49 protein-coding genes and 1 pseudogene are annotated in these 57113 nt (G+C 73.8%); 30 read left to right on the top strand and 20 right to left on the bottom strand.

Annotated features, from left to right (window positions below; translation table 11 throughout):
- Positions 1-201: 201 nt before the first annotated feature.
- The gene (locus ACZ4WZ_RS16525; RefSeq protein ID WP_467890642.1) at positions 202-822 is read right to left on the bottom strand and encodes an L-threonylcarbamoyladenylate synthase; all 621 of its coding nucleotides are present in this window, start codon (positions 820-822) and stop codon (positions 202-204) included.
- Between the two features lie 200 nt (positions 823-1022).
- Between ACZ4WZ_RS16525 and ACZ4WZ_RS16520 the strand changes: the two genes are divergently transcribed.
- Genes ACZ4WZ_RS16520 through ACZ4WZ_RS16510 form a run of 3 tightly spaced genes read left to right on the top strand, consistent with a single transcriptional unit; the run spans position 1023 to position 4978 of the window.
- The gene (locus ACZ4WZ_RS16520; protein WP_467890639.1) at positions 1023-2444 is read left to right on the top strand and encodes a L,D-transpeptidase; all 1422 of its coding nucleotides are present in this window, start codon (positions 1023-1025) and stop codon (positions 2442-2444) included.
- 3 nt (positions 2445-2447) lie between these two features.
- The gene (locus ACZ4WZ_RS16515; RefSeq protein WP_467890636.1) at positions 2448-3779 is read left to right on the top strand and encodes an MFS transporter; all 1332 of its coding nucleotides are present in this window, start codon (positions 2448-2450) and stop codon (positions 3777-3779) included.
- Positions 3776-4978: an anhydro-N-acetylmuramic acid kinase gene (locus ACZ4WZ_RS16510; RefSeq protein WP_467890634.1), complete on the top strand. Its 1203-nt coding sequence runs from the start codon at positions 3776-3778 to the stop codon at positions 4976-4978. Before ACZ4WZ_RS16515 ends, ACZ4WZ_RS16510 begins: the two co-directional genes overlap by 4 nt.
- Position 4979: 1 nt before the next feature.
- On the opposite strand, the gene ACZ4WZ_RS16505 is transcribed toward ACZ4WZ_RS16510, so the two are convergent.
- Together ACZ4WZ_RS16505 and ACZ4WZ_RS16500 are read right to left on the bottom strand one after the other, a co-directional pair.
- The gene (locus ACZ4WZ_RS16505) at positions 4980-6884 is read right to left on the bottom strand and encodes a choice-of-anchor R domain-containing protein (protein ID WP_467890885.1); all 1905 of its coding nucleotides are present in this window, start codon (positions 6882-6884) and stop codon (positions 4980-4982) included.
- Between the two features lie 159 nt (positions 6885-7043).
- Entirely contained in the window at positions 7044-8186 is a 1143-nt protein-coding gene (locus tag ACZ4WZ_RS16500) for an ADP-ribosylglycohydrolase family protein (RefSeq protein WP_467890631.1), read from the bottom strand.
- Between the two features lie 169 nt (positions 8187-8355).
- Between ACZ4WZ_RS16500 and ACZ4WZ_RS16495 the strand changes: the two genes are divergently transcribed.
- The 4 genes from ACZ4WZ_RS16495 to ACZ4WZ_RS16480 all read left to right on the top strand — a co-directional run bounded on the left by ACZ4WZ_RS16495 (position 8356) and on the right by ACZ4WZ_RS16480 (position 15553).
- Positions 8356-9831: a multicopper oxidase family protein gene (locus ACZ4WZ_RS16495; protein WP_467890629.1), complete on the top strand. Its 1476-nt coding sequence runs from the start codon at positions 8356-8358 to the stop codon at positions 9829-9831.
- Between the two features lie 143 nt (positions 9832-9974).
- Positions 9975-13154, top strand: a complete 3180-nt coding sequence (locus tag ACZ4WZ_RS16490) for an amidohydrolase family protein (protein ID WP_467890626.1) — start codon at positions 9975-9977, stop codon at positions 13152-13154.
- A 73-nt stretch (positions 13155-13227) separates the two neighbouring features.
- On the top strand, positions 13228-14742 hold the full coding sequence (locus ACZ4WZ_RS16485; RefSeq protein WP_467890623.1) for an alpha/beta hydrolase: 1515 nt from the start codon (positions 13228-13230) through the stop codon (positions 14740-14742).
- 142 nt (positions 14743-14884) lie between these two features.
- Positions 14885-15553, top strand: coding sequence for a DUF2278 family protein (locus ACZ4WZ_RS16480; protein ID WP_467890619.1), 669 nt, complete (start codon positions 14885-14887; stop codon positions 15551-15553).
- 132 nt (positions 15554-15685) lie between these two features.
- Here ACZ4WZ_RS16480 and ACZ4WZ_RS16475 read toward each other — a convergent pair whose 3' ends face one another.
- Together ACZ4WZ_RS16475 and ACZ4WZ_RS16470 are read right to left on the bottom strand one after the other, a co-directional pair.
- A complete protein-coding gene (locus ACZ4WZ_RS16475) occupies positions 15686-16756 on the bottom strand; it encodes an N-acetylmuramoyl-L-alanine amidase (RefSeq protein WP_467890616.1) in 1071 nt (356 codons plus the stop codon).
- A gap of 209 nt (positions 16757-16965) precedes the next feature.
- On the bottom strand, positions 16966-17400 hold the full coding sequence (locus ACZ4WZ_RS16470) for a CBS domain-containing protein (protein ID WP_467890613.1): 435 nt from the start codon (positions 17398-17400) through the stop codon (positions 16966-16968).
- Positions 17401-17568: 168 nt separating this feature from the next.
- Here ACZ4WZ_RS16470 and ACZ4WZ_RS16465 point away from each other — a divergent pair, with 168 nt between their 5' ends.
- Positions 17569-18153: a TetR/AcrR family transcriptional regulator gene (locus tag ACZ4WZ_RS16465; protein WP_467890610.1), complete on the top strand. Its 585-nt coding sequence runs from the start codon at positions 17569-17571 to the stop codon at positions 18151-18153.
- Positions 18154-18254: 101 nt separating this feature from the next.
- The gene (locus tag ACZ4WZ_RS16460) at positions 18255-19013 is read left to right on the top strand and encodes an SDR family NAD(P)-dependent oxidoreductase (protein ID WP_467890608.1); all 759 of its coding nucleotides are present in this window, start codon (positions 18255-18257) and stop codon (positions 19011-19013) included.
- Between the two features lie 70 nt (positions 19014-19083).
- Here the strand turns inward: ACZ4WZ_RS16460 and ACZ4WZ_RS16455 are convergent, their stop codons facing one another.
- Together ACZ4WZ_RS16455 and ACZ4WZ_RS16450 are read right to left on the bottom strand one after the other, a co-directional pair.
- Complete coding sequence (locus ACZ4WZ_RS16455) at positions 19084-19638, bottom strand: heme-binding beta-barrel domain-containing protein (RefSeq protein WP_467890604.1); 555 nt, start codon at positions 19636-19638, stop codon at positions 19084-19086.
- Positions 19639-19737: 99 nt separating this feature from the next.
- Positions 19738-20409 (bottom strand): hypothetical protein, encoded by a 672-nt coding sequence (locus ACZ4WZ_RS16450; RefSeq protein ID WP_467890601.1) that lies wholly within the window; start codon positions 20407-20409, stop codon positions 19738-19740.
- Between the two features lie 199 nt (positions 20410-20608).
- Between ACZ4WZ_RS16450 and ACZ4WZ_RS16445 the strand changes: the two genes are divergently transcribed.
- Positions 20609-21160, top strand: a complete 552-nt coding sequence (locus ACZ4WZ_RS16445) for a hypothetical protein (protein WP_467890599.1) — start codon at positions 20609-20611, stop codon at positions 21158-21160.
- Positions 21161-21184: 24 nt separating this feature from the next.
- Here the strand turns inward: ACZ4WZ_RS16445 and ACZ4WZ_RS16440 are convergent, their stop codons facing one another.
- Entirely contained in the window at positions 21185-22405 is a 1221-nt protein-coding gene (locus tag ACZ4WZ_RS16440; RefSeq protein WP_467890883.1) for an MFS transporter, read from the bottom strand.
- A 187-nt stretch (positions 22406-22592) separates the two neighbouring features.
- Here ACZ4WZ_RS16440 and ACZ4WZ_RS16435 point away from each other — a divergent pair, with 187 nt between their 5' ends.
- Entirely contained in the window at positions 22593-23648 is a 1056-nt protein-coding gene (locus ACZ4WZ_RS16435) for a cation diffusion facilitator family transporter (RefSeq protein ID WP_467890596.1), read from the top strand.
- 87 nt (positions 23649-23735) lie between these two features.
- Here the strand turns inward: ACZ4WZ_RS16435 and ACZ4WZ_RS16430 are convergent, their stop codons facing one another.
- Both ACZ4WZ_RS16430 and ACZ4WZ_RS16425 read right to left on the bottom strand, forming a co-directional pair.
- Positions 23736-24638, bottom strand: coding sequence for an alpha/beta fold hydrolase (locus ACZ4WZ_RS16430; RefSeq protein ID WP_467890595.1), 903 nt, complete (start codon positions 24636-24638; stop codon positions 23736-23738).
- Positions 24639-24770: 132 nt separating this feature from the next.
- Positions 24771-25877, bottom strand: coding sequence for a mechanosensitive ion channel family protein (locus tag ACZ4WZ_RS16425; RefSeq protein ID WP_467890593.1), 1107 nt, complete (start codon positions 25875-25877; stop codon positions 24771-24773).
- Between the two features lie 520 nt (positions 25878-26397).
- On the opposite strand from ACZ4WZ_RS16425, the gene ACZ4WZ_RS16420 reads away from it, so the two are divergent.
- Entirely contained in the window at positions 26398-27267 is an 870-nt protein-coding gene (locus tag ACZ4WZ_RS16420; RefSeq protein WP_467890591.1) for a hypothetical protein, read from the top strand.
- 83 nt (positions 27268-27350) lie between these two features.
- Here the strand turns inward: ACZ4WZ_RS16420 and ACZ4WZ_RS16415 are convergent, their stop codons facing one another.
- Positions 27351-28118 (bottom strand): polysaccharide deacetylase family protein, encoded by a 768-nt coding sequence (locus ACZ4WZ_RS16415; protein ID WP_467890589.1) that lies wholly within the window; start codon positions 28116-28118, stop codon positions 27351-27353.
- A 309-nt stretch (positions 28119-28427) separates the two neighbouring features.
- Here ACZ4WZ_RS16415 and ACZ4WZ_RS16410 point away from each other — a divergent pair, with 309 nt between their 5' ends.
- The gene (locus ACZ4WZ_RS16410) at positions 28428-29060 is read left to right on the top strand and encodes an NADPH-dependent FMN reductase (protein ID WP_467890880.1); all 633 of its coding nucleotides are present in this window, start codon (positions 28428-28430) and stop codon (positions 29058-29060) included.
- Between the two features lie 24 nt (positions 29061-29084).
- On the opposite strand, the gene ACZ4WZ_RS16405 is transcribed toward ACZ4WZ_RS16410, so the two are convergent.
- Positions 29085-29516, bottom strand: a complete 432-nt coding sequence (locus ACZ4WZ_RS16405) for a VOC family protein (RefSeq protein WP_388940327.1) — start codon at positions 29514-29516, stop codon at positions 29085-29087.
- A 468-nt stretch (positions 29517-29984) separates the two neighbouring features.
- On the opposite strand from ACZ4WZ_RS16405, the gene ACZ4WZ_RS16400 reads away from it, so the two are divergent.
- Together ACZ4WZ_RS16400 and ACZ4WZ_RS16395 are read left to right on the top strand one after the other, a co-directional pair.
- Positions 29985-30563: an RNA polymerase sigma factor gene (locus ACZ4WZ_RS16400; RefSeq protein WP_467890587.1), complete on the top strand. Its 579-nt coding sequence runs from the start codon at positions 29985-29987 to the stop codon at positions 30561-30563.
- 869 nt (positions 30564-31432) lie between these two features.
- A pseudogene (locus tag ACZ4WZ_RS16395) lies at positions 31433-32200 on the top strand (IclR family transcriptional regulator domain-containing protein); the annotation flags it as partial.
- Between the two features lie 265 nt (positions 32201-32465).
- Here ACZ4WZ_RS16395 and ACZ4WZ_RS16390 read toward each other — a convergent pair.
- The gene (locus tag ACZ4WZ_RS16390; protein WP_467890585.1) at positions 32466-33410 is read right to left on the bottom strand and encodes a nucleoside hydrolase; all 945 of its coding nucleotides are present in this window, start codon (positions 33408-33410) and stop codon (positions 32466-32468) included.
- A 249-nt stretch (positions 33411-33659) separates the two neighbouring features.
- Between ACZ4WZ_RS16390 and ACZ4WZ_RS16385 the strand changes: the two genes are divergently transcribed.
- The 3 genes from ACZ4WZ_RS16385 (at position 33660) to ACZ4WZ_RS16375 (ending at position 36405) form a co-directional block, all read left to right on the top strand.
- Entirely contained in the window at positions 33660-34325 is a 666-nt protein-coding gene (locus ACZ4WZ_RS16385) for a DUF4360 domain-containing protein (RefSeq protein ID WP_467890584.1), read from the top strand.
- Between the two features lie 182 nt (positions 34326-34507).
- Entirely contained in the window at positions 34508-34690 is a 183-nt protein-coding gene (locus tag ACZ4WZ_RS16380) for a hypothetical protein (protein WP_467890582.1), read from the top strand.
- 287 nt (positions 34691-34977) lie between these two features.
- Positions 34978-36405, top strand: coding sequence for a nucleobase:cation symporter-2 family protein (locus ACZ4WZ_RS16375; RefSeq protein ID WP_467890580.1), 1428 nt, complete (start codon positions 34978-34980; stop codon positions 36403-36405).
- Between the two features lie 63 nt (positions 36406-36468).
- Here ACZ4WZ_RS16375 and ACZ4WZ_RS16370 read toward each other — a convergent pair whose 3' ends face one another.
- The 4 genes from ACZ4WZ_RS16370 to ACZ4WZ_RS16355 form a co-directional block, all read right to left on the bottom strand.
- Positions 36469-37140 carry a helix-turn-helix domain-containing protein gene (locus ACZ4WZ_RS16370; RefSeq protein WP_467890578.1) on the bottom strand — a complete coding sequence of 224 codons (672 nt, stop codon included), beginning with the start codon at positions 37138-37140 and terminating at the stop codon, positions 36469-36471.
- A 209-nt stretch (positions 37141-37349) separates the two neighbouring features.
- Positions 37350-38612, bottom strand: a complete 1263-nt coding sequence (locus ACZ4WZ_RS16365; protein WP_467890576.1) for an MFS transporter — start codon at positions 38610-38612, stop codon at positions 37350-37352.
- Positions 38609-39364: a PIG-L deacetylase family protein gene (locus ACZ4WZ_RS16360; RefSeq protein ID WP_467890573.1), complete on the bottom strand. Its 756-nt coding sequence runs from the start codon at positions 39362-39364 to the stop codon at positions 38609-38611. Before ACZ4WZ_RS16360 ends, ACZ4WZ_RS16365 begins: the two co-directional genes overlap by 4 nt.
- Positions 39365-39368: 4 nt before the next feature.
- Entirely contained in the window at positions 39369-40772 is a 1404-nt protein-coding gene (locus ACZ4WZ_RS16355; protein WP_467890571.1) for a glycosyltransferase, read from the bottom strand.
- Between the two features lie 802 nt (positions 40773-41574).
- Between ACZ4WZ_RS16355 and ACZ4WZ_RS16350 the strand changes: the two genes are divergently transcribed.
- The 3 genes from ACZ4WZ_RS16350 to ACZ4WZ_RS16340 are packed head-to-tail and all read left to right on the top strand — an operon-like array spanning position 41575 to position 43968.
- Positions 41575-42342, top strand: a complete 768-nt coding sequence (locus ACZ4WZ_RS16350) for an ABC transporter substrate-binding protein (protein ID WP_467890877.1) — start codon at positions 41575-41577, stop codon at positions 42340-42342.
- Complete coding sequence (locus ACZ4WZ_RS16345) at positions 42339-43139, top strand: amino acid ABC transporter permease (RefSeq protein ID WP_388940343.1); 801 nt, start codon at positions 42339-42341, stop codon at positions 43137-43139. Before ACZ4WZ_RS16350 ends, ACZ4WZ_RS16345 begins: the two co-directional genes overlap by 4 nt.
- A gap of 37 nt (positions 43140-43176) precedes the next feature.
- Entirely contained in the window at positions 43177-43968 is a 792-nt protein-coding gene (locus tag ACZ4WZ_RS16340) for an amino acid ABC transporter ATP-binding protein (protein WP_467890875.1), read from the top strand.
- Between the two features lie 7 nt (positions 43969-43975).
- Here ACZ4WZ_RS16340 and ACZ4WZ_RS16335 read toward each other — a convergent pair whose 3' ends face one another.
- On the bottom strand, positions 43976-45157 hold the full coding sequence (locus ACZ4WZ_RS16335; RefSeq protein ID WP_467890568.1) for an MFS transporter: 1182 nt from the start codon (positions 45155-45157) through the stop codon (positions 43976-43978).
- A gap of 428 nt (positions 45158-45585) precedes the next feature.
- On the opposite strand from ACZ4WZ_RS16335, the gene ACZ4WZ_RS16330 reads away from it, so the two are divergent.
- Both ACZ4WZ_RS16330 and ACZ4WZ_RS16325 read left to right on the top strand, forming a co-directional pair.
- Positions 45586-46296, top strand: coding sequence for a cyclodityrosine synthase (locus ACZ4WZ_RS16330; RefSeq protein WP_467890566.1), 711 nt, complete (start codon positions 45586-45588; stop codon positions 46294-46296).
- Positions 46293-47474, top strand: coding sequence for a cytochrome P450 (locus ACZ4WZ_RS16325; protein ID WP_467890563.1), 1182 nt, complete (start codon positions 46293-46295; stop codon positions 47472-47474). The genes ACZ4WZ_RS16330 and ACZ4WZ_RS16325 overlap by 4 nt, the downstream gene beginning before the upstream one ends.
- Before the next feature lie 107 nt (positions 47475-47581).
- Here ACZ4WZ_RS16325 and ACZ4WZ_RS16320 read toward each other — a convergent pair whose 3' ends face one another.
- Positions 47582-48187 carry a CAP domain-containing protein gene (locus tag ACZ4WZ_RS16320; protein ID WP_467890560.1) on the bottom strand — a complete coding sequence of 202 codons (606 nt, stop codon included), beginning with the start codon at positions 48185-48187 and terminating at the stop codon, positions 47582-47584.
- Positions 48188-48640: 453 nt separating this feature from the next.
- Here ACZ4WZ_RS16320 and ACZ4WZ_RS16315 point away from each other — a divergent pair, with 453 nt between their 5' ends.
- The 7 genes from ACZ4WZ_RS16315 to ACZ4WZ_RS16285 all read left to right on the top strand — a co-directional run bounded on the left by ACZ4WZ_RS16315 (position 48641) and on the right by ACZ4WZ_RS16285 (position 56171).
- The gene (locus ACZ4WZ_RS16315) at positions 48641-49222 is read left to right on the top strand and encodes an NADPH-dependent FMN reductase (protein WP_467890558.1); all 582 of its coding nucleotides are present in this window, start codon (positions 48641-48643) and stop codon (positions 49220-49222) included.
- Positions 49222-49833, top strand: a complete 612-nt coding sequence (gene epsC, locus ACZ4WZ_RS16310; RefSeq protein WP_388940356.1) for a serine O-acetyltransferase EpsC — start codon at positions 49222-49224, stop codon at positions 49831-49833. Before ACZ4WZ_RS16315 ends, epsC begins: the two co-directional genes overlap by 1 nt.
- 153 nt (positions 49834-49986) lie before the next feature.
- Positions 49987-51027 (top strand): PLP-dependent cysteine synthase family protein, encoded by a 1041-nt coding sequence (locus ACZ4WZ_RS16305; protein WP_467890556.1) that lies wholly within the window; start codon positions 49987-49989, stop codon positions 51025-51027.
- Between the two features lie 53 nt (positions 51028-51080).
- Complete coding sequence (locus ACZ4WZ_RS16300; protein ID WP_467890553.1) at positions 51081-52397, top strand: MFS transporter; 1317 nt, start codon at positions 51081-51083, stop codon at positions 52395-52397.
- Entirely contained in the window at positions 52394-53632 is a 1239-nt protein-coding gene (locus tag ACZ4WZ_RS16295) for an ATP-grasp domain-containing protein (protein WP_467890551.1), read from the top strand. The genes ACZ4WZ_RS16300 and ACZ4WZ_RS16295 overlap by 4 nt, the downstream gene beginning before the upstream one ends.
- Positions 53629-54921 (top strand): ATP-grasp domain-containing protein, encoded by a 1293-nt coding sequence (locus ACZ4WZ_RS16290; RefSeq protein WP_467890548.1) that lies wholly within the window; start codon positions 53629-53631, stop codon positions 54919-54921. Before ACZ4WZ_RS16295 ends, ACZ4WZ_RS16290 begins: the two co-directional genes overlap by 4 nt.
- Positions 54918-56171 carry an ATP-grasp domain-containing protein gene (locus ACZ4WZ_RS16285; protein WP_467890545.1) on the top strand — a complete coding sequence of 418 codons (1254 nt, stop codon included), beginning with the start codon at positions 54918-54920 and terminating at the stop codon, positions 56169-56171. The genes ACZ4WZ_RS16290 and ACZ4WZ_RS16285 overlap by 4 nt, the downstream gene beginning before the upstream one ends.
- A 43-nt stretch (positions 56172-56214) precedes the next feature.
- Here the strand turns inward: ACZ4WZ_RS16285 and ACZ4WZ_RS16280 are convergent, their stop codons facing one another.
- Positions 56215-56463 carry a hypothetical protein gene (locus ACZ4WZ_RS16280; RefSeq protein ID WP_467890542.1) on the bottom strand — a complete coding sequence of 83 codons (249 nt, stop codon included), beginning with the start codon at positions 56461-56463 and terminating at the stop codon, positions 56215-56217.
- Positions 56464-57113: the final 650 nt, after the last annotated feature.

Below are 57113 nucleotides of genomic sequence, written 5' to 3'. Positions count from 1 at the left end.
AGTTCTGATGGAAGCGCGGTCGAGTGTCGATGGAGGCCGCATTCGCGGAGGGGCGCCGGATGGCCGGATGAGGTGACCGGACTGGCGCATTCCAGTCGTGCCCGACGGCTGGAACGGTGAATTCCGGAACCCGAACCGGAATCCGCCGCCCAGGAAAAAGCGCCCCGGCCGGGAGCCGGCCGGGGCGCGCGGGCCGGCGTGCTACTCGAAGCGTGCGGTGTCGCCCGCTCCGCGGCGCAGGATCTCCACCCCGCCGCCGGAGAAGTCGACGACCGTGGTCGGCCGGGTGCCGCAGTCGCCGGAGTCGACCACCGCGTCCACCACGTGGTCGAGCCGCTCCTTGATCTCCCAGCCCTGCGTCATCGGCTCCTCCTCGTCCGGCAGCAGCAGGGTGCTGGAGAGCAGCGGCTCGCCCAGCTCGGCGAGCAGGGCCTGGGTGACGAGGTGGTCGGGGATCCGGACCCCGACCGTCTTCTTCTTCGGGTGCAGCAGCTGGCGCGGCACCTCCGAGGTGGCCTTGAGGATGAAGGTGTAGGGGCCCGGGGTCGCCGCCTTGACGGCCCGGAACACGTCGTTGTCCACGTGCACGAACTGCCCCAGCTGGGCGAAGTTCTGGCACACGAGGGTGAAGTGGTGCTTGTCGTCCAGGTTGCGGATCGACCGGATCCGCGCGATGCCGTCACGGTTGCCCAGCTGGCATCCCAGCGCGAAACAGGAATCCGTGGGGTACGCGATGAGCGCGCCGGAGCGGATGCTGTCGGCCACGCCGCTGAGGGTGCGCCGCTGGGGGTTCTCGGGGTGCACGTCGAAGTACTTCGCCATCCGCCGAGCCTACGGGACCGGATCGCTCCGCTCCGCCGCGCCGCCGCTCTTCCCGACCCGCCCGCAGGGACGGGCGCTGTGCTCCGTCCGGGTTCACTTGGGGCGCCCGTTCGGACGCAGGACCGAGTTTATGATCATCGTTTCGGCTTTCCGTCCTCTTTGATGTCGTCATCCGGCCGTGGGACAACTGGGAGGGCTGCGTGGCGAAGTCAGGGACGAAGGCGTGGAGTGCGGTCGCCGCGGTGACGGGGGCCGCGCTGGCCCTCGCCCACGCACCGGGCCGCACGGCCGAAGCGGCGGCGGCCCCCGGGCCCGCCCCGGAGGCGGCGGTCACCCTGCTGGTCGGCCACGCCCTGGACGGCGGCCCGCGCGCGGACGCCGCCGGATGGTGCGCCGCCGGAGCCTTCCGGGGCGGCCGCTGCGGTACCTGGCGGGAACAGCGGGTGCTCGCCACCGCCCGGGGCGGCGCCGTCCTGCGGGACCCGGCCCTCGGCGAGGCCGACGAACTCCCCACCGACCCGGGCTCCCCCCTGGAGATCACCCTCGCCCGGCCGGAGGCCGGCCGTCTCACCGACGTGACCGTGACCGACGGGCACGGCCGCCACCTCGCCGGCGAACTCGGCCCGGACGGCGGACACTGGCGCAACACCGAACCCCTGCGCGCGGGGGAGGGCTACACCGTGCGGGTCCGCGCCCAGGACGGCCGCGGCGCCCCCGTCGGCGTCGGCATGGTCTTCCGGACCTCACCGCCCGACGCGCCCGACGACGGGGGCAGGCTCACCGCCGAGTTCGGCCCCCGCCCCGGCACGTACGGCGCGGGCGAGATCGTCACCGCCGAGCTCAGCCACCCGGTCCCCGCCGACGACCCCGACGCCCGCGCCCGCGTCGAGCAGGCCCTCCAGGTCACCTCGCGGCCCCGCGTCGAGGGAGCCTGGCACTGGGTCGACGGCTCGACCCTGCACTTCCGGCCCCGCACCTACTGGCCCGCCCACACCGTCGTGCGCGTCCGCAGCGGCCTCGACGGGGTCGAACTCGGCGAGCACGGCTACGGAGGCCCCTCCGACCCCCTCGAATTCACCGTCGGGGACCGCATCGAGGCCGTCACCGACTCCGCCGCCCACCTGATGACCGTACGCCGCAACGGACGCGTCATCAGGACCATCCCGGTCACCACCGGCAAGGCCGGCTTCCGCACCCGCAGCGGCATCAAGGTCGTCCTCGGCAAGGAGTACAAGGTCCGCATGCGCGGGGACACCGTCGGCATCAAGAAGGGCACCAAGGAGTTCTACGACCTCCCCGTCTTCTACGCGACACGGGTCACCTGGAGCGGCGAGTACGTCCACGCCGCGCCCTGGTCGGTCGAGGCGCAGGGCGAGGAGAACGTCAGCCACGGCTGCACCGGCATGTCCACCGAGGACGCCGCCTGGTTCTTCGGGACCGTCCGCGAAGGCGACATCGTCGAGGTGGTCAACAGCGGCGGCGCGAAGATGGACCCCTTCGGCAACGGCATCGGCGACTGGAACCTGGACTGGCGCACCTGGCTCTCGGGCAGCGCCCTGAACCGCGCCGCCGCACCGCCCCCGCCGCCGGACAGCCCCTCGCGCCTGACCCCGACGACCTGAGGCATGGCCCCCCTCGAAGTACGCCGCCCCGCCCCGCCCGCCGCCGGCCCGCGCCGGGTGCTGCTCGCGGGCTCCGTCGGGAACTTCACCGAGTGGTACGAGTTCGGCGTCTACGGAGCCTTCGCCACGGTCATCGCCGACCGGTTCTTCACCCCCTCCGGGGCGGCCGGCCAGGGCGGCGCCGGGCCCCTGGTCGCCACGTACGCCTCCTTCGCGGTGTCCTTCTTCTTCCGGCCCGCCGGAGCCCTCCTCTTCGGCCGCCTCGGCGACCGCATCGGCCGCCGCCCCGCCCTGATCCTCGTCATCGCCCTGATGACCCTGGCCACCACCCTGATCGGCCTCCTCCCGACCCGGGACGCCATCGGAGCCGCCGCCCCCTGGCTCCTGGTCCTGCTCCGCGTCCTGCAAGGGCTCTGCACCGGCGGGGAGTTCGGCGGGGCCGTGGCCCTGATGACGGAATCCGCGCCCCCGGGCCGGCGGGGCCGCCACGGCGCCTGGCAGTCCTTCACCGTCGCCCTCGGCCTGCTCGCCGGCGCGGCCGTCGCCGCCCTCCTGGCCGGACTCCTCACCCCGGCAGCCCTGCACGCCTGGGGCTGGCGGATCCCCTTCCTGCTGGCCCTGCCGCTCGGCCTGGCCGCGTACCGGCTGCGCTCCGGACTGCCCGCGGAGCCGCCGCCCGCGCCCCCTGTCCCGTCCCCGCCGTCCCCGACCCCGCCGCCGGATGCCGGGGCCCCCGCCCGCACCCGCACCGTCCGGGCCGTCGCCCTCGCGGTGGGCCGGCTCATGGGCTGGTCGGCGGCCGGCTACACCTTCCTCGTGGTCCTGCCCTCCTACCTCCAGGCCACCCTCGGCGCCTCCTTCCACCAGGCCCTGGTCGCGACCACCCTCGCCAACCTCGGCTTCGCCGCCGCCATCCTGCCCGCCGGCATCCTCAGCGACCGCGTCGGCCGCCGCCCCGTCATGCTGGCCGGCGCCCTCGCCGTCACCCTCTTCGCGCTCCCGCTGCTCCACCTCCTCCAGGACCCGGCCGCCCCCGCCGCCGCCAAGGCCGCCGCCGTCCTCGGCGCGGGCGCCACCGTCGGCCTGCTCGCCGGCCCCGGCCCCGCCATGCTCGCCGAGATGTTCCCCGCCCGGGTGCGCTGCACCGGGCCCGGGCTGGCGTACGCCCTCAGCGGCGCGGTGTTCTCCGGCTGCGCCGGTCTCGTCATCACCGCCCTGACCGCCGCCACCGGCGACCACGACGTCCCCGCCTACTACGCCGCCGGCACCTGCGCCCTCAGCGCCCTCGCCCTGGCCGGCGTGCGCGGCGACGGCCACAGGAGGCCCCTGCCATGAGGGTGATCGGGTTGATGTCGGGCACCTCGTACGACGCCGTCGACGCGGCCGCGGCCCGGCTGACCCTCGAGGACGACGGCGAGACCCTGCGGCTGGTCCCGCTCGGACTGGTCAGCGCCCCCTACGAGGACGGCCTGCGCGGTGCCCTCGCCGCTTCCCTGCCGCCCGCGGCCACCACCCTGGCCGACGTGTGCCTCCTCGACACCCGCATCGGGCAGGTCTTCGCCGCCCTCGCGGTCCGCGCCGACCGCGAACTGTGCGCCGGCCGCGCCGGGCTGATCGCCTCGCACGGCCAGACCGTCTACCACTGGACCGAAGCCGGGCAGGTCCACGGCACCCTCCAGCTGGGCAGCCCCGCCTGGATCGCCGAGGCCACCGGGCGTCCCGTCGTCTCCGACTTCCGGCCCCGCGACATCACGGCCGGCGGCCAGGGTGCCCCGCTCGTCAGCCTCGTCGACCTGATGCTGCTGCGCGGACGCCCCGGGACGCCCGCCGCCCTGAACATCGGCGGGATCGCCAACCTCACCGCCGTGCCCGCGGCCGGCCCGCCGGTGGCCTTCGACACCGGACCCGGCAATGCCCTGATGGACGCCGCCGTACGCGAAGTCACCGGCGGGCGCCTCGGGTACGACGAGGACGGCGCCCTCGCCGCCGCCGGCCGGGTCCACGAACCGCTCCTGCGTCGCCTGCTCGCCGAGCCGTACTACCGGCGCCCCGCCCCCAAGACCACCGGCAAGGAGCTGTTCCACCACGGCCACCTGCGCACCGCCCTCGACGACTGCCCCGCCCTCCCCCCGCAGGACCTCCTCGCCACCCTCGCCCGGCTCACCGCCCGGACCGTCGCCGACGCCCTGCGCCCGCTGCGCGTCACCGAGGTCATCGCCTCCGGCGGCGGCACCCGCAACCCGGTCCTCATGGCCATGCTCCGCGAGGAACTGCCTCCGCGCACCGCCCTGCTGGACTCGGCGGCCCTGGGCCTGCCCGCCGCCGCCAAGGAGGCGTACGCCTTCGCCGTCCTCGGCTTCCTCACCCTCCACGGACTGCCCGGCAACGCCCCCGGCTGCACCGGCGCCCGGGGGCCCCGGCTGCTCGGCTCCCTCACCCCGGGGCGCGGACCGCTGCACCTGCCGGCCCGGCCGCCGCGCCCACCGGTACGGCTCGCCGTGGACCCGCCGTCCGGGGTCAGACCGTACCCGTAGGTCACGTACGGGGGGTGGGAGGCGTCGGGAGCGGAGTGGCGCCCTCCTGTACGAGGGTCAGCAGGACGAGCGCGTCGGTCCAGCCCAGCGGCGCGACCGCGCGCGGCCGGCCCTCCTCGTCCACCGTCTCGGGCAGTTCGCCCAGCACGTTGCGCTGGGCGAGCACCCAGTCCAGCACGGCGCGGCCCTTCTCCCGCTCACCCGTCGCCGACCAGGCGAGGGCGAAGAACGAGGTGCTCGGCGTCCACGTGACGTTCCCCCACTCCGAGTCGTCGGTGCCCGGCACCAGCCCGCCGTTGGACCTCCGCAGTGCCCGGTACGTGTCGTCGAGCGCCCGGGGGAGACCGGCGGGGGCCCGGTTGAACGGGGGCGCCATGAACGCCACCGCGGTGTCGGGGCCGAACTGCCCGTCGAGGGTGCGCGGGTAGCCGAGCGGCCCGAACCGCCTGGCGATGGCGGCCTCCAGCCGCACCGCGGCGGAGGCCCAGCGGGCGGAGTCCGCTTCCCGCCCGAGCCCGGAGGCCAGGTCGGCGGCGGCCCGCAGGCCGGACAGCAGCGGTGCGGCGGTGCCGAGGTTGGCGGTCTGCGTGGGCAGTTCCCAGTAGTCGGGGGAGGCCGGCGGCAGCCCCTCGCCGTCGAGCGAGGCCGCCGCGTAGTCGGCGGCCTTCGCGAGCGCGGGGTACAGCCCGCGCAGCCGTTCCTCCCGGCCCGCTCGGGGCGCGGTCCGGTACCACTGCCAGGCGGCCCAGGGGACCCAGCCGTTGGCGTCGAGCTGCCACGGCCGGGAATCCGGCGGTCCCGAGCCGTCGAGCTTGGTACGGGCCTCCCAGGTGCCGTCCGCCCGCTGTGTCGCGGCGCTGTGGCGCAGGATCCGGTACGCCTCCTCGTCGTGCCCGGTGTGCGCGAAGGCGGCCGCCGCGAAGGCTGCGTCACGCGGCCAGGAGAAGTCCCAGAAGGGGTGCCAGGCCGCGGCGAAGGCCCCGTTGGGCCGCAGCAGCGCCCGCATCGACAGCAGCGCCCGCCCGGCGCTCTCGCGGCGGGCCCCGGCCGCCCCCGGGACCAGCCCCTGCGCCAGCCAGCGCTGGGACTCGGAGATCTGGTCCAGCGCGCCCGGGTCGCCGGCCTCGACCACCCGGGACTTGTCCGCGCCCTCCGGCAGGTAGCGCCAGCGGCCCGACGGCAGCACCAGCACGTTGCTGCCCTCCACGTAGCGGGCGCCCACCGCGAAGGGCGGGCTCACGGTCTCCACCGCCCGCCCGTTGAAGAGCAGGCCCGCCGTCCGGGCGGGCCTCGTCGAGGCCGGTACGTAACAGGCCTCGGTCTCCCCGCACCGCTCGGAGCCCGTCGGGTTGACGTAGAAGGCCAGGCGGCCCGAACCCGGCCGCCACTCGCCCCGGGCCGGGTCGAACTGCGCGGCCGCCGGGAAGCCGGCCGGGGCCGTCCGCGTGCCGTACCAGGTGACCCTCTTGTCCTCGGCGGTGGTGGCCTGGGCGAACAGGTGGTACCGGGCGCCCGGCCGCAGCGCCGCATTCATCGGCACCTCCACCCAGCCCGTGCCCGCCCCGCCCAGGGCGGCCAGGTCGACGGTGGCCGAGGCGATCGCCGAGCCGGCGTCGCCCCGGGCGGTACGCACCTGCACGGTCAGCCTCCCCGCCGCCGCCGTACCGCCGAGGAAGAGCGAGACCCGCGAGAGCCGGTCGTCGTCGGTGGTGAACTCCTGGGCCGCCGCCCATCCGGTGTTCCCCGCGCCCCTGATCCAGTACAGGGCCACGTCGTGACCCGCCTGCCCGTCGAAGGCCGCCCGTCCGGCGGGGGAGAGGGGCCCGCCCGCGGCGACCGCGCCGTCCGCCGTCTGCGACAGGGCCGCGAGCAGGGCGACGGCCACCAGGACCGACCGTGTGCGCATCACGCATTGCCTCCACTGTGATGAAGCGTCAAGAAGCCGGGGTGAGCGCGTACACGGCGCCGTCCATCCAATATCCCTGGCTGCGCCCCCGCCGAGGGGGCGTGATCGCTCCAGCCGCGCAAGACCCCCCGATGCACCGCCCGGACGGTCCAACGCCCGTCACCAGCTGGGGTAACGGTGCAACCAGTACGGGTCCCAGCCCTTCTCGTACTCGCCGCCGCCCGGCGACTCCCGCAGCTCCGACAACAGGTCCCGCGCCAGGGTGTCCAGCACCCACGCCAGCTCGTGCCGGCTCACCAGCCCCACCGGCAGCGCCTGAGCCCCGTGCGCCGCGCCCAGCAGCGCCCCCGCCACACAGGCGACCGCCTGCCCGTCGGGCGCCCCCGCCGCGAACCGCAGCGCCCGCTCCACCTCCCCGCGCTCCGGGAACGAAGCCGCCGCGTACAGTCCCCCGAGCACCGCCGACCACGCCGTCGCGTCCGGCGCCAACCGCGCCAGCCGCACCGGATCCCCCGGATGCGCGGCCGCCCCGGCCAGCGCCTCGGCCAGCGGGCCCAGCTCCGCCCGCGGTACGTCCTCCACCCCGCCCAGCGCCGCGAGCGCGTCCCCGGCGGCCCCGCGCACCGACTCCGCGACCAGACAGTGCGCGGCCAGCACGGTCGCGCACACCGCCGCCCACTGCGCCCCCGGATCCCCGTGGGTCAGCGCCGCCACCTCGCGCAGCTGGTGGTGCCTCAGCCGGACGTACTTCGGCGACCGGGCGTCGCCCCACAGCGCCAGCGGCAGCGTCCGGCCCACCGCGTGCCAGCCGCGGCTGCGCGTCGCCGGCTCCTCCAGCGTGCCCTGCCAGGGCCCCGACAGGGCCTCGACGGTGGCCGGGGCGCTGCCGCGCCGCTCCGCCAGCGCGGGCACCCCGGCGAGCCAGCCGTCCGGCCACTCCCGGGCACCGCCCGACCGGTCCCAGCGCCCGCGCACGTGCTCGCGCGCGATCCCCTGGAGGTACGCCCAGCGTCCGTACGCGTGCCACAGCACCGACGGGGGATGGCAGATGCCCTTGTGGCTGCCGCGCACGCTGGCCCGTACCGAACCCTCCACGGTGAAGCAGGCCAGCTGGGTGCAGACCCCCGCGCGCAGCACCCCCGCCGGCGCCGGCCCGCCCCGCGCCGCGCCCAGCGACTCCCCGAGCGCCAGCCCGAGCAACAGCCCACGGGTTCCCTCCGTCGCCCTGCCGCTCTCCGCCGGCTTCCGGCGCTCCGTCAGCCCGTCCATCGGTTCCGGGTCCCCCTCCTCCGTATCGAACACCGGTGGGCATCGTACGTACGGCCTTTCCGGCCACCTCACCAGCCCTCCACATCCGCACCAGCGCCGCGCGAGCGCAATCGAACAGGCTCTCCCCGTCCAGCCACCGCGCACTTTGCGCCAACCCGACCGACCGGCACACGAGGCGCCGGGCCACACCCACGGGGGAAATGTGATCACTCGACGGACCGCACTCCGGGCAGGCGTCGCCGCCACCAGCATCGTCGGCACCGGCGGCATGCTGCTGCCCGCCGTGAACGCCGCCACGGCAGAGCCGGCCCGCAACGCCGCGGGCGCCGCCGAACTCGACGCCGCGTCCATAACCAAGTTCACGCAGAAGATGCCCGTGCCCCCGGTCCTGCAGCCCTACCGGACCACGAGCACCACCAGCTACTACCGCATGACCCTGAAGGAAGCCACCAAGGAGATCGTGCCCGGGCTCAAGACCCCGCTGCGCACCTTCAACGGCTCCTTCCCCGGGCCCGTCATCAAGGCCGAGTCGGGCCGGCGCGTCGTGATCAAGCAGACGAACTCCCTCGCCGTCCCCACCTCGATCCACCTCCACGGCGCCCACGTCCCGCAGGACAGCGACGGCGCCCCGATGGACCTGATCCCGGCCGGCGGCGGTACGAAGACGTACACCTACCCCAACACCCAGCCGCACGCGAACCTGTGGTTCCACGACCACGCCCACCACATGGAGTCGGAGAACGTCTTCCGCGGGATGACGGGCACCTACATCCTCACCGACGACATCGAGCGCCGCCTGCGCCTGCCCTCCGGCCAGTACGACGTCCCGATCTCGCTGCGCGACGCACGCTTCCTCGAGAGCGGCGAGCTCGTCTACGCCATGGGCGACTTCATGAAGCGCAACGTCGTCCTCGCCAACGGCAAGTCCTGGCCGTTCTTCGAGGTCGCGGCCCGCAAGTACCGCTTCCGCCTCACCAACACCTCCAACCAGCGCTTCTTCGACCTGCACCTCGCCGACGACTCCGAGCTCGTCCAGATCGGCACCGACGGCGGCCTGCTGCCCGAGCCGCACCGCACGAACGTGGTCGCGATCAGCCCCGGCGAGCGCGCCGACGTCGTCATCGACTTCTCCCGCTACCCCGTCGGCACCGTCATCGAGCTGCGCAACAAGGACATCGCCCCGTTCGAGTCCGCGGACGTGGTCGGCAAGGTGCTCCAGTTCCGTGTCACCCGCACCGCGCCCGACCACAGCGTCGTCCCGGCCCGGCTGCGCACCCTGCCGCCGCTCGGCCCGGCCACCGTCCAGCGCGAGTTCGACATGCGGATGGACGAGGCCCCCGGCGGCAGCGCGTACATCAACGGCAAGACGTACGACATGGACCGCATCGACACCGACATCGCCTACGGTGCCACCGAGATCTGGACCGTGACGAACAGCAACAAGGTCGCCCCGCACAACTTCCACATGCACCTGGTGCAGTTCCGGGTGCTGGAACGCAACGGCAAGCCCGTCACCTCCGGCCCCGAGACCGGCCTGAAGGACACCGTGCCCCTCAAGCCGGGCGAGACCGTGAAGCTCCAGGCCACCTTCGACGGCTACCGCGGCACCTACGTCTACCACTGCCACCTGTTCGACCACGGCGCCATGGGCATGATGGCCAACATGCGCATCTCCTGACGCCCCGCGCCCTCCCCGCCCCGGCGGCCCCCGCGGCCGCCGGGGCGGACCCGTCCCCGTTGCCCGGCCGGGGTCCTGATCGTTTGGCCGCCTGACGGACAGTCGGGCAGGTACGACACACGGGACGGGTGACCGGGATGCGGATGGGGCGCAGGACGGTACTGCGGGCGGCTTCGGCCGGGGCGCTGACGGCACTGGCCGGGCTCCGCGCCCCCGGCGGCGCGGCGGCCGCGCCGGCGCAGGGACCCCCCGACGGGGACCGGGCGGTGCTGCGCTTCACCCGCGCCACCAACGGCGCGGCCACCGCCACCGCCGACGGGCGGCGCGTCATCGCCGAGGTGCAGAACGTCCTCTGGTCGCTGCCCCCGGACGGCGGGCCCGCCACCCGCCTCACCCCGCCCGACCTGGAACCCGGCCGCCCGGTGTTCTCCCCCGACGGGAGCCGCGTGGCCATGAGCGCCTACCGCGGCGGAACCTTCCACATCTGGGTGATGCGCCCCGACGGCACCGGCCTGCGCCGCCTCACCGACGGCCCCTTCGACCACCGCGCGCCCGCCTGGTCGCCCGACGGCCGCACCATCGCCTTCTGCTCCGAACGCGGCGGGGACCCCGTCGCCGGAAGCCCGTACCGGATCTGGACCGTCTCCCTCGCCGACGGCGGCCTGCGCCGTCTCACCGGAGCACCCGGCCAGGACGGACCCGGCCAGGACGGCGCCTGGGAGGACCTCGACCCGGTCTTCTCGCCCGACGGCGGCCGGGTGCTCTTCCCGCGCGCCACCCCGTCCGGCGAAACCCTCACCGCCCGCGTCCTCGCCTCCGTCGCCGCCGACGGGACCGGTCCCGTACGGACGGAACACACCGCCGCCGCCGGCAGCATGCTGGCCCCCGCCCTCTCCCCGTCCGGCCGCACCGCCTGGCTGTCCGCCGCCCCCGGCCCCCGCCGGGCCGAGCACCTCACCCTCCACGCCGACGGCCGCCCCGTCGCCCTCGACGGCGACCTCGCCCCCGCGCCCCCGCGCTGGATCGGCGACGACCGCCTGCTGATCACCCTCGACGGCCGGTTCCGGGTGATCCGCCCCCACCGCGACGGCACCGCCCACGAGATCCCCCTCGACGCCACCCTCGAAGTGCCCCGCCCCCGCTACCGGGTCAAGGAGTACGACCTGGAAGCCGAGCACCCCCGCCCCGTACGCGGCATCCACCTGCCCGCCCTCTCGCCCGACGCCCGCAGCGTCGCCTTCGCCGCGCTCGGCGCCCTGTGGACCGCACCCGTCGCCGGGGGACCCCCGCGCCGGATCCTCCAGGCCCCCGCCACCGCCTACGTCCAGGGCCCGGTGTGGACCCCGGACGGCCGGGCCCTGCTCTACACCGACGACCGTGACGGGCTGAACACCGTACGCCGCAGGGAACTCGCCGACGGCGGGGACAGCGTCCTCTCCCCGCCCGGCCGGGTCTACGGCTCCCTGTCCCCGGACGGCACCCGGCTCGCCGCCCTCGACCTCGCCGGCCGGCTGATCGTCCGCGACCTCGCCTCCGGCACCGACACCCCGCTCGTGGCCGCCCTCGGCGGCGGAGGCCTGCCCAGCCCGCCCAGCTGGTCCCCCGACGGACGCCACCTCGCCCTCTGCGACCGCAACCGGCTCAGCCGCCGCTTCCGCGAGGGCTACAACCTGATCCGGATCGTCGACACCGCCACCGGCTCCGCCCGCCTCCACGCCCTCGCCCCGCACACCTCCCTCTCCGACCGCTACGCCGCCGGCCCCGTCTGGTCGCCCGACGGCCGCTTCCTGGCCTGCGTCGCCGAATCGGCCCTGTGGCTGCTCCCCGTCACCCCCGACGGCACCCCCGCCGGCCCCGCCCGCCGCCTCACCGACGAACCCGCCGACCACCCGTCCTGGTCCGCCGACTCCCGCACCCTGCTCTACCAGTCCTGCGCCCGCCTGCGGCTGCTCGGCCTCCGCCCCGACGGCACCCCCGAAGGGGCACCCCGCACCGTCCCCGTCGCCCTCTCCTACCGCCGCCCCGAGCCCGTCGACACCGTCGTGCACGCCGGACTGCTGTGGGACGCCACCGGATCCCCGCCCCGCCCCGACGTCGACCTGCTCATCAGCGGCGGCCGCATCACCGCTATCGAACCGCACCGCCCGCGCCGCCGGGCCGCCCGCACCGTCGACGCCTCCCGGGGCACCGTCCTGCCGGGACTGTGGGACGCGCACGTCCACCCGTACCCCTACACCTACGGAGCCCGCCAGGGCGCCCTCCACCTGGCCTACGGCATCACCACCGCCGTCTCCCTCGGCGGCTCCGCCTACGAACAGGCCCGCCTGCGCGAGGACATCCGCTCCGGCCGCCTCGCCTCCCCCCGGCTGCTGGCCGGCGGCGAACTCCTCGACGGCTCCCGCGTCGCCTACAGCATGGGCCGCGCCCACCGCACGCACGCCGGACTCGCCCGCTCCCTTGCCCGCGCCGAGGCCCTGGACTGGGACTTCGTCAAGACCTACGTCCGCGCCCCCTACGCCTTCATGGAAGAAGCCGCCCGCTTCGCCCGCGAACGGCTCGGCGTCCGCTCCGGCTCCCACCTGTGCGCCCCGGGCATCCAGTCCGGCCAGGACCTGACCACGCACCTGATCGCCACCGAACGCGCCGAGTACGGCCACGGCGCCACCCCCGCCGGCCACACCCACCAGGACACCCTGGAGGTCTACACCCACGGACGCTTCGACCTCGTCGCCACCCCCTTCACCGCCCTGCCCCTCATCGGCGCGGACCCCTCCCTCGCCGCGGACCGGCGGGTCACGGCCATGATGCCGCCCTGGGACGTGGCCGCCCTCCGGACCGCCGCCGCCCGCCCGCCGAGCCCCGAGCAGAACACCGCGCTGGAGCGGGAGGTCGCCGTCTACCGGAGCGTCCTCGCGGGCGGCGGCCGCGTCGCGCTCGGCACCGACGCCCCCCTCACCCCCGTCGGCCTCCACCTCCACCTCGCCCTGCGCGCCCTCCACCGGTACGGCTTCTCGCCCGCCGAGGCCCTCACCACCGCCACCCGCACCCCCGCCCGCGTCTACGGCGCCGCCGAGCACCTCGGCACGGCCGAACCGGGCAGGCTCGCCGACCTCACCCTCATCGACGGAGACCCCTTCACCGACTTCGACGACCTGGTCCGCGTCCGCGCGGTCCTCCGCGCAGGCACCCCGTACGAACGCGACGCCCTGGAAGCCGCCTTCCCCGGTCCGGTCACCCCCGACCGGGCCTGGCGGCCCGTGCTGCGCCAGATGCACCGCGACTCCTGCTGTCCCGCGCACCGGGTCAACGGAGCCTTCCTGTAGGGGGGTTAGCCCCACCCCCGGGCGGCCGGTCTGCCGGATGGGCCGCCCGGGCGCACTGCACGAGGCTTGCCGCATGACGATTTCCCGGAGCAAGGCCCTCCTGCTGACCCTCTCCGCCGCGGCCGCCGCCACCGCCCTCACCGCCTCCGCCCTCCCGGCGCAGGCCGCCGCCGGCCCCCGCACGGAGGTGCCCGGGCTCGACTGGCACCCCTGCGCCAAGCCGGGCGGGCCCGCCACCCAGGAGTGCGCCGACCTCCCCGTACCGCTCGACTACGACGACCCGCGCGGTCCGCAGATCAGCGTGGCCGTCTCCCGGATCCGCAGTGACCGCCCCCAGGCCCGGCGCGGCACCCTCGTCGTGATCCCCGGCGGCACGGGCGGCTCCGGCGTACAGCGTCTGACGCAGAAGGGCCCCGCCCTCCAGCAGCAGCTCGCCGGCGCCTACGACCTCGTCGCCTTCGACCCCCGCGGCGTCGGCGGCTCCACCACCGCGAGCTGCGGCCTCGCCCCCGAGGACCGCTACCTCACCGCCCTGCGCTCCTGGCCCGCCCCCGACGGGGACATCACCGAGAACCTCGCCCGCTCCCGCCGCACCGCCGAGGCCTGCGCCCGCAACGGCGGACCCGTGCTGCGGAGCTTCACCACCGCCAACCAGGTCCGCGACATGGACCGCCTCCGCGCGGCCCTGGGCGAGCGCAAGCTCTCCGCCTGGGGAGTCTCGTACGGCACCTACGTGGGCGCCGTGTACGCGCAGACGTACCCCGGGCGCACCGACCGCTGGGTCCTCGACAGCAGCGGCGACCCCGACCCCAAGCGCGTCGCCCGCGGCTGGCTGGCCAACATGGCCCAGGGCTCCGACGACCGCTTCCCCGACTTCGCCGCCTGGGCCGCCCACCCCGACCGAGACAAGGACGGTCTGCGGCTGGCGCAGCGCCCCGAGGAGGTCGAGCCCCTCCTGCTCTCGCTCTTCGCCTCCCTGGACCGCGCGCCCCGCCCGTCCACCACCCCCGGCGTGCCCCTGACCGGCAACGGCCTGCGCCAGGCCCTCCAGAACACCCTCTACAGCGACTCCGCCTTCCCCGGCTTCGCCCGGCTCGTCGCCGCCCTGCGCGACCCGGCCCACACCCCCGCCCTCCCCCCGGAGCTCGCCCGCCCGCTGCGCGACGAGGACGCCGCCCAGCTCGTCGCGGTCCTGTGCAACGACGTGGCCTGGCCGGGGGGTTCCCGGGCCGACCGGCAGCGCGCCGTCGACGAGGACCGGGCCCGCCACCCGCTGACGGCCGGCATGCCGGTCAACGTGCTCCCGTGCTCCTTCTGGAAGGACGCCCCCGAGCACAAGCCCACCAAGATCACCAACCACGGCCCCTCCGGCATCCTGATGATCCAGAGCCGCCGCGACCCCTCCACGCCCCACTCCAAGAGCCTGAAGATGCGTGAGGCCCTCGGCGACCGGGCCGTACTCGTCACCGTCGAGCAGGGCGGCCACGGCGTCTACCTCGGCAACGGCAACGCCTGCGGGGACCGCACCGTCACCCGGTTCCTCACCACCGGCCAGCGCCCCGCCCGCGACACCAGCTGCGCGAACTGAGCGCCGGGACCGGTGCGGCACGACCGCGTCCTCCCGGACGCCGCGCGGCCGACCCGGGAAGGACTGGGCCGGCCGGGGGCCGGGGCGACGGTACCCCGCGCGTCACGGCGCCGGACGCCGGGACGGTGGTTGACTGGCCGTCATGCCGCTCGACTCCTACGGGGTGCTGTCGGGAACGCTGCACCGCCACTTCCGAGACCGGCCCGACACCCAGGGGCGCTGGTTCCACGTCAACCTGGAGGTGGACGCGCCCGCCGGCCGGTACCGGTGCGCCGTCGACGTGGACAGCAAACAGTCCACCACCGGCGTCCAGTGGAAGACGTTCACCCTGGCCCCCTCCGTCCTCGACCCGGTGCCCTCCCTGGACCCCGGCTACCACGACCTCTCGATGAGCCCGGGCTCCGGCGCCCTCGACTACCTGCGCCATCCCGCCCTCCAGCACCGCCCGGGCTGCGCCCTCCCCGTACGCCCGCCCACCTGGCTCCAGGACCTCCTGAACCGGCTGAACCGGCTGAACCCGCCCCGCGCCTGGATCTCGGGCTCCAACCTCGACGCCGCCCGGGCACTGGAACCCATCCTGGTGCCCGGCCGGGAGATCATGGTCTTCGGAGAGCCCTTCGACCACGGGCTCGGCATGCACAACATCCACCAGAACCAGGGTGATCCGTACGGCAGCCAGTGGTGGGACGAGAACGGCACCTGGCAGGACGGCGCCACCCTCACCCGCCGGCCCGACGGCCTGTACGACGTCTTCCTCAACAAGTTCTCCAGCCAGTCCGGCCGCACCGGGCCCGACGGCCATCCGGTGTGACCGCCGCCGACGAGGTGCCCACCGTGTTCGCGGACTGGACTCCGCGGACCTGGGGGAACCCCTCCTCTCCGGGCAGGGTCCCGCGCCCCGGCTACGTCACCCCCCTCGCCCTGACCGCCCGCGCCTGGGCGGTCAGCGGCCGGCGAGCACGCCGTTGAAGGGGTCCGAGGCCAGCGCCCGGAGGGCCGGCAGCTGCCGGTGGAGGGCGGTTCCGGGGCACTCGGTGGCGAAGACGTCGCGGTGGCCCGAGATCCGCTCCACCGTCACCCGCTCGCCGACCCGGAAGCGCCCGTTGTCGACGGAGGCGCTGAGCTCGACGGTGCCCGCGGGGGAGTGCCCGTACCGGCCGAGTGCCCAGGCCGCGAGCCGCGCGACGGCCGCCGTGGCCGCGGGCGGCGCCTCCAGGCCGGAGTACCGTCCGATCACCGCGACGCCCAGGGTGTCCTGGTTGAAGCCGAGGGTGTGCGCGCCGGTGACCGGCCGTCCGGAGCCGCCGGCCCGTCCTTCGAAGACCGTGCCGCACTTGTCGACCACGTAGTTGTAGCCGAGGTCCTTCCAGCCGTTGACCCGCCGGTGGAGGGCCTGCAGACCGCGTACGACGGCGGGGGAGTCGGAGCACTCGTAGTCGTTGCTCTGGGCGGTGTGGTGGACGAACACGGCCTTGACGTCCCTGCCGTACACGACGGGCTCGCCGGGATCCTCGGCCGCGCCCCAGCGGACGCGGGGGACGACGCGGGGCCGGGAGGCCGCGGGGCCCGCCACCGCGTGGACCACCGGAACCGGCCCGGCGGCCGGTCCGGGCCGCGCCGGCCCCGGATCCGGGCCCGGGTCGACCAGGTCCAGGCGCACCCCGGCCGGCAGCTCCTCACCGACGCCGGCCGCACGTACCTCCACGGCGTCGGAAGGCCCGGCCCACCACGGCTCCCCGGCCTCCACCGCCGTCCACGGCGTCCAGCGGCCGGAGCCCCGCTCCCGGGCGCGGACCCGGTAGGTCCCGCCCGGCCCGCCGGCGGGCGCCGTGACGGCCAGCATGCTGAAGGGGGTCCGGGCGTCCGCGAGGACGGCGGCGCCGACCGAGGTCAGGGTGGCGCCGCGCGGCGGCGGGGGAGCGCCGGCCGGTTCGGCACCCGCCGCGGCCAGGGTGACCAGCCCGCAGGCCAGAGCGGAGGTGAGGGGCGTCAGCGGGAATCCGCGGGTGCGCAACTCGGCTCTCTCCAGGATCCCGGACGACGGCGGACGGGAACCGCAGCCGACGGCTTCGCCGGCCGGCCCCCGCGCGTTCCCGGGCCCCGAGGACACAAGGCGCCGACCGGGCTGGAAGTGCCCGGCCGGCGCCCTGCGCACTTCGCTGACCGCCCTTTCAACGAGCCGGCGGCCCGGTGGTCACGGCCGACGGCGGGCGGATCCTCCGCTCAGTTGGCGGCGTACACCCGGACCGCGAACTCCGCGATGTCCGCGTCGGAGAGGTTCCTCGCCAGATTGGCCTCGGTGATCATGCCGACCAGGCGGTGGCCGCCCTCCACGTCGATGACGGGCAACCGCTTGATCTGGTGGACCTCCATGGTGTCCAGCGCCTCCTGCGCGTTGCTGTCGGCGTCGATCCAGTGCAGGTTGCCGGCGAGCTCCCCGGCCCGCATGCTCGCCGGGTCCCTGCCGTCGGCGCAGCACTTGACGACGATGTCGCGGTCGGTGATCAGGCCCTGGAGGCGCTGGTCGTCCCCGCAGATCGGCAGGCATCCGACGTTCAGCTCGCGCATCATGCGCGCCGCGTCCTGCAGGGACTGGTCCTCGCGGATGCACTGCACGCCCTGGGTCATGATGTCGCGGGCCCGCAGGTTCCTGTCCATGGTTCCTCCTCGGTCCTCCGAGTACGTTCCGAAACCTTTCCTGCCCTCCCCTGCCCTCCCCTACGAGGACAACACGGATGGGGCGGCGCGGCGCGCCGGGGGACCCCCTGGTTCCGTACCCCACCGCGTTATTGACCGTTCGTTCCAGATAGCTTTATGATCTTCCCTGTGGCAAGGACCAAGGAATTCGATCCGGACGCCGCGCTCCAGTCGGCCCTCGAGCTGTTCTGGCGGCGCGGCTACGAAGCGACGTCGGTGGCGGACCTCGTCGAGCACCTCGGCATCGGACGGGCCAGCATCTACGCGACCTTCGGGAGCAAGCACGAGCTCTACCTGAAGGCGCTGGACCGCTACGCCGAGACGTACGACCCGCTGCTCCTTGCCCAACTCTCCGCGCCGGGACCCGCGCTGCCCGCCGTGCGGGCCGTGGTGCGCCGCTTCGCCGCGGAGGCCACGTCCCCCGGGGAGCGGCGCAGCGGCTGCTTCGTCACCAACACGGCGGCCGAGCTGGCCCCCCACGACGCCGCTGCCGCCCGGCGGGTCGAGGTGAGCTGGGACCGCTTCGAGACCCTGCTGCACTCGGCGCTCCTGCGGGCCGAGGGGCAGGGGGAGCTGGGCGCGGGCAGCGACCCGCGCGCGCTCGCCCGGATGCTGCTGGTCCTGCTCCAGGGCGTCCGCGTCGTCGGCAAGGCCTCGGACGACCCCGCCCGCGTCCGGGACGCGGCGGAGCAGGCCCTGGCCCTGCTGGACTGACCGGACCGGCGCCCGTTTCCGCGGCCGCGCTTCCGGATGCCCAAATTCTGAACCGCTCGTTCAAATATGGGGCTGACCGCCCCTCGAAGGAGTCACCGAAGATGAACCGTTTCACCGGCAAGACCGTCCTGGTGACGGGGGCGGGCTCCGGCCTCGGCCGCGCCATCGCACTCGCCTTCGCCGCCGAGGGCGCCCGCGTCGTCGCCGCGGGCCGCACCGCCGCCACCCTCGACGAGACGGTCACCCTCATCGAGGCGGCCGGCGGCACCGCCGCCGCCGTCCCCGCCGACGTCACGGACTCGGGCCGGCTGGAGGACCTCGTCCGGGAGAGCGTCGCCCGCTTCGGCGGACTGGACGTCGCGGTCAACAACGCCGGGATACTCCGCGGCACCGGGCCGGTCGGCGACGTCAGCGAGGAGGACTGGGACGTGGTCCTGCGCACCAACGTCACCGGCGTCTGGCTGGCGATGAAGCACCAGATCGCGCACATGCGGCGGAACGGCGGCGGCGCCATCGTCAACATCTCCTCCAACCTGGGCGCCCACAAGCGGATCCCGAACGCCGCCGCCTACATCACCTCCAAGGCGGCCGTATCCGCCCTCACCCGCGCCGCCGCCCTCGACCACATCCACGAGGGGGTGCGCATCAACGCGGTCAGCCCCGGAGCCGCCGCCGCGCCGATGTCGCTGCTGCCCGGCGAGACCGAGGCCGACCGGGCCGAACGGGTCACGTCGGAGAACCCGCTCGGCCGGGTCGCGGAGGCCGAGGAAGTGGCCGCCGCCGTGCTCTACCTGGCCTCGCCCGCGGCCGGCTCGGTGGTCGGGACCGACCTCGTCGTGGACAGCGGCTCCTCCGCCTGAGCGCCCCGCCCGGCCGGATCGCAGCGGCTTCCCCGCGCATCCGGCGTCCCCCTCCGCGGCCGTCCCGGCGTCACACCCGGCGGACCAGACGGGTCGTCAAGTGGTGCTGGAGGGGCTGCCCCACGGCCGCCATGTCGTGGACGACCGTCAGGCCGGCGCCGTCGAGGGTGTAGTGGCGGCGGGTGCCGGTGACCTCCTTCGCCAGCGGGGTCAGCGACACGTCCCGGGTCTCGATCCCGATCTCGAGCTCCGCCGCGGCCGTGCCGCGGACCCGCCCGACGTACGTCTCGACGATGCCGGTCGGATGCGCGAGCACCACCTCCAGGGTCGCGTCGGGCGTCACCCGCCACCAGCCGGTCTCGCGCCCCGCCGGCCGCACGGGGGCCCCGGCGCCGTCGGTCAGCCACGCCCGTGCCTCGTAGCGCAGGAAGGGCCGGCCGTCGTGGCTGAAGGTGATCTCCTGCTCGTACCGGAAGTCCCGCGCCAGGGTCGGGTACTCGCCCCGCCCCCGTCCGTGCCAGCGCCCGAGCAGGGGCAGCACCGGCGCCAGCAGCGGATGCGGGTCGGGACCCTCCCCGAGGACGTGGCTGTCCGGGTACGGATTCTCCTGCGCCGGCTCGAACATGTGCACCTTGCCCGTCTGTCGTCGGCCCCCGCGGACGTGCAGCGTAGCGCGCCGGCCGGGGCCGCTCCGGAGCGGTCCGCCGACCGGACGGGGCGCGGTCTACGCGACGAACTCCTCGTCCCCGTAGCGGACCTCGGCGGAGTTCCAGTCGACCCCGAGCCCGGCCGTGAACTTCCGGGCGAGCGGCAGGTCGGCGAGCGGCGCGATGAGGATCAGCCGCCCGTCGAGGGCCACCGAGCCGCCGCCGAGCCGAACCCGCGCCACGGGGTCGGCCATCAGCGCGTCGTGCAGCCGGGTGGCGCTGACGCCCTCGGCCTGGATCTCGACGGCGTCCGTCTCCGGCGAGGTGCGCGGCAGACAGCGGAACGTCAGCACCGACTCCTGCCGGTACTGCTTGCGGATGACGTCGGCGATGTGGTGCAGTCCGTCCGCGTTGACCTGCTCGACGTCGAACTCCCGCGAACGCTCGTAGGTCGCCTGCTGCTCGTTCTCGGACCAGAACACCCCGTCCAGCAGGGTCGAGGACCCCGGCCGCGCCCCGTGGGAGCGGATGATCTCCCGCACCTCGTGGTCGAAGCGCTTCAGCCGCGTCCGCAGCCGGGGATCGGCCGGATCCGTGATGACGGCGGTGTTGTCGGTGGCGAAGATCTCGGCGGCCGGGCAGTCCGTGCCGCCGGAGGCCCGGGCCGACAAATCCGCCTGGGCCGTGCCCGCTCCCGCCGATGCCAGCGCCAGGACTCCGACCGCCACCAGTACCCGCAACCGCTTCATTCTCACAACTCCCTGCCCGTGAACCCGTACTGCGGCGCGCTACCGGGGCCGCAGCGGGCCTCATCCTAGGAGCCGCGCGGGACCCCGCGCGGGCGTCGGCACCCCATATGGCGGATGGCGGACGGTGGCTACTTGGGGGCGGCCCGCATGAGGTACCCCCCGCCGGGGGTATGGGCCCACCGGGGAGGGGGTGCACGGAGTGCGGGATGGTGCACGCAAGGCGGCCCGGGGCGCGGCCGCGTTCGCATCGGCGGCGACCCTCGCCTTCGCCGCCTGGCTGGTCTGGCTCCTGCCCGGCCCGCAACTGGCCGCCGTACTCGGCTTCGGGCCCGTGGACGGCGTCCTGACCGTCGCCGAGTGCTACGAGGCCACCGATGTGGAGGGCTACGCCGCCGGCACGCAGTGCAAGGGCCGCTACGCCCCGGGCCGCGGGGGAGACGGACCGCAGGAGGAGATCCTGTTGGAGACGGCCGCCGACACCTACCGGCCGGGCACCGAGGTGCCGGTGCGGACCGCGCGCGGGAAGGCGTACGAGCTGTCCAGTTTCGCCGTCGGCAACCTGGGCGTCGCGACCGGTCTGCTCCTCGTCCCCTTCCTCGCCCTGGCGGCCTGGCTGTCCGCCTGCGCCCGCCGCGGCGAGAGGGTGGACGGGGGCGGGTTCGTACTCGCGGCGCTGGCCGCGATGGTGGGCGTGATCGTGCTGGGCCTGGCGGCGGGCCTCCTCGTCGGGCTCCTCACGGCCGTCTTCTGAGTTCCCTCACCCGTGTCCTCCCGGTCACGGCTGCCCCGCGTGCTCGTGCCGGGGGAGCAGGAACGGCGTCGTGAGGACGAGCAGGCCGGCGGCGGAGATCGCGGCGCGCGGGCCGACGAGGCCGGCCAGCAGGCCCCACAGCGCGGTCAGCGCGGCGATGGCGGCCTTGCCGGTGACGGACCACGCGGACAGGGTGCGGACGATCCGGTCCGCCGGGGTCCGTTCGAGCCGGTGGGTGGCGAACACCGGGTTGAAGACCCCCATACAGGTGATCAGCCCGAATTCGACGGCCATGACCAGCACGAGGCCGGAGGTACCGGGGCCGACGAAGGCCAGTCCGGGCAGCCAGCACGCCCGAAGGATCCCGGCGGCGCGCATGACCCGGTGCCGCCCGTGCCGGGCGACGAGCCCGGGCGCCAGCCGCGAGCCGAGCAGCCCCCCGAGGCAGGGCACGGCGAAGGCGAGGCCGTACTGCCAGGGGGCGAACCCGAGCGGGCCGAGCATGAGGACGGCCAGGACCGGGGCGGTGGCCATGATCAGCCCGTTGACCAGCACCGTGTTGAGGAACAGCGGCCGCAGCGCGGAGTCGGCCAGGATGTGGCGCCACCCGGCGAGCAGGTCACCGGCGCGCAGCCGTGACGGAGGCTTCGCGTGCTCCGGCTGCGGCTCCGTCCCGCGGATCGCGCGGATCCCGAGGGCGGAGAGGAGGAAGCTCACGGCGTTGGCCGTCACGGTCACCGCCGGCCCGAACAACCCCATCGCGGCCCCGCCGAGCGGCGGTCCGAGCACGGTGGCCGTCCAGGTCGTGGACTCGAACCGCCCGTTCGCGACGAGCAGGTCCCCGGGTCTCACCAGCGCCTTCAGATACGCCCCGCCGGCCGCCGCGAAGGCGATGTCGGCCGCCCCCACGAGGACCGACACGACCATCAGCTGGCCGAAGCCGAGCAGCCCGAGCGCGAACGAGACCGGCACGCTGGCCAACGCCGCGCACCGCACCAGGTCCATGGCGACCATCACGGGCCGCTTGCGCCGGAACTCCACCCACGGCCCGATCGGTACCGCCACCGCCGCCCCGACCGCGGGCCCCACGGCCGCCAGCACCGACACCTCGGCGGTTCCGGCGCCCAGCACGAGGATCGCGATCAAGGCGAACGCGTCGAACGCGAGCCACGTCCCGAGCGTGCTGACCGCGTACGCCCCCCACAGCCACCCGAAACCCCGCCCCAGCCCCCGGCCCCCCACCACGTTCGTCACCGGCCGTCGGACGGTGCGCCCTCGCTCATCACGCCCATGAGGATATCCACGGCGGAGCGGGCCCGCGGCGGTACCGCCCGCACGTTGACACCGTGCGCAGATGCGAGCCCGTCGCACCTGGTCACGGCGCGTACGACGGCTGTAGCCGCAACGGGTTCCCTGTGCCAACGTAGGTCCCATGGACGGCAACCGGGGCAGCGGCCGCAGTACCTCCACGCACCGCCACGACCACCATCACCACCAGGGCGGGCGGCGCCGGCTGCGGCACCTGCTCACCCCGCACCGACACGACGCCGGCGACAAGGTCGACGCGGCCATGGAGGCCTCCCGCGAGGGCATGCGCACGCTGTGGATCTCCCTCGCGGTGCTGGGGGCGACCGCCGCCGCCCAAGCCGTCATCGTCGTCCTGTCCGGGTCGGTCGCGCTGCTGGGCGACACGGTCCACAACACCGCCGACGCGCTGACGTCCGTACCGCTGGGCATCGCCTTCGTCCTCGGCCGCCGGGCGCCCAACCGCCGCTACACCTACGGCTACGGCCGCGCCGAGGACCTGGCGGGCGTGCTCATCGTGCTGGCCATCGCCGCGTCCGCCGCCCTCGCCGCCTGGGCGGCAGTCGACCGGCTCCTGCACCCCCGGGAGGTCACCCACCTGTGGGCGGTCTGCGCGGCGGCACTGGCCGGCTTCGCCGGCAACGAATGGGTGGCCCGCCTGCGCATCCGCACCGGCCGGCGGATCGGGTCCGCCGCGCTGGTCGCCGACGGCCTGCACGCCCGCACCGACGGGTTCACCTCGCTGGCCGTCCTGCTGGGCGCCGCCGGCGCGGCGGCCGGCCTGCGGGCCGCCGACCCCGTCGTCGGCCTGCTGATCACCCTCGCCATCCTGCTCGTCCTGAAGGACGCCGCCCGCGAGGTCTACCACCGGCTGATGGACTGCGTCGACCCCGCCCTCGTGGACACCGCCGAGCACACCCTGCGGGAGGTGCCCGGCGTCCTCGGCGTCGGCCAGCTGCGCATGCGGTGGATCGGCCACACCCTGCGCGCCGAGGCCGACATCGTGGTCGGCCCCCACCTGACCGTCGTCCAGGCGCACGGACTGGCGCTCGCCGCCGAGCGCGCCCTGATCCGGGCGATCCCCAGGATGACGGCCGCGACCGTCCACACCGATCACCCGGCCCCCGCCGATCACCCGGCCCCCGCCGATCACCCGGCCCCCGCCGGCCACCCGGCGGCCTGAGGCCGCCCGGCCGCCGGCGCCGCGCCGCGCCGAGCCCGGGCGGCGGTGCCGGTCCGGGGCCGGTCCGGCCCAGCGGCGCCCGGTGGTTCAGCGGGCCGCCTCCGTGCGGTGGACGAGGCCCGTGATCAGCGCGGCGATCTCCGGCCACAGGGCCCGCGGCAGGTCGTGGCCCATGCCGGCGAAGACGGCGAGCTCGGCGCCCGGCACGGCCTCAGCGGTGGCCCGGCCGCCGCTGACGTGGCACATCGGATCGTCGGCCCCGTGGATCACCAGCGTGGGCAGCCGCAACGACCGCAGCCGCGCCGTACGGTCACCCGACGCCACCGAGGCCACGGCCTGGCGGGCGACACCGAGCGGGTCGTACGACCGGTCGAAGGCCCGGCCGGCCCGCTCGCGGACCGCGGCCTCGTCGAACGCGAATCCGGGCGAGCCCAGCACCCGTACCGAGTGGACCATCCGTTCGACGACCTCCTCGCGGCTCCTCGGCGGAGGCCCCGCCAGCGCGCTCAGGGCCGTGGGGTCCGGCAGGCCGACCCCCGGGCCGCCCGTCGTGGACATCATGGACGTCAGCGACCGGACCCGGCCGGGGTGTTCGATCGCCATCGTCTGGGCGATCGCCCCGCCCAGCGACAGGCCGACCACGTGGGCGCTGTCCAGCCCCAGCGCGTCGAGCAGGCCCACCGCGTCGGCCGCCATGTCGGACAGGGAGTACGACACGGACGACAGGTCCCCCGCGAGCGTCGCCGGCACATCGGGCACCGGCGCGTCCCGGAAGTGCGAGGAGAGCCCCACGTCGCGGTTGTCGAACCGGACCGGCTGGACGCCGCGCCCGGTCAGTTCCGCGCAGAAGCCGTCGGGCCAGCCGTGCATCTGGAGGGCGAGGCCCATGACGAGCAGCACGGGCGGGGCCTGCGCCTCCCCCCAGCGCTCGTAGGCCACCTCGATGCCCGCCGGTCCCACGTTCACGGCCTTCTCTTCGCGCACCGTCACGCCGCCTCCTCGTCGCGGGGGAAGGACGCCGAACATACCGGTGGGGAACGCCCGCGAGGTCCTCACGCGGCCGGGCGCGTCCGGGGTACGGTCCGCGGCATGGCACCGAGGCGGCGCCCGGCCTCGGGGCCGCTACCGCCGCCGGTCCGCCAGCGCCTCGGGCGACCCGTCCCGCTGGTGCGGGACGGGCGGGTACGGCCGCGCCCCGGGGTCGTCGTGCTGGAGCGAGACCGTGTGCGCGGGCGCCGGGATCGAGATGCCCTCCGCCCGGTACCGCTGGTGCAGGCGCTTGATGAACTCGTGCTTGATCCGGTACTGGTCGCTGAACTCGCCCACCCCGAGGATCACCGTGAAGTTGATCCTGGAGTCCCCGAAGGTGTGGAAGCGGACGGCGGCCTCGTGGTCGGGGACCCCGCCGCTGATGTCGGCCATCACGCCGTCGACGACGTCGAGGGTCACCCGCTCGACGTGCTCCAGGTCACTGTCGTAGCCGACCCCGGCCTGGACCAGGATCGACAGCTTCTGCTCGGGCTGGGTGAAGTTGGTCATGTTCGTCCGCGCGAGGCGGCCGTTGGGGATGATCACCAGGTTGTTCGACAGGTTGCGCACCACGCTGTTGCGCCAGTTGATGTCGACGACGTACCCCTCCTCACCGCTGGTGAGCCGGATGTAGTCGCCCGGCTGGACGGTCTTCGAGGCGAGGATGTGCACCCCGGCGAAGAGGTTGGCGAGGGTGTCCTGCAAGGCCAGGGCGACCGCGAGACCGCCCACTCCGAGAGCGGTGACCAGCGGGGCGATCGACACCCCGAGGGTCTCCAGCGCCACGAGGACGCCCATCGTCAGCACCACGATCCTCGTGATGTTGACGAAGATCGTCGCGGAAGCCGCGACGCCCGTACGGGACGCGGCCACCGACTGGACCAGACCCGCCACGACCCGGGCCGCGCTGAGCGTGGCGATGACGATGAGCACGGCCGTCAGCGTCTGGTTGACCAGACCCGCGACCCGCGCGGTGAGCGGCAGCGCCGAAGTGGCCACCGCGGTCCCGGCGAGGACCGCGGCCCAGGGGACGATCGTCCGCAGCGCGTCGACGATGACGTCGTCCCCGCTCCAGCGGGTCCGGCTCGCGTGCTTGGCCAGCCACTTCATCAGCGCCCGCAGCAGCAGACCTGCCACGCCGCCGGAGGCTAGCGCGATGCCGGCCACCATCCAGTCGTGCAGGACGAGGTCCCGGGTCACCGGCCCGCCTCCGCGCCGTGGGGGGCGAGGGAGCGGGCGGCCGCGGGCCGCCGTATGTGCTGTGTCGTCACCTTGTCACCTGTCAGATCGTGCCGTGCGCGGCGCTGTTGGAGTCGATGTACGCATTCCGAACGCACGGTCATCCTGCCCCATGGTCTCCCCGCGCCCGCAGCCGGACCCCGGCGTTCCGGCCGTCCGGCGGGGCGCGGAGATACGGAGCCCGCGCCGGGCGCCCGGCCGCCCGGGCGAGGCCCGGCCGCTGCCCGGCGTACGGGTGGTGAATCGATTCGGCCGCTACCGGTGGTCCCCGCCGGACGGCCGCGGGGGTTGGTCCGGGTTGACGAACCGCTCACCTGCCCGGCCCACACCCCCGGCCTGTCGCTGCGGCCCGGGCCGTGGGGGAGGGGTGATATGTGCAGCGCGTGGAGAGGCGCCCGGGCCCGCCAACAGGCCATGGGGGCTCACGCAACCGTTCCCTCGCACTCCCGCGGCGCTCTCGGCGCCGGCGGGGAAGGAAGTCATGAACCTCACTGCTCACAAGGTGACCCGACGGCCCCGGACGCGTTCCCGGGTGCTCCTCGCCTCCATCGCCGCGACCGCGGCCCTGACCGGCCAGCTGGTGGCACTCGCCCCCGCCGCCTCCGCGCACGGTCCGAAGCCGGGCGACAACGCCCCCACGGCCCAGGACAAGCAGCGGAACCCCGACAAGGGCGACCACAAGAAGAAGCCCTCCCAGTTCCCGCACGGGCTGCGGCAGTTCACCGCCGACAACACCTTCACCGTCCCGGCGGGCGTCAGGACGGTCTTCGTCCAGGCCTGGGGCGCCGGCGGTGGCGGCGGCGGTGGCGGTGGCGCCTCCGCCACCAGCGCGGGTGGCGCGGGCGGCGGTGGCGGCGCCGGCGGCTTCACCTGGTGCACCCTCAACGTGACCCCGCTGGCCGACTACGGCGTGGACGTCGGTGACGCGGGAACCGGCGGTGCCGGTGGCGCCGGCGGCGGAGCGACGGGCGGCGCCGGCGACGACGGCGGCGCGGGCGGCAACTCCACCGTCGTCGCGACGACGACCAACACCACGCTCGCCACGGCCTCCGGCGGCGGTGGCGGTGGCGGCGGCGCCGGCGGTACGACCACCCCGGGCGCCGGCGGCGCCGACGGTGCGGGCGGCAACGGCTCGTGCTCCACGGGCGGCGTGAACCGGACGGGCGCCCCCGGTACGCCCGGCGGCACGGGCCTGACGGTCGGCGAGGGCGGTCTGCCCGTCGACGGCATCGTCGCCCTGCCCCCGCGCGGTGCCGAGGGCGGCGACGGCGGGGCGGGAGGCGTCGCTCCCGGCGCGGCCGGCCTGCCGGGACAGCCCGGCGGATCCGGCTACGTCGTCATCTGGTGGTAACACCGTCCTGACCGGACGGGCGTAAACACCCGACCGCCCGTTCCCGCGGCTCCACGGCCGCGGGAACGGGCGGTTCCGCGTCCCTAGGACCCGGTGAGGAACTCCCGCAGGTCGACGATCCCGTAGCCCTCCTCGAGGGCCGCGTCGATGATCCGGGGCAGGGCCAGCGCGTCGAGGACGACGCCGTCGCCCGCGCTGCTGCCGACGTGCATCTGGAGGATCGCCCCGGGAGCGAAGGAGCCCACCGCCCTGCTGACCGCCTTGTCCACCGTCATCCCGCCGGCCGGACCCAGGTAGCCGTTCGTGTCGTTGGTGAACTCGATCGCCGCGTAGCCGAGGCCGTTGACGTCCTCGACCGATTCCGGCGTGGTGGAGCTGTACGGGAACCGGAAGAACGGAAGCGGCTCGGCCCCGGACGCCGTACGGATCGCGGCGTCGGCCGCGAGCACCTCCCGTTCCCGCTCCGCCGTGGCGAGGTCGTCGAAGTAGGGGTGGGTGTGCGAGTGGTTGCCCAGCCCGTGCCCCGCGGCGGCCATCGCGCGCACCGCGGCGGGACGGGCCTCGGCGAACAGGCCCGTGGGGAAGAAGGTGGCGGCCGCCCCCCGGCGCCGCAGCTCGGCCAGGACCGCGTCGAGGCCGCTGTCGTCCCACGCGGCGTTGAAGGTGAGCGCCATCACCCTGCCGGACGTCGGCAGCCGACGGATCTCCCGCCCCAGCAGCGAGGCCGGCGGCCGGGGACCCGCCGTGGCGGCCCTCCGTACCGGGGGACCGGAGGCCGCCAGAGCGCTGGGGCCCGGACCGAACCCCGCCGCCAGCAGCGCCGCCATCGCGGCGCGTCGTCCCACATCCACCACAGTCACTCCCTCGGACACGGCACCGCCCCGCGCGGCGCTGCCACGACTGTGCGCGACCGGCCGGCCGGAAGCGGCGAGCGCCGTGGCGGGCACCCGGGTGATTACCGCGGGCCGCGCCGCCGGCACACGGTGCGCCCGGCCCGCCGCCGCCCCGGGAGCGCCGTACAGTCCGCTGCGGGCACCGCCTCCGCCGTCACCGCAAGGCGCCTACCGGCAAGGGAGACAGCCGTGAACTCGACCGACCAGGACCGCTTCCCGCCCGACCCGGCCCGGCCCCAGGACGGGGACCTCACCGGGAGGGCCTCGCTGCACGTGCTCGTGCTCTCGGGCTCCTCCCGCACCGGCTCGGTCAACGCGCGGCTGGCGGCCCTCGTCGCGAGCCTGGTGGTCCGGGCGGGAGCCACCGCCGAGCCCGCCATGATCGGGGACTTCCCGATGCCGCTGTACGACGGCGACCTCGAGGCCGACGAGGGGGTGCCGCCGGGGGCACTGGCCCTGCGCGAGCGGATCGAGGCGGCCCAGGCCCTGGTCATCGCCTCGCCCGAGTACAACGCCTCCGTCCCGGGCGTGGTCAAGAACGCCGTCGACTGGGTCTCCCGCGTCCGGCCGCAGCCCTTCAAGGACAAGCAGGTCCTGCTGGTGTCGGCCTCGCCCTCGATGGTCGGAGGCAACCGCGGCCTGTGGGCGCTGCGCATCCCCCTGGAACACCTCGGGGCGCGGGTCTACCCCGACATGTTCAGCCTGGCGATGGCCCATCAGGAGTTCGCCGAGGACGGCGCGCTCACCGACCGGGGGCTCGCCGAGCGCCTGACCTCGACGGTCGACTCCTTCCTGGACCTCGCCGAGGCCGACACCCGCTACCTGTGCCTGCAGCGCCGCTGGTACGAGTTCCTCGGTGACCGGACCGACGCGCCGGTCACCGCCCGCGCCCAGGACTGAGCGGCCCGCCGGGACGCGCCCCGCTCAGCGCTGCGACAGCTCCGACGGAGCCTCCTGCACCACCCAGCCGTTGCCGTCCGGGTCACGGAAGGTCAGGAAAGAGTTCCAGGTGTCGCCCTTGCCGTCCTCCCACCCCGCCGCCCCGAGGTGGCGCACCGGGGAGACGTCCACGCCCCGCGCCACCAGCTCCGCGCGGGCCGCCTCGATGTCGGTGACGCAGAGCTGGAGCCCGTGCAGCGTGCCCGGCGCCATCACCGCCGTACCGGGCGCGGGCGGCATCCCCTGGAGCAGCGCGACGGAACACCGGGACCCGGGCGGGGTCAGCTGGATGATGCGCACCCCGGGGGCGACCTCGTCGTCGAGGTCCACCCCGAAGCCGACGGCGTCGGCGTAGAACTCCTTCGCCCGGTCCATGTCGGTGACGGGTACCGGTACGACTTCGAGCGTCCAGTTCACGGAGAGCCTCCTCAGGAGCGCCGGCGGGTCCGCCGGACGGTGGGGCGGTGGGACGGTGGGACGGTGGGACCGAGTCTCTCGCAGGAGGGCGCGCCGGGTCCGCAGGCGCCGCCACCCGAGCCACCGGCCGGCGCGGGGCGCGCACCGGCGGATGGGGGCGCGCGCTGGTGCGGAGGGGGCGCGCGGGACGGCGGATGCCACCCTTCCGGAAGTTTTCCGAGACCGGCTTGCACGATCGGACGCCATTTCCGATGGGGTGGTGATGAGGGCGCTCGTCGCTCACGGCTGCCGCACACGGGGGCGGACAGCCCTTCTTCCCCACCCACCAGTCGGAAGGTTTCACGCCGAAGTGAATGTTGCCGAGATTGTCGCCCTCGCGCTGATAGTCACCACCACGGTCCGTGTTTTCTCGAGCGATGTGACACCCACCGCCCTGGAGGGCGGCGGCGAGCAACGGTGGGGGAGTGCATGAGCGAAGGCGAGTTCGACCCAGCGGGGGACCAGACGGTCTCCAGTGAACTGGCGGGCGTCCTGCCCGTGGAGTTCACCGCGTTCCACTCGCAGCAGCACCGCGCGTACCTGCGCTACGCCCACCTCCAGCTGGGCAACGCCAAGGACGCCCAGGAAGTCGTCGACGACGTGTTCACCTTCCTGCTGAAGGTGTGGCGCCAGGCCCTCAAGGAGGCGAGCCTGCACGGCTTCGCCTGGGCGGTGCTGCGCGAACACGTCGAACGCCGGCTGGGGGCCCTCGGCCGCCAGGTCGCCATGGTGGAGACCGCCTGGTTCTCCGCCCTGCGCCGCTCGTCGAGGGAACGCCTCGAACTGCTGGAGTCCAAGCTCGGCCTGTACGCGGCCATCGCGGAGCTGTCCGAGCGACAGTACGACGTGGTGCTGCTGGCCTTCCTGCTGGGCAACGACTCCGAGACGGTCGCCCGCATGATGGGGATCTCCCCCGCGACCGTCCGTTCGCACGTACGCGGCGCACGCCGAACCCTGTCCCGCAAGCTCGGGGTGGACTGGATCCCCGGAGAGGAGAAGGACCAGTGAGCGACATGCCCGCTGACCGTGACATGCCGCTGTGCGAACTGGACGCGGCCCTGAAGAACGCCTCGGTGCTCGCGGAGGAGTACGCCGGCTACGACGAGGGCGCCGCCCGGCGCCGGATCGCCCGCCGGATCGTCGCCGACCGCGCCCGCTCCGCGATCGGTGGCGCCACCGGCTCGGACCTGCCCGTCCGGTGTCCGGCCACGGCCGCCGACCATGACGCCCTCGTCCTGGACGCCGCCTGCCACGTGCGGGCGGCCCGCGTCCTGGACGACGTCACCTGGTCCCTCGTGGAGAGCCGGGACTTCGCGGAACGCGCCCTGCACGCCGAATCCTGGCCCCACGGCGTGGACTCGGCGCTGCTGTTCGGCTCCCTCCTCCACCTGGCGGAGCGCACGGAGGGCGCCCGGTTCTGGTTCCAGTACGCGGCCGGCGCGGGCTCCCGTACCGCCGCGCAGTGCCTCTACCTCCACCACCTCTCCCGAGCGGAGGTCCGTACCGCCCGCCACTGGAACCAGCAGGCCCGGATCCTGCCCGTCGAAGAGCACCTGCCCCACCTGCCGCTGATCCCGGGGGACCTCGAAGAGGCCCTGACCGCCTCCGTGATCTGGACCTCCCCGCCCATCACCACCCAGGACCTCAGCTCCCTCTCCAGGGGGCCCGGCCGGGCCGTGCGGCCGCCCTACCGGCTGCCCGCGCGGCTGCGTCAGGCCGTGGCGGAGCGCCCCCACACCGAACACCCCGACCTGGGAGAGGTGTGCACCCCCGGCCCGCCGGTCGCCGTGGCCGTGGCCCACCACGCACGCCTCAACCCCCTGTACCTGACGGGCGAGGCGAACGCGTGGGCGCTCGAAGCGCTCAAGCAGCCGAACCTGACGCACGCCGCCCGCAAGACCCCCGAAGGACAGCCGGCGCCGGCGGCGCTGGAATCCGTACACCAGGCGCTGCGCGTCCTGGAGGTGATCAACCGGTTCTCGGGCGGTGTCAGCCTCACCCAGATCGCCCGTGAGACGAAACTGCCTCAGCTGGTGATCGCCCGGGCGGTGGAGCAGCTCTTCCGCGCCAACCTGGCCATCCCGACCGGGCCCGACGCCTATATCGCCGGCAACGCCCTGCTGCTCACCGACGCGGCGGGCGGCGAGGGACGCGGGCACCTCAAGGAGACCCTCGCCTGGGTGCGCGACGCCGTCGGCGCCGCCGTCTACGTGGCCCGCTACACCGACGGCGAGGTCTCCATCACCCAGTACGCCGACGGCCCGGGCACACCCGTCGTCGAGGAGTGGGTCGACTTCAGGTCGGCCGCCCACGCCTCCGCCGTCGGCAAGGCCCTCCTCACCCAACTCGACTACGACGACCGGAAGGACCACCTGGACCGCCACCAGATGTCCAAACTGACCCGCCACACCCTCGCCAGCGAGAAGGCCCTCTTCCACCAGCTCGACACGCGCGGGCCCAACGCCCCGCTGCTCGACCTCCAGGAGTACGCCATCGGCACGGTCTGCGCGGCCGTCCCGATCACCTCGGGCCCGAACGCCGAATGCGTGGCCCTCTCCATCCCCGTCCCCGACGCCGGACGGCTAAGGCAGGCCGCCCGGATCCTGCAGAGCGAAGCCGCCGCGGTCTTACTGGCCCTGATCGTGGCCGGCAGCGCCAGGCCCGGTCCGGTACCGGTGCGCAGCGCACCCGCCTCCCCGGGCCTGCCGTGGACCGGGTCCGCCGCGGCCGGCGCGGCGGACCCGGCCTCACTGCCCACCTTCCTCTCCACCACCGTCTAGAGCGGCCGGCCCCGCCCGCGGGGCCGGCCTCCGGTCAGGACGACGACGCGCCGGAGCGGGCCCGGACATCCAGGCCCGGCCCGTTTCGCCGCGCGTCGACCTGTGACGTCCGGTCGCGGCTGAGGCAGCGTCATGCGCGGCGGGACCCGAGGGCGGCCACCGCGCCGACCATGCGGTCCCAGAAGAGGTCCGCGTCCAGGGTGGTGGCGACCCGCGCGTTCACCGGGCGGCCCACGTAGTCGTGGAGGTCCACGACGGTGGCCCCGCGGGTGTAGCGGCCCTGGAGCTCGACCACGACGTTGGCGTCCACGCAGCCCACGATCGCCGGGTCGATCACCCGGGCCACCGCCACCGGGTCGTGCAGCGGCGCGTGCGGCATGTCCCACAGCAGACGGTACGTGGAGGCGTAGTAGGTGAGCAGTTCCACGCAGACGGAGCCGAGTTCCGTGCCGAGGGCCTCGAAGCGGGCCAGCACTCCGGGCGTCGCCAGCGCCTGGTGGGTGACGTCGAGCCCGCACATGGTCACCGGTACCCCGCTGCCGAAGACGACGGCGGCGGCCTCCGGGTCGGTGTACACGTTGAACTCGGCCGCCGGTGTGCGGTTGCCCTGCCCCACGGAACCGCCCATCAGCACGATCTCGCGGATGCGGGCGCCGATCCCGGGGTGGCGGGTCAGGAGGAGGGCGATGTTGGTCAGCGGGGCGGTGGGCACCAGTGTGACCGGTTCGGGGTGCTCGAGGAGGATCCGGTGGATGAGGTCCACCGCGTGCTCGGGCACCACGCCCACCGTGGGCGGCGGGAACTGCGGCCCGTCCAGGCCGGATTCGCCGTGCACGTCGGCGGCGACGGCCAGCGGCTGGAGCAGCGGCCGGTCGCAGCCGGCGGCGACGGGCACGTCCGTGACGCCGGCGAGGGTCAGCACCCGGCGGGCGTTGAGGGTGGTCTTCTCCAGCGTCTGGTTGCCGGCGACGGTGGTGACGGCGAGGAGGTCGACGCCGGGGTCCCCGGCCGCCAGCATGATCGCCATGGCGTCGTCGTGTCCGGGATCGCAGTCGATGATGATCGGTACGGGCACGCGCTGGTCCTCCTCCTGGGCCTGGGCCGCCCAGTCTGCCCCGGGGAGACCGCGCGGGCCGCTCCTTACGAGCCAAAAACGCGGCAGGGGCGTGGCGGACGGCGACCCCTCGGCGGGCGGTGTGATGGTCGGCCGACTACCCCGGACGGGGGTGGCGGCGCCGGCGACTGCCGCGCCTGCGCCGATGGTGCGGGGGAGTGTGGAACGGTTCGTGCCGATCACGCACAGCAGCGATCGGAAGGACAACCCATGCTCAGAACGGTGTTCACTGCCGGCGCGGCCGCCGCGCTCGCCGCTGCCGCCCTGGCGCCCTCCGCGGGTGCCGCGACCCCCTCCGTCCCGGCCCCCGCGCCTCCCGGCCAGATCACCGTCGACGTGGTCCAGGTCAACGGCTCCGGCTGTCGCCCCGGCACCGCCAACGTGGCGGTCTCCCCGGACAACACCGCCTTCACGGTGACGTACAGCGAGTACCTCGCCCAGGTCGGCAAGGACGCCAAAGCGACCGACTTCCGCAAGAACTGCCAGCTCGGCCTCCGCGTGAACGTGCCCCAGGGCTACACCTACGCCATCGCCAAGGCCGACTACCGAGGCTTCGCCAGCATCGCGGAGGGCGCGAGCGCCACCCAGAACGCCAGCTACTACTTCCAGGGCATGTCCCAGACGGCCTACCGGAGCCACACCCTGAACGGCCCCGCCGAGGGCAACTGGCAGGTGTCGGACGCGGTGCCGGTCGAGGCCCTGGTCTTCCACCCCTGCGGGGCCAAGAGGAACCTGAACATCAACACCGAGCTGCGTGCCCAGGCAGGCTCTTCCGACACGGCGAACACCACCAGCTTCCTCGCGATGGACTCCACCGACGGCAGCTTCAACACCGTGTACCACTTCTCCTGGAAGACGTGCCCGCAGCGGCGCTGACACCCGGTCTGACGGCGAGGGGCCGTGCCCGGGACGCGCCGGGCACGGCCCCTCGGCATGTCGAGGCTGGTGTGAAGAAATGCCATAGGGGACATTCGGGTGGGAACACCCCGACCCGGCAACCGGACGCAGAGAGTAACGAGTCATGACGTTCAGTGATGACTCCACTACCGGGAGGTCTGATGAGCACCATGAACGCCGCACCGACCTACGGCCTTTCCACCGGGACGCCGCAGTGGGTACTCGACCCCTACCGCTTCCCCGGTCTCCAGGACCTGGACGAGGCCGAGGCGCCCGCGGGCCCCGCGCCGGAGCCCTCCGCGCTCTCCGAGCCCTCCGAGTCCTCCCGTTTGTCCAGGCGCTGAGCCTCCTCAGGAAGCGGCAGCTCCGGTTACTCGCGAGGAAACCCGCCCTTTGGTTATGGTGAGCGCCCTCCGGTCGCGGCCCCTTCGGATCCCATGCTCAGTCAGGGATCCGGGTGCTGATCGAAGGATGTCCCGCCAATCCGGGACGTAAATGCATCCAGAGCGACGTGCTGTCGGCAACACCGCCCGACGTCGGCTCCATGCGAGCCGGCCTGCGCCCGCCCCGCCACCCGGGGCCCGAGCGCGGCGGCCCTCTCATTCACCTACCTCGCGAAGGCAAGGCAGAGATGGCAAGAGCCACCAGACAGTCCTCCCGGCAGTCCACCCGGCGGGGCATACATCCCGTCGACGAACTCCTCCCCTTCCCCCGACTCGCCCTGTACGGCTTCCAGCACGTGCTGGCGTTCTACGCGGCGGCCGTCATCGTCCCCGTCCTGCTCGGCAACGCACTCGGACTCACCCGCCAGGAACTGGTCCACCTCATCAACGCGGACCTCCTCACCTGCGGCATCGCCTCGATCATCCAGGCCCTCGGCATCTGGAAGGCGGGCGCCCGGCTCCCCCTCGTCCAGGGAGTCACCTTCACCGCGGTCTCACCCATGATCGCCATCGGCCTGGGCGCCGGCGGCGGTACCGCCGGCCTCCTCGTCGTCTACGGCGCGGTGATCACGGCGGGCATCGCCACCTTCGCCTTCGCGCCGCTCTTCAGCAAGCTGGTGAAGTACTTCCCGCCGGTCGTCATCGGTACGATCCTCACCGTCATCGGAATCACCCTCATACCGGTGGCCCTGCAGGACGCGGCCGGCGGGGCCCACCTCGTGGGAACGCCCGCGTACGGGTCCGCGAAGAACCTCGCGTACGCGCTGGGCACCCTGCTCTTCATCCTGGCGCTGGTCCGCGTCGGCAAGCCCTTCCTCAGCAGCCTGGCCGTCCTCCTCGGGCTCGTGGCCGGCACGGCCGTCGCCTGGCTCTTCGGGGACGTGGACTTCGGCGCCGTGGCGCAGGCCGACTGGATCGGGGTCACCACCCCCTTCCACTACGGCATGCCGCGCTTCGAACTGCTCCCGATCGCCGCGATGCTCGTCGTCATGCTGATCACCATGGTGGAGACCACCGGGGACGTCTACGCCATCGGGGAGATCACCCGCAAGAAGGTCGACGCCGACACGGTCGCGCGGGCCCTGCGCGCCGACGGCGTGGCGACGGTCCTCGGCGGTGTCCTCAACTCCTTTCCGTACGTGGCCTTCGCGGAGAACATCGGCATCGTCCGGATGTCGAAGGTCATGAGCCGCTACGTCGTCGTCGCGGCGGGCCTGTTCATGATCGCCCTCGGCCTGCTGCCGAAGGCGGGCAGCCTGGTCGCCTCCGTCCCGCACGCGGTGCTGGGCGGAGCGGCGGTCTCCATGTTCGGCATCGTCGCGGCCGTCGGTATCCAGATCCTGGCCAAGGCCGATCTGCGCGAGGAGCGCAACACCCTGATCCTGGCGGTCAGTCTGGGCGCGGCCCTGCTGCCGACGACGGTGAAGCCCTTCTTCGAGCGCATGCCGGACGACGTCCGGGCCGTGCTCGACAGCGGGATCACGCTGGGGGCCCTCACGGCCATCCTGCTGAACCTGCTCTTCAACGTCTTCACGAGCCGCAGCACGATGGAGATCGACTGGGACGACATCGAGGAGGACGGTCCGCCCGGCCCCTTCGCGGCGGCGGCCCGTTGACGCACGGGCGGGCCGGGAAGGGTCCGCGCCCTCCCGGCCCGCCCGGCCCCCCCGTGACCCGCGTCAGCCGCCCGCCGGAGGCCTCGCCGGGGCCTCGCCCTGCTCGCCGATCAGCTCCCAGAAGTGGTCGGTCAGGCGGCGCAGGTAGGCGGACCGCTCCGTCGCTATCTCCTTCAGCCTGGCGTCGTCGTTGCGGGCGACCAGGTGCCCCATGTACCGCTCGGAGAAGGCGGAGAGCTCCGTGTGCATCGTGTGCAGCGCGTCGCCGACGCTGGTTGCGTCCACGGAGACGATCTCCACCACGGGATCGACGTGGGCCTTCCACCGTCCGGCGACCGCCGACCGCAGGTGCTCCTCCAGCTCCTGGTCGCGGCCCGTGATGGTGGTCAGCGCGCGCAGGGACAGGCCCAGGGCCTCCACCAGGACCCTGGTCTGCCAGGAGTCCCCGTGCCAGTGCCCCGACTCCTCGGCGGCGCGGTACTCCGACGGGCCCATGCCCAGCCGGTAGGCCAGCCGTTCCACGGTGATCCGGCGGGCGAGCCGGAACTCGGGGAGCGTCCTCGGCACGGTCCCCATCAGGGTGGCCGCGTCGCACCACAGCACATCGGCGAGGGCGAAGAGGTGCTGGTCGGAAGGGACGTGGGAGCCCTGCTCCCACGCCGCCACCATGGCGGGATGGACGGGGCTCCCGCAGGCCGCCATGGCCTCGGCCACCTGAACCGTGCTCAATCCCATGCGGGCGCGCGCGGATCGGGCTTCGGTGGGGGAAAAGGGAGTGCTGTACACGTACACGCCACCTCGCGACAACCCTCGAACGGCCCGCGCCCGAGGAGAAACGGAATGCTGAACGAACACCAAGCGCGGGCACAGTAACAGATGTTCAGAAGGTTTGGATCGGTTCTGTTCCTTGAATTAGAAGGTATGGATGGCGATTTCTTGAGTAATCAATGGCGACTTGGTGTGTCCTCTCGTAGAAGCGGAATTCTCTCGCCGGGCTGTGTCGCGGACAGGGAGGCGGCGAGCGCCGCAGCCGCCAGGGCGAGCGCCGGCACCAGAAACAGGGCCGTGCGCAAGCTGCTGTGGGAGGCCAGGAAGCCGATCAGCGGGGGACCGGCGAGGAAGGCGAAGTAGCCGGTGGTCGACACCGTCGCCACCGCGGTCCCCGGGGCGGCGGAGGGGATCCGGCTCGCCCCGCTGACGACCAGGGGGAAGGACGCGGAGATCCCGAGGCCGACCGCGCAGAACGCCACCGCCGAGGCCACCGGGTGCCCGGACACCAGGGCCACCACCGCCCCGGCCGCGGTCAGCAGGGCCCCGCAGCGCACGACGCGTACGGGACCGAAACGCCCGGCCGTCCGGTCGCCGCCGAGCCGGCCGGCCGTCATGGCCAGCGCGAAGGCCGCGCACCCGGCACCCGCCAGACCCGGCCCCGCGCCCAGCGCGTCGGCCAGGTACACACTGCTCCAGTCGGTCACCACGCCCTCCACGAGCAGGACGCACAGACCGAGCGCGCTGAGCGGCAGCAGCCGGGCGGCGCCCCGGCCCCGGCACCGGACGGCCGGTGCCGGTGCCGGCCCGCCGGACCCCGCCCGGCGCCGGGGCGGCGCGGGCGGCGCCGCCCGGTGCAGGGCGGCCACCGCCACCCCGGCGGCGGCCGTCCCGACGGCCGCCGACACCGTGAACTGCGTACGCGCGGCCACCCCCGCGCCGGCGGCGGCGGTGCCGAGCAGCGCACCCGCCAGCGCCCCGGCGCTGAACAGACCGTGGAAGGAGGAGAGCCTCGCCCGCCCGCTGCGCCGCTCCAGATCCACCGCGTGGGCGTTCATGGCGACGTCCAGCGCCCCGACCGACGCGCCCAGGACGACCAGTCCCAGCATCAGGCCGGTCAGGGAGCCGGCCAGCCCGGGCAGCGCGATGGCCGGGGCGTAGACGAGGGCGGCGCACCGGGCCACGGGCCGGCTGCCGAAGCGGTTCACCAGCAGACCGGCCGCGGGCATGGCCGGTACGGAACCGAGCGCCACCCCGAGCAGGGCCGTGCCGAGCTGCCCGTCGGAGAGCCCCAGCTGCTCCTTCACCTGGGGGATGCGCGGGGCCCAGCTCGCCAGGACGATCCCGTTCAGGAAGAAGACCGCGTAGAGCGCGCCCCCGCCCCCGGTGGCGGTACCCCTGCCCCCGGTGGCGGTACCCCTGCCCCCGGCGCCGCTCACCGCAGTGAGGGCAGGACCGGGAGGCGGACGCCCCTGCCCTCCGGGACCAGATCGTGCACCGTGGTGGCGGGATGGGAGGAGGCGCAGGTGAAGGCCTCCGCGTACCGGACCCCCGCCTCCAGGCCGCGGTGCGCCGCCTGCTGCCGCGTCAGGTCCACGAAGTCGGCACCCTTGCGCTCCTTGCGGGAGCTGTTCTGGCTGTGGTGCTCGGCCAGCATCGCCTCCTTCACCGCCATGGTGTCCGTGATGTCCACCCACAGGTCCGGGGTGCCCGCGTTCGTTCCGAGCAGGGTGTCCATGTAGAAGAGCGGGGGGACCGCCTCCGTGGCAGGGCTCCCGGTGGCGAGGGCGGGCTCGCGGGCCAGCAGCCGCGCCGCGCCGACCAGTCGGCTCACGGCCCGGTGGTCGGGGTGGTAGTCGTCGGGGTGGTGGGCGAGCACGATGTCGGGCCGGACCCGGCGCAGCACCTCCACCATCTGGCGGCGGGTGTCCGCCGTGTCGAAGAGGAAGCCGTCCGGCTGCCCGAGCCAGAGCAGCTCCGCGTCGAGCACGCCGACGGCCCGCCGTGCCTCCTCCTCGCGGACCGCGGCCGTCCGGGCCGGCGGCAGGGTGCGGGAGCCGAGTTCACCGTTGGTCGCGATGGCGACGGTGACCCGGGCCCCCTGCCGGGTGTAGTGGGCGAGCGTCCCCGCACAGAAGAGCTCGACGTCGTCGGGATGGGCCCCGACGGCCAGGATGCGCACTGCTGTCACTCCTCTACTGGTAGCGCTGGGCGGCGTCCGCGAGGACCCGCGCGAAGCCGAGGACGCTGCTGTCGGTGAGGAAGCGCCGCAGCACGCGCTGATGGCCGTTCCTGCCGAGTTCCTCCGCGTAATCCCGGTCCGAAAGCAGCCGGTTGACGGCCTCCCCGAGCCCGCGCAGGTCCCGGGGGTCCGAGAGCAGCAGCCCCGTCGTGCCGTGCTCGACCTGTTCCCGGATCCCCCCGACGGGGGCGGCCACCACGGGCCGCCCCTTCCAGGCCGCCTCGGACACGGTCAGGCCGAAGCCCTCGGCCAGGCTCTTCTGGATCACCACGGCCGAGTGGCGCTGGACGGCGTTGACGGTGAGGGCGTGCTCCGACCGGTTGTCCGTCGGCACTTGGACGAGGTGGACGCGCCGCCCCCGCGGGCCGAGGTCCTCCCACGCCCGGCGGCACTCGGCGAAGACCCGCTCGGCCTGCCGGTCGCCCCGGGTATCCGGGCCGACCAGCATCAGGTGGGCTCCGAAGGCCGGATCGACGTAGTCGGCGAAGCCCCGGATCACCCCCGGGATGTCCTTGACCCGGTCCCAGCGGCTCACCTGGGTCACCAGGGGCGCGCCCGCCGGGGCCGGTCCGCCGGCGCGCACCACGCGCGCCGGGTGGCGTACCAGGAGGTCGGTCAGGGCGTGCCGCCCTCGAGGGGCGCCGCCCGCTTCCTCGATCAGCCCCGCACCGGCCAGCAGGCGGGACGGGTCCGCGTCCGGGTGCAGCGGGATGTTCTTGGGCGAGAGCGGATCGATGGACGGCTGGACGATACGGCGGTCCACCGCCGGCGGTCCGGCGGGCAGGATTCCGGGATAAGAAGTGATGTGGCAATGCGCGGAGGAAATGTAGGGGTGCAGGAATTCCCATCCGGGTGCCGCGAGGTCCTCCCGCAGGGCCGTGCCGACATGAACCCGCCACAGCACGGTGCATCCCGCTTCGCGAAGATGGGGAATGAGTCCGGCCGTCTGGTGGTCGTGGAGGACGACGATGGAACGCCGGTCCATGGCGGGGACGAGCCGCGCCGCGGTTTCCGCGCATATCCGTTCGTACAGCCGGCGGCCCCGCTCGAGGTCCGCGGCCTTGACCCCCGGAGCCACTCCGCACAGCCGGTAGTACAGGGACTTGGTGAAAGCGCGGAATTCGGGCGGCCCGCCGATGGTGGCCCAGCGGGTGGAAATGCCCTCGCCCGCGAGATAGGGCAGATTGGCCCGCAGGAGTTCGGCGACCCCGCCCCGTACCGGGTTGTCGCTGATGTGCCATACGGCGCGCCCGTCGAGCAGCTCACGCACTCCGCGCAGGGTGTCCCGTACGGTCTCCGTCCGCTCGGCGCCGACGAACGGCTCGATCCAGTCCAGTGGCGTGCCGGGCAGCTCCACCTCGGGTACGGCCGGTACCCGGGCGGGCTCGGGCAGCGACCGGGAGCCCGGTAATCGCCTTCCCCGGGCCGGCTGCGCCCTCCCCGGGGGGCGGGACCCGAGGGGGACCGAGAGTTTGTGCAACAACCTGTTTCCATGGCGCAGACGTGTCACGATATTCGCCTTCCCGGGAGTGTCGGGCATGGAAGGTGAGGGGAAACCCGCTCGACCCGTGGTCGAATTCCGGTCCCTCCGGCCCGTGGTGGCCGCGGGGAGGTCCCCGCACCCATGACGGTCGGGGGCGACCGGGAAGTGAGGATGTGTCGGCATATGAAGGAATCCGCGTCGCCCCGCCCCGATCCTGGCATGAGGTCCACTGCCGTGACATGTGTTCCCGCACACGTAGCGAACGCGCGGGGAAGCCCTCGCGCCCGCCGTTCGGGACTGCGTCAGGGCTCCCATCAGCGCATTTCCGCAGAGCGCGGTGAACCGCCCGTCGGCCGGAACGCGAATCCGTTGACGGAGCGCTTACGCGAACGCATCGTGAAGGTCATACGCCCTTTGCCTCCGGGACTTCTTGTTTCGTGGCTCCGTACGGCCGGACGGTTCGCGCCGCATCGCGAATGGTCCCTTGCCGGTGTGCCGCCGGGGCTTACGATCTCGACGGACGGTCTCCTCCCGCGACCGCCGCTCCCCCCCGCACCCGTGGAGGTCCACCGTGTTCCGGACGGCCGAAGGACACCGCAGTCACCGCGACGCCGCTCACCACCACCCCTCCCGCCGGCGTCCGCGCGCCCTGGCCGCCGCGGCCGCCGCCGCGGGCATGTTCCTGGCCGTGGGCTGCTCCTCCGGCGACAGCGGACCGGGGGAGGCGGCAGGGGGCGTACCGGTCGTCGAGAAGGGCAAGCTGACCACCTGCACCCACCTGCCCTACCCGCCGTTCCAGTTCGAGCAGAACGGCAAGGTCGTCGGCTTCGACGTGGCCCTGATCGACCTCGTCGCGAAGAAGCTCGGAGTCGAACAGAAGATCCTCGACACGCCGTTCGAGAACTTCAAGACGGGTGCCTTCCTCAACTCCGGTCAGTGCGACCTCGCCGCGGCCGGCATGACCATCACCGACGAGCGCAAGAAGAACGTCGACTTCTCCGTCCCCTACTTCGACGCGACCCAGGCACTGCTCTCGACGAAGAAGAGCGGCATCACCTCCCTCGCCGACGTCAAGGCCAAGGCGAAGAAACTGGGCGCGCAGGCCGAGACCACCGGCGAGAGCTACGCCAAGGCGCAGGGCTTCGACCCCGTCGCCTTCGAGAGTTCGGACGCGGTGCTCAACGGACTGCGCACGGGCCAGGTCGACGCCGTCGTCATCGACTACCCGGTCGTCCAGGGCTGGCTCAAGGACCCGGCGAACGCCTCGGCGTTCGTCCTCGGCCAGAACATCGAGACCGGCGAGAAGTACGGCTTCTCCGTGAAGAAGGGCAACACCGCCCTGCTCGCCGCGATCGACAAGGTGATCACCGACGCCAAGGCCGACGGCACCTACAAGAAGACCTACGAACAGTGGATCGGCCCGCTGCCCCAGGCCGCGTCGTGACCTCACGGCTCACCCGGCGGCAGCGGCGCCGGGTCTGGCAGGGCGTCCAGTACGCGGTCTTCGCGGCCGCGCTGGTCCTGGTCGGCGTACTCGCCGACTGGGACCGGCTGCGGAACCAGTTCGCACAGACGGACCTGGCGCTCAGGCTCTTCCCGAAGATCATCACCATCGCCCTGCGGAACACGGTGGTGTACACCCTCTCCGGGTTCCTCTTCGGCCTGGTGCTCGGCCTGGTCATCGCCATGATGAGGCTGTCCTCGGTGGCCCCGTACCGCTGGGTCGCGAGCGTCTACATCGAGCTGTTCCGGGGCCTGCCCGCGCTGCTGATCTTCATCTTCGTCGGCGTGGCGGTACCGCTGGCCTTCCCCGGCACCGCCATCCCCGGCGGTACGTACGGGAAGGTCGCGCTCGGCCTCGGCCTGGTCGCCGCCGCCTACATGGCGGAGACCATCCGCGCCGGCATCCAGGCCGTGCCCAAGGGGCAGATGGAAGCGGCCCGCTCCCTGGGCTTCTCGCACGGCCGCGCCATGGTGTCCGTGGTCATCCCCCAGGCGTTCCGCATCGTCATCCCCCCGCTCACCAACGAACTGGTCCTCCTCTTCAAGGACTCCTCGCTGGTGCTCTTCCTGGGCGTGACGCTGGAGGAGCGGGAGCTGACGAAATTCGGCCGCGACCTCGCCAGCGAGACCGCGAACTCCACCCCCATCCTCGTCGCGGGCCTGTGCTACCTCCTCGTGACCGTGCCGCTCAGCTTCGTGGTGCGCCGGCTCGAGGCCCGCGCCGACAAGGCCACGTGAGGAACCGATGCCACAGACGACGGGAACGGGGGACACGATGGGCAACGACCGCCCGGAGATCGAGATCCGGGGACTGCACAAGTCCTTCGGCGACAACCATGTCCTGCGGGGCATCGACCTCGACATCGCCCGAGGCGAGGTGGTGTGCGTCATCGGCCCCTCCGGCTCGGGCAAATCGACGCTGCTGCGCTGTGTGAACCTGCTGGAGGAGCCCAGCCGGGGCCGGGTCTTCGTCGGCGGTACGGAACTCACCGACCCCGATGTCGACATCGACGCCGCGCGCCGCCGCATCGGCATGGTCTTCCAGCAGTTCAACCTCTTCCCGCACATCAGCGTCACCGCCAACCTCACCCTCCCGCAGCGGAGGGTCCTCGGCACGGACAAGGAGAAGGCCGCAGCCGTCGCCCGGGAGAACCTGGAGCGGGTCGGCCTCGCGGGCAAGGCGGACGCCTACCCGGCCCAGCTGTCCGGCGGCCAGCAGCAGCGGGTGGCGATCGCCCGCGCCCTGTCGATGGGACCCGAGGTGATGCTCTTCGACGAGCCGACCTCGGCGCTCGACCCGGAACTCGTCGGCGAGGTGCTGTCGGTGATGCGGGTCCTGGCGGGGGAGGGGATGACGATGATGGTCGTCACCCACGAGATGAGCTTCGCCCGGGAGGTCGCGGACCGGGTCGTGTTCATGGACGACGGCGTGATCGTCGAGCAGGGGCCCGCGGAACAGGTCGTCACCCGCCCCCGGCACGAACGCACCCGCAACTTCCTCAACCGCATCCTCGACCCGGCGGCCGTCGAGGCGCCGGCCGACGACGGCACCGCTCCGGAGGCCTGACCGCGCCTCAGCTGCCCGCACGGCGCAGCAGGTAGGCCCCGGCGGCCGAGACCAGGACCGCCATGCAGGCGATGAACACCAGCCCCGCGCCCTCCAGCCCGATCGGCTCCACCAGTACGCCCACACCGATGACCGGCACCGAGATGCCCGCGTACGCCACCACGAAGAGCGTCGAGATCACCGCGGCGCGCCGGTCGGCCGGCGATGCCCGCGCCACTACGGACAGCGCCCCGCGGAAAGCCAGCCCCTGGCCGGCCCCGCCGACCAGCGCGCTCAGCACCACCAGCACCAGGAGGTCCCAGTACAGCGCCCCCGCGAGCAGCGCCAGCCCGGCGAGGAGCCCCGCGCAGCCCAGGGGCAGCGACCGCCGGGCGCCGACCCGGCCCACCGCCAGCTGTCCCGCGGTCGACGCGAAGAAGGCCAGCGCGACGACCAGCCCGCTCACGGCGTGGTTGTGCACCCCCAGGGACCGCGCGAGGAACGCCGGGCTGACCGAGGTGAACACGCCGAACAGCGCGAACCCCACGAAGGAGGCGGTCGCCGCCGGCCCGAACACCGGCCGTACCGGCGGCGGCAGCCCCGGCCGCTGCGGCCGTACGGTGGCCGCCGGCCGCCGCTGCCGTACGGTCTCCCCGAGCCCCAGCAGGACGGCGACCGAGGCCGCCACCAGGGCGAGGTGCACGGTGAACGGCAGGTAGAGCGGGCGGGGGGCGTACTGCGCGAGCAGTCCGGCCAGCAGCGGACCGCAGCCCAGCCCGCCCATGTTGGCGGCCGTCGCCACGAAGGTGGCCCGGCCGCCGCCGTCCGCCGGCGCCGACTCGATCACGTACGCCGTGGCGGCCCCCGTGAACAGGCCGGCGGACAGCCCCGACAGCAGCCGCCCCGCGTACAGCCAGCCCAGTCCGGTGGCGCACAGGAAGCACCCCGCGCTCGCCGCCGCGAAGCCCAGCCCCGCCAGCAGCACCGGCCGTCTGCCCACGGTGTCGGAGGCGTTGCCGGCCAGCAGCAGCACCCCGATGACCCCGAAGGCGTACACGGCGTACACGACGGTCACGGTCAGCTCGGAGAAGCCGAACTTCTCCTGGTAGAGGCCGTAGAGCGGGGTCGGCAGCGTGGTGCCCGCCATGCACACGGCGAACACCGCCCCGCCGAGCACGCACTGCCGCCACCCCCGGCGCATCCGGTCCATGCCGCCGACGGTAACCCCGCGCACCACCACGGCCCCGTCCCGGAGCCCCGAATCGCCGGGGCGTCGCCCGCCCGGCACAGGCAGCCACGGGCTGACCGGCACCGCGGACGTCCCGTCGCGCGTGGCGCCGGGCACGCTGCACGCCCCGTCGGCACAGCGGAAGCCCTGATACCGCTCAAAACGGAATGTTGCTTCCGAAAGGGCCGACGCGCCAGCGGACGTGGCGGAACGTCACTTTACCGTCCGGATCAACGCGCTTACAGCCCGTTGCAGTTGACTGGGGCAACATGCGGTTTCAGTAACCGAGACGAACTCCACGGTAATCGTCCGACGGCTCGCGTGTTCGTATAGCTTCAGCTCGTCGCCGCCGCACCTGGGGACACGGGGTCCGCGCGGGGAATCGCGGCGACAGGGATGCGACCACTCCCATGACAACAGCCACTCGAACCAGTGCCTTCCGTGTCGACGCGTACACACCGCACTGCCAGGTCATCGCCGACGAAGGCGACCACGCCGTCATCGGCATCTCCCCCGGCAACTCCTACTTCTCCGCCCAGCGCGTGCACGCACTCGCCGAGTGGGCGCTCGACAACTTCGCGCAGGCCGACCTCATCTACACGGACCTGCACGTGGCCGAGATGTACGAGGCCACGGGCTATCCCCCCGACGAGGCCCGCCGAAAGACCGTCAAGAACCTGCGCGGCGTACGCGCCAAGGTGACCAACGCGGTCGCCGACATCGACCCGTCCGGCACCCGGCTGCGCGGCAGACCGATGTCCTCGCTCCAGGGCATCCCCGCCTACGACCGCATGCACGCCGACCTGCTGGACCGGCTGCACACCGACCCGGCGTTCGCGCAGACCTGCAACGAACTCGTCGACATCTTCCTGTCGTCGAAGGTCCTCGGCGGCCAGCAGGCCACCGAACACCAGCGGGCCGTCTGCCTGGACTACGTGTGCGCCGAAGCGCCGCTCTTCCTGGACACCCCCGCGATCCTCGGCGTCCCCTCGTCGCTGAACTGCTACCACCAGGCGCTGCCGATGGCGGACCTGCTCTACTCGCGCGGCGCCGGACTGCGGGCCTCCCGCAACCAGGGCCACGCCGTCGTCACCCCCGCCACCGAAGGAGACCAGCTGTGACCACCCACGCGGAGCCGATCCTCGAATTCCCCTTCACGTGGGACGGAACGCACCTGCCCACCCAGGTCGACGAACTGCCCCCGGTGGCGAAGGTCCGCACCATCGCCGGAGCCGAGGCCTGGCTGGTCTCCTCCTACGAGCTCGTCAAGCAGGTCCTCGAGGACGACCGGTTCAGCCTCAAGAACACCTCCGACCCGGGCGTGCCCCGCCAGTACGCGCTGACGATCCCCCCGGAGGTCGTCAACAACATGGGCAACATCACCGGCGCCGGCCTGCGCAAGGCCGTGATGAAGGCCATCAACCCCAAGTCTCCCGGACTCCAGCAGTGGATGGACGAGCACGCCGCCGAACTGGTCGAGCGGATGCTCCAGCACGGCGCCCCCGTCGACGTCCGCACCATGTTCACCGACCCGTTCTCCGAGGCGATGCACTGCCAGATCCTCGGCATCCCCCACGACGCCGCCCCGCGCCTGGCGGAGTCGCTGCCCGTCGCCTTCATGAACAGCGCCCGGGAGATCCCGGCCGCGCGCCTGAACTGGGACCGCGACATCGCGTACATGAAGGAGCGCCTCGACGACACCGAGCACGGCCTCATCGGCGACCTCGCCCGGCTGCGCGGCACGGAGGGCTACGAACACGTCACCGACGAGATGTTCGCGACGGTCGGCGTCACCCTCTTCGGCGCGGGGGTCATCTCCACCGCCGGTTTCCTCGCCATGGCGCTGGTCACCCTGCTCACCCACCCGGAGGAGTCCGACTACCTCGCCGACCACCCGGAGCTGATGCCCCAGGCCGTGGACGAGCTGCTGCGGATCAACCTGTCCATCGGCGACGGCCTGCCGCGCCTCGTCATGGAGGACATGACCCTGGGCGACGTCCGGGTCAAGGCGGGCGAACTGGTACTGGTGCTGCCCGAGGGCGCCAACTTCGACCCCTCCGTCTTCCCGGACCCGCACCGCCTCGACTTCACCCGCCCCAACTCCTCCGCGCACTTCTCCTTCGGCGGCGGCTCGCACTACTGCCCGGCCACCGCCCTCGGCAAGAAGCACGCCGAGACCGCGCTGCTCGCCCTCCTCAAGGCCATGCCCCGCATACGGCTGGCCGTGCCGGTCGAGCAGCTCGTGTGGCGCACGGGCTTCATGAAGCGCCTGCCCGAGCGCCTGCCCGTGATGTGGTGACCGGCGCGGCCTGACCACCGCCCGGAGGCCGTCCGTGGAGCTCCGCCGGCGGGCGGAGCTCCACGGACGGCCGACGGGCGCCCGCCGCCTATGTGGCCGGCCGCCTCTCACCGCAGACAGCGGCCGAAGTCCACGACGTACGTTCCGGCACCGCTCGCGCGGGCCCCCGCCGGGTCGGCCGCACCGGCCTGCGCCCAGCCGCCGAACTCGCGCAGCGAGGAGTCGAGGATGATCGCGCGGTGACCCGGGCTGTTCATCCACCACTTGACGGCGGCGTTCGGTGTGCCGGAGCCGCCCCAGCCGTTGTAGGTGATCTCGGAGACCCCCCAGGACCGGGGGTTGGGGCAGTAGCCGGCACCCATGATGCGGCTCTGCGGAGTGGAGCCGGTCCGCGGGTTGGTGTGCGAATCCTTCCAGGGCCCCCACCACTTCAGCTGTACGGCCGCGGCGGTGTGCTGCCGGGCCGCGTCCGTCAGGGCTTGGTTGCCCGTCAGGGCGGGCAGGCCCCGCTGTGTGCGCTGGGCGTTGATGAGGCACAGGACCGCGTCCCGCTCCTGGAGGCCCCCGCCCGGCGGCCGGGCGGCCGCCGCGGTGTCGCAGCTCACGGCGGTCGCGGACGGCGCCGCCAACGGCACGAGCGCGGCGGACAGGACCGTGGCCACGGCCAGCGAGACCGTGGTACGGGTACTGCTGCGTGAAGGGCGGATCCTCACGGGCTTCCACCTCCTGCTGACTCGAACAGGTCCGGGGGAGCCTCAGCTGTGGCTGCTCCCTCCAGCCTGGCACCCCGGCCCGCTGATCACCATCGGGCCCGCGCGGCACGGCGCTTCCCCGCCATCCGTCCCTTCCGCGCTCCCGGCCGCCGTCGGCCTCGCGGCGCGGCGTCCGTCGCCTCCCCCACCAGCCGACCGGCACGCCGCGGCCGTGCCTGGAGCGACCCTCCGCCGGGGCGCGAGCCGCAGTCGAGCACGGCATCGGTTCGAGCTGACACGGTTACGACCAGGACGCGGGCCGGACCGTCCCGCTCGAGCACCCCGGTGCCCGGCCGCCGCGCCCCAGGCCCGCGCGGCCGAGCGGCAGGGACCCGGGAGGCCCGGAACGCAGGCGTGAGTCTCGACCAGTCGAAGGCCTGCCGACCGGAAGGCTGAGGAGAAGGAGTTCCACCAGTGAAGATCGTTCTGATATCCGGCAGCACCCGAGGCGATTCGGCGAACACCGCCGTACTGGCCACCGTGCGCCACATCCTCGGGAACCTGCCCGGTGAGCACGAGAGCGTGCTGCTCCCCGTCGGCGAGCTGCCCCACTACGAGGCCGAACTGGAGCGCACCGACGGCTCGGCCGCCGTCCGCGCCGCCAAGGAGCTGGTCACCGGCGCGGACGCGCTGTTCATCAGCACCCCCTCCTACAACGGCGAGATGCCCGGCGCGCTGAAGAACGCCCTGGACTGGCTGTCCCGGGCGCAGGGCGACCGCCCGAGCCCGCTGACCGGCAAGGTGGCCGCCGTGACCAGCGCCTCTCCCGGAGCGCGCGGCGGTCTCGACGCGCAGACCGGACTGATCGGCGTACTCGCCCGCTGCGGCGCCCGGGTCGTCGAGCACGAGCCGGTCGCCGTAGCCCGCGCCGGCACGGTCGCCTCCGAGGACGGCCGCTACACCGACGCCGGGCTCGTCACCCGGCTGGAGAGCCTGACCCGGGCCCTGATCGCCGAGCTCGCCGTGGCCGGCGACCGCGAGGAGGTGCTGGTCTGATGGCGGCCTCGAAGCCCGGCCTGTTCCGGATCATGAAGGAGGACCTGGAGGTCGTCGTCGCCCGCGACCCCTCCATGCGCAACCGCCGCGAGGCCCTGCTGCACGCCGCCCTCCCCGCGCTCTGGGCCCACCGGATCGCGCACCGGCTGCACCTGCGCGGACACCGGATGATCGCGCGGCTCATCGCGTGGAACGCCCGCCGCAGCACATCGGTGGAGATCCACCCCGGTGCGGTGCTCGGCCGCCGCGTGTTCATCGACCACGGCGCCGCCGTCGTGATCGGCGAAACCGCCGTCGTCGGGGACGACGTGACCATCTACCACCAGGTGACCCTGGGAGCGGTCGGCTGGTGGAGCGACAACAACCGGCCCGAGGGGGACCGCAGGCACCCGGTCGTCGGCGCCCACGTCGTACTCGGCACCAACGCGACCGTGCTCGGGCCGGTCACCATCGGTGCGCACGCCGTCATCGGAGCCCAGGCCCTCGTGAACAAGGACGTGCCCGCGGGCGCCCGGGTCCTCGCCGCCACCGCGGTGATCAAGCCCGTCGGCCAGCGGCCGCAGCCCATGGAGGACCTGTACGCGATGACGGCCTCGGCCGGCTCCTGGTAGCCGCGCCCCACACCGCACCGTCCTCAGCCCGGCACCGCCGCGATCCGCGCGGCCCTGCCGAACGCCCCCCACACGAACGCCGCACCGGGCCCGGCGGACCGCATCCGTCCGCCCGGCACGCAGCCGTACGACCTGACTTGTGAGGAACCACACGTGGAAAGCCGTGAGACGCGCCGCATCGCAGACAGCATCGCGGACCTGGTCGGCTCGACCCCGCTGATCCGACTGCACTTCGACGACTCCGCCCCGGGCGCCGAGGTACTGGCCAAACTGGAGTCCGCCAACCCGATGTCCACCAGCAAGGACCGGGCGGCCCTCGCCATGCTGCGCGCCGCCGAGGAGCGCGGCGAACTGACGCCCGGCAGCGGCACCGTCATCGAGGCGACCTCCGGGAACACCGGCATCTCCCTGGCCGCCCTCTCCGCGTCCCGCGGGTACCGCTGCGTCATCGTGCTGCCGGACAGTGCCACCGCCGAGCGGATCGCCCTGCTCAAGGCCCTGGGCGCGGAGGTCGTGCTGACGCCCCGCGACGCGGGCTACCCCGGCGCCATCGCCAGGGCCGAGGAGCTGCACGCGGCCACCCCCGGGTCCTGGTTCGCCTGCCAGCACGAGAACAGCGACAACGTGCGCGCCCACTACGAGACCACCGGCCCCGAGATCTGGGCCGACACGGCGGGCCGGATCGACGTACTGGTCTGCGGCGTCGGCACCGGGGGCACCCTCAGCGGCGTCGCGAAGTACCTGAAGGAGCAGAATCCGGCGATCCGCGTGGTCGCGGTCGAGCCGGAGAACTCGCCGGTGCTCTCCCAGGGCACGGGCGGCCTGCACCGGATCCCGGGCCTCAACGGCGGCTTCGTGGCCCCCACCACCGACGTCTCCCTGATCGACAGCGTCGTCACCGTCACCGACGAGGAGGCCATGACCGGCGCCCGCGCGCTCGCCCGCGAGCAGGGCATCTTCGTCGGCGTCTCCTCCGGCGCCGTCGCCCACGCCTGCGCCCGGCTGGCCGCGCACCCGGACTACATCGGCGCCTCGATCGTCACGATCCTGCCCGACACCGGCGAGCGCTACCTCAGCCTCTGGAACGAATCCTCCGCCCCCGCCGCCCGGCCCGCCCAGCAGCCGGCCCCGGCTCCCGCCCCGGTCCCCGCCCCGGTCCCGAACCCGGCTCCGGCCCTGACCGCCAAGTCCTGACCGTCCGCGCCCGGGCGCCCCCGCCCCGTCCCCCACCCCCGAAGGAACCCGGCGTGAACTTCCGTCAGCTCCATCCGAACATCAAGCTGAGGCTCGGCATCGGATTCGTCCAGCGGATGCTCGGCATCATGCTGATGCCGCTGATGGTCATCCACCTCGCCACGCTGTACGGCGCGGCCGCGGCCGGAGTGCTGACCATGGCCGTGGCCGCGGCGGGCATCGCCAGCAACTTCGTCGGGGGCCACCTCGCGGACGTCCACGGCCGCAAGCCGCTGATGGTCGCCGGCGAGGTGGGGGCGGCGCTCACCTTCGCTCTGCTCGCCCTGGCCAACTCGCCCTGGTGGCAGTCCGGGGCGGCCACCTTCCTCCTCTTCCTGCTCAACACCTGCCTCGCCAGCGCCGCCACGCCCGCCGCCGAGGCGATGATGATCGACGTCTCCACCCCCGAGAACCGCCGGCTCGTCTACACGGTCAACTACTGGTCGATCAACATGGCGTTCACCGTCGGCGCCCTGATCGGCGGCTTCTTCTACGGAGAGCACTTCGCCCTGCTGCTGACGGCCGCGGCCGCGCTCTCCCTGGCGACCGCCCTGGTCACCTGGTGGCGGATCGCCGAGAGCGCCCCGGAGCCCACCGGGGGCCAGGCGTCCGGCATCCCGGCCATGCTCCGCGGCTACCTCGCCGTCTCCCGGGACCGGGTGTTCCTGAGGCTGGTGGGGGCCGCGCTCCTCACCCGGGCCATCGAGGTCCAGATCGGCTACTACATCGCCGTCCGCCTCGCCGACGACTTCCCCGAACAGGCACTGGCCGGCCTGGAGCGGTGGTTCCCCTCCGTGGACGGCGTCGCCATGCTCGGCATCCTGCGGGCGGTCAACACCGTCCTGGTCGTCGGCTTCGCCCTCTTCACCGGCAGCATGTTCCGCCGGCTGTCCGACCGGGTTCGCCTCTACGCCGGGATCGCCCTCTTCACCGTCGGCCACATGGTCCTCGCCGTCAGCGACAACGGCTGGATCCTGATCGCCGCCGCCGTCGTCTTCACCCTCGGGGAGATCGCGAACGTACCGGTCAAGCAGGCCCTCCTGGCCGACCTGGTGGACCCGGCGGCCCGCACCAAGTACCTCGCCGCCTACGGCCTGGTGCCCCGCATCGGCCTGCTCGTCGGATCGGTCTGCGTGACCGTGGGAGCCTTCCTCTCCCCGGCCGGCATGAGCATCCTCTACGGCGCCTTCGGCCTCGGCGCCATCCTCGTCTACCGCTCCCTGCTGCCGCTGCGCGGATCCCGCCGCACCGCCGCGGAGCGGGAACCCGCCGCCGAACGGCCGCCCGCCCCGCCGGCGACCGCGCCGGCCCAGAACGGAGCCACGTCATGACCCCGCCCCGCGAGCCCGGCCGCATCCTGATGGTGATGCCGTACGAACAGCTCGTACGCAAGGCCGTCGAAGCGGGATTCCAGGTCTGGTCGATCTGGGACCCGGCGCTGCGCCCGCCCGACTACCTCGACGCCGTCGCCGCGCACTCGCGGGAACTGGCCCTGGTCGACTTCAAGGACGAGGCTGCCCTGCGCGCCCTCGTCGCCAGGACGGCCCTGGAGCACGACGTCCAGTACGTCCTGCACCTCGGCAGCGAAGCCACCATGGCCCCCGTGCTCGCCGAAGCCGAGGCCCTCGGCCTGTCGCCGAACACCGCCGAATCCGTACGACTGCTCAACGACAAGCACGCGATGCGCGGCCTGCTCAACGCCGGCGGCGTCTCCGTCGTCCGCGCCCGGCGGGCCGAGACCCTCGCCGAAGTGGAGCCGCTGCTCGCCCGGTTCGGACTGCCCGCCGTGGTCAAGCCCACCAACACGGCCGGCAGCCGGGGGATCGCACTGGTCCGCACCGCCGACGACCTCGACGAATGGACCGAGCGGGTCAAGGCGGGCGGCTTCGAAGGCCCCTTCATCATCGAGGACTTCCTCGAAGGCCCCGAGTTCAGCGTCGAGACCCTGACCGTCGGCGGCACCCACCACGTCGTCGGGATCACCGCCAAGCAGACCAGCGGACCGCCCGGGTTCGTGGAGACCGGGCACGTCCATCCGGCCCCCCTCGACCCGGCCGACGCCGAGGCCGTGCGCGACACCGTCACCGCCCTGCTCGACCTCACCGGCTACGCCTTCGGCCCCACCCACACCGAGGTCATCCTCACCCCGGCCGGCCCGCGCATCGTCGAATCCCAGGCCCGCCTCGGCGGTGACCGGATCCCGCTGCTCGTGGAGGTCGCCACCGGCTACGACCTGGAGGCCGCGATCTTCCGCGGCCTGGCCGGCGGGGACGTCACCGTCCCCGCACCGCACCGGTACGCCTCCATCGGCTTCTTCCAGCTCCCCGCCGGACGCCTGGAGTCCGTCGAGGGCATCGACGAACTGCGCGCCCTCGACCACGTGCACGGCGTGCACTTCCCGTACGCGCCGGGCGACGTCCTGCCCGGCACCACCGACTCCGGCAGCCGCCACGGCTACGCCGTCGTCGACGCCCCGACCCCCTCCGGGGCCGCCGAACGGATCGCCGCGGCCCGCGCCGCACTGCGCACCGCGACCACTCCCACCCCGAAGGAAGCACTGCGATGACCGCCCCGACCGCGCGCGCCGCGGACCGCACCCTGCTGCTCGTCGGCGCCACGGACCAGCACCTCCAACGCGCCAAGGCGCTGGGCGTCCGCGTGGTGCTCCTCCAGCACCCCGACAAGATCAACGCCTACCAGACGGGCCTCGCCGACGCCCTGCTGATGGTCGACTACACCGACTGGGACACCGTACGGCCGCTCGCCGAGGCCGCCCGGGAGGTCTGGGGCTTCGACACGATCGCCTCCCTCACCGAGGCCGGCCTGGACATGGCCGCCCGCCTCAACGCCCACTTCGGCTTCCCCGGCACCGGCCCCGAGGCCAGCCGCCGCATGCGCGACAAGTTCCTGATGCGCCGGCACCTCACCGAGCGCGGCAAGCTGTCGATCCACTGGGACCGGGTCACCGACCGCGCCTCCCTCGACGCCTTCGCCGCCCTCGCGGGCTACCCCTTCATCATCAAGCCCACCGACGCCACCGCCGGCTTCGGCCTGCTCCGCGTCGGCGGCGCCGGGGAACTGGACGCCACCTGGGAGCGGATCGAGGAACTGCGCGGCCGGCACACCGACCGCGGCTCGACCCTCTACAGGATCACCGAGTTCCTGATGGAGTCCTACCTCGACGGACCCGAGTTCAGCGTGGAGGCCTTCAGCTTCGCCGGCCGCCACGTGGTGATCGCCGTGACCGAGAAGCTCGTCGACGAGACCCACTTCGCGGAACTCGGCCACGCCCTGCCCGCCCGCCTGGAACCGGACGCCCACGCCCGGATCACGGCCGCGGTCGAGGACTTCCTCGACACGATGGGCGTCACCGACGGACCCAGCCACACCGAGCTGCGCCTGACCTCCCGGGGCCCCGTCGTCATCGAGTCCCACAACCGGGTCGGCGGCGGCCACATCAACGAACTGGTCGAGGCCGCCTACGGGATCGACCTCCTCGGCTACGGCGTCGCCTGGCCGCTGGGCCTGGTCGAGGCCCTCACGGAACCCCCGGAGGCACGCGCGGGCGCCTGCACCCGCTTCGTGCTCCGTGACCCCGGCACGGTCACGGCCGTCTCCGGCGTCGAGGAGGTCGCCGCCCGCCCCGACGTGCTCGCCGTGGAGGTCTCCGTGGGGCCCGGAGACCCGGTGCGCCCGCTGCGCGACAACTGGGACCGGCTCGGCTTCGCCGCCGTGACGGCGGCCGACACCGACGCCGCGATCGCCCAGTGCGAGCGGCTGACCGCGCGGATCCGCATCGACGTGACACCGGCCCCGGTGCCCGCCGACGCCAGAGAGCTGGAGGTCGCGGCGTGACCGCGCTCGTACTGCACCGGTTCCCCCTCGGCCCGTTCCCGTACGACCGCTGGCTGGCGGGGCTCGACGGCGGCGTGGTGGTGATCGCCGCCCGAGACCGGATCGAGGGCGCCCGCGAACGGGTCCCGGACGGCGACGGGGGCTACCGCAGGCTGGTCGTGCTCGACGACTTCGAGGACGAGGAACTCCTCGACGACGTCGCCCTCGAACTGGCCGAGGAGTACGGGGTCACGCATGTCATCGCCGCCCACGAGGCGGACCTGATGCGGGCGGCCCGGCTGCGGGAGAAGTTCGGCCTGCCCGGGCAGCTGCCCGGGGAAGTGCTGCCCTTCCGGGACAAGCTGCTGATGAAGCGGCGGCTGGAGGCGGCCGGCGTCGAGGTCGCCCCGTACGCCCTGCCCGGTACGGCCGACGGGGCGCGGGACTTCGCGGACGAGCACGGCCTGCCGCTGGTCTTCAAGGCCCGGGACGGCTTCGGTTCCATCGGGCTGAGGGTCGTCACGACGGCGGACGAGCTGGAACAGCACCTGGCCGAGGCCTTCCCGCCCGGCGCGGCGCCCCGGGAGGACCTGCTGGCGGAGGCGTTCGTCCCGGGCCGGATGTGCCACGTGGACGGCGTGGTCGTGGGCGGCCGCACGGTGATGGCGTGGCCGTCCCAGTACCAGTACGACCTCTCCTCCTTCCGGGCGGACCACGGCGCCCGGGTGGACCTCACGCTGGCGCCGTCGGACCCGCTGACCCCGCGGCTGCTGGAGGTGGCGCAGGAGGCACTCGACGCCCTCGGCGGCCCGGCGGACTACTGCTTCCACGCGGAGGTCTTCCACACCCCCGACGACCGCCTCGTCGTCTGCGAGGTCGCCTCCCGCCCCGCCGGCGCCCGGATCCGGGAGGTGCTGAACGCGGTGTTCGGGGTGCATCCGGTCGAACTGGCGGTGCGGGCGCAGACGGGGCTGCGGCTGCCCGTCCAGGCCGGGCCGGCGGAAGGCGCCCGGCTGGAGCCGGTCCGTATGGCGGGCCAGGTCCTGATGATGAAGCGGCCCGGCACCGTACGCGCCATCCCGGTCACCCCCGAGGAGCCCTGGGTGGAGTTCTACGGGGTCTTCGCCGAACCGGGCGAGGTCGTCGAAGAGGCCGCCCTCTCCTCCGACTTCCTCGCGGCCGCCGTACTGTCGGCGCCGACGCGGGAGGAGTGCGAGCGGCGCCTGCGGGAACTGGGCGCCCGGTTCGAGACGGAGATCGTGATCGACTGACCGGCGGCCCGAGCGCCCGGGCTCCGGTCGAAACGGCCGCCCGTCAGCCCGCGGACCCGGAGAGGAAGGCCCGCAGCCGCCGGTGCTGGCCCTGTGCGACCCCGGCCGGTACCGCGCCGGAGTACGCGGTGAGGACGCCGCCGGTACGGACCACGGTGACGGGCACGGTCTGCTGCATCGCGATGCCCGGCACCGTCCAGTCGTAGGCGACCGCGTCGTCCCCGGCCGCCGGCGCGGGCCGCCGGCCGACGACGACGCGGGCGTCCTGGTCGCCGTAGGCCAGGGTGTACACAAGGAACCCCCCCGCACAGCGGCACGGCCTTCCTGAGGGACTCCAGCACCGCCGACGCCTCCTCGACGGTGTGGCTCGACAGCGCCACGGAGTGGAGCTTGCCGAAGTCGACGTTCCGACGGGTGTCCGAGGTGCCCGCGCGCGGCGACACTCGGGCCACCACCCGGGCCGCCGGCCGGTGCAGCACTCCGTGGTCCAGCTCGAAGTCGACCAGGGCCTGGCACTCCGCGGGATGCCCGGGGGCGACCCGGGAGGCCACGGCGGAGGGCGACCTGGCGGGGGCCGGCCCGCGGCCCGTGACGACGAAGCCCGGCAGGTCCTTCCCCGAGGGCAGGACCGACAGCAGCTCGGCCGCGGTCAGCGGCTCCGGGCGGCGCGCCCCCGGTCCGGCCCCCGCCCCGGGCCCGCAGGCCGTGGAGACGGTCGAGCAGACCAGTAGAGCGACGGCCACCGCCATGACGCGCGGACGGCGCGGCATCGGTCCCCCCTTCGTCGGCGTCAGACCATTGTCGGACCCCGCGCGGGTGCGCTGACCTGGGGGGCTGCGCTATAGTCGATCTCGAGCTCGCCGCCGCGGAACACGGTGGTGGGACCGGCGTTGGTGGTCCAAGGAAAGACACCCCACTTCCCGTGGGGGAATGCAGGTGCAA

The organism is Streptomyces sp. NPDC029122 (assembly GCF_055569445.1).
The sequence above is the reverse complement of the archived record's forward strand: the minus strand, read 5'-3'. Positions and strand labels throughout refer to the sequence as shown.

Excerpts from the sequence above, each read along its gene's own strand:
- ACZ4WZ_RS16525 (WP_467890642.1), bottom strand. The coding sequence starts at position 822 with ATGGCGAAGTACTTCGACGTGCACCCCGAGAACCCCCAGCGGCGCACC.
- ACZ4WZ_RS16515 (WP_467890636.1), top strand. The coding sequence starts at position 2,448 with ATGGCCCCCCTCGAAGTACGCCGCCCCGCCCCGCCCGCCGCCGGCCCG.
- ACZ4WZ_RS16510 (WP_467890634.1), top strand. The coding sequence starts at position 3,776 with ATGAGGGTGATCGGGTTGATGTCGGGCACCTCGTACGACGCCGTCGAC.
- ACZ4WZ_RS16505 (WP_467890885.1), bottom strand. The coding sequence starts at position 6,884 with ATGCGCACACGGTCGGTCCTGGTGGCCGTCGCCCTGCTCGCGGCCCTG.
- ACZ4WZ_RS16490 (WP_467890626.1), top strand. The coding sequence starts at position 9,975 with ATGGGGCGCAGGACGGTACTGCGGGCGGCTTCGGCCGGGGCGCTGACG.
- ACZ4WZ_RS16485 (WP_467890623.1), top strand. The coding sequence starts at position 13,228 with ATGACGATTTCCCGGAGCAAGGCCCTCCTGCTGACCCTCTCCGCCGCG.
- ACZ4WZ_RS16480 (WP_467890619.1), top strand. The coding sequence starts at position 14,885 with ATGCCGCTCGACTCCTACGGGGTGCTGTCGGGAACGCTGCACCGCCAC.
- ACZ4WZ_RS16470 (WP_467890613.1), bottom strand. The coding sequence starts at position 17,400 with ATGGACAGGAACCTGCGGGCCCGCGACATCATGACCCAGGGCGTGCAG.
- ACZ4WZ_RS16460 (WP_467890608.1), top strand. The coding sequence starts at position 18,255 with ATGAACCGTTTCACCGGCAAGACCGTCCTGGTGACGGGGGCGGGCTCC.
- ACZ4WZ_RS16455 (WP_467890604.1), bottom strand. The coding sequence starts at position 19,638 with ATGTTCGAGCCGGCGCAGGAGAATCCGTACCCGGACAGCCACGTCCTC.
- ACZ4WZ_RS16450 (WP_467890601.1), bottom strand. The coding sequence starts at position 20,409 with ATGAAGCGGTTGCGGGTACTGGTGGCGGTCGGAGTCCTGGCGCTGGCA.
- ACZ4WZ_RS16435 (WP_467890596.1), top strand. The coding sequence starts at position 22,593 with ATGGACGGCAACCGGGGCAGCGGCCGCAGTACCTCCACGCACCGCCAC.
- ACZ4WZ_RS16420 (WP_467890591.1), top strand. The coding sequence starts at position 26,398 with ATGAACCTCACTGCTCACAAGGTGACCCGACGGCCCCGGACGCGTTCC.
- ACZ4WZ_RS16400 (WP_467890587.1), top strand. The coding sequence starts at position 29,985 with ATGAGCGAAGGCGAGTTCGACCCAGCGGGGGACCAGACGGTCTCCAGT.
- ACZ4WZ_RS16385 (WP_467890584.1), top strand. The coding sequence starts at position 33,660 with ATGCTCAGAACGGTGTTCACTGCCGGCGCGGCCGCCGCGCTCGCCGCT.
- ACZ4WZ_RS16380 (WP_467890582.1), top strand. The coding sequence starts at position 34,508 with ATGAGCACCATGAACGCCGCACCGACCTACGGCCTTTCCACCGGGACG.
- ACZ4WZ_RS16375 (WP_467890580.1), top strand. The coding sequence starts at position 34,978 with ATGGCAAGAGCCACCAGACAGTCCTCCCGGCAGTCCACCCGGCGGGGC.
- ACZ4WZ_RS16370 (WP_467890578.1), bottom strand. The coding sequence starts at position 37,140 with ATGGGATTGAGCACGGTTCAGGTGGCCGAGGCCATGGCGGCCTGCGGG.
- ACZ4WZ_RS16350 (WP_467890877.1), top strand. The coding sequence starts at position 41,575 with ATGTTCCTGGCCGTGGGCTGCTCCTCCGGCGACAGCGGACCGGGGGAG.
- ACZ4WZ_RS16340 (WP_467890875.1), top strand. The coding sequence starts at position 43,177 with ATGGGCAACGACCGCCCGGAGATCGAGATCCGGGGACTGCACAAGTCC.
- ACZ4WZ_RS16335 (WP_467890568.1), bottom strand. The coding sequence starts at position 45,157 with ATGGACCGGATGCGCCGGGGGTGGCGGCAGTGCGTGCTCGGCGGGGCG.
- ACZ4WZ_RS16330 (WP_467890566.1), top strand. The coding sequence starts at position 45,586 with ATGACAACAGCCACTCGAACCAGTGCCTTCCGTGTCGACGCGTACACA.
- epsC (WP_388940356.1), top strand. The coding sequence starts at position 49,222 with ATGGCGGCCTCGAAGCCCGGCCTGTTCCGGATCATGAAGGAGGACCTG.
- ACZ4WZ_RS16295 (WP_467890551.1), top strand. The coding sequence starts at position 52,394 with ATGACCCCGCCCCGCGAGCCCGGCCGCATCCTGATGGTGATGCCGTAC.
- ACZ4WZ_RS16290 (WP_467890548.1), top strand. The coding sequence starts at position 53,629 with ATGACCGCCCCGACCGCGCGCGCCGCGGACCGCACCCTGCTGCTCGTC.